The 57,671-nt window shown below is 29.9% G+C and carries 57 protein-coding genes (2 of these 57 only partly in view); 28 read left to right on the forward strand and 29 right to left on the reverse strand.

Going from position 1 to position 57,671, the window contains the following annotated elements:
• The 3 genes in view from MKD41_RS10565 to MKD41_RS10575 are tightly spaced (at most 55 nt apart) and all read left to right on the forward strand, a layout consistent with a single transcriptional unit that may run on beyond the window.
• Positions 1 to 590: the final stretch of a TonB-dependent receptor gene (locus MKD41_RS10565; protein ID WP_240242262.1), read on the forward strand. 1,783 nt of this gene lie to the left of the window's left edge; the window shows 590 of its 2,373 coding nt (coding positions 1,784–2,373); the start codon falls outside the window, past its left edge; its stop codon occupies positions 588 to 590.
• Between the two features lie 32 nt (positions 591 to 622).
• The gene (locus tag MKD41_RS10570) at positions 623 to 1,405 is read left to right on the forward strand and encodes a DUF4625 domain-containing protein (protein ID WP_240242263.1); all 783 of its coding nucleotides are present in this window, start codon (positions 623 to 625) and stop codon (positions 1,403 to 1,405) included.
• A gap of 55 nt (positions 1,406 to 1,460) precedes the next feature.
• Entirely contained in the window at positions 1,461 to 1,940 is a 480-nt protein-coding gene (locus tag MKD41_RS10575) for a DUF4625 domain-containing protein (protein ID WP_240242264.1), read from the forward strand.
• 118 nt (positions 1,941 to 2,058) lie between these two features.
• Here the strand turns inward: MKD41_RS10575 and MKD41_RS10580 are convergent, their stop codons facing one another.
• From MKD41_RS10580 to MKD41_RS10610, 7 genes are all read right to left on the reverse strand, one after another.
• Positions 2,059 to 2,838 (reverse strand): amidohydrolase, encoded by a 780-nt coding sequence (locus tag MKD41_RS10580; RefSeq protein ID WP_240242265.1) that lies wholly within the window; start codon positions 2,836 to 2,838, stop codon positions 2,059 to 2,061.
• On the reverse strand, positions 2,826 to 3,983 hold the full coding sequence (locus tag MKD41_RS10585) for a methionine aminotransferase (RefSeq protein WP_240242266.1): 1,158 nt from the start codon (positions 3,981 to 3,983) through the stop codon (positions 2,826 to 2,828). The genes MKD41_RS10580 and MKD41_RS10585 overlap by 13 nt, the downstream gene beginning before the upstream one ends.
• 393 nt (positions 3,984 to 4,376) lie before the next feature.
• Positions 4,377 to 4,583 carry a helix-turn-helix domain-containing protein gene (locus MKD41_RS10590; protein WP_240242267.1) on the reverse strand — a complete coding sequence of 69 codons (207 nt, stop codon included), beginning with the start codon at positions 4,581 to 4,583 and terminating at the stop codon, positions 4,377 to 4,379.
• A 2-nt stretch (positions 4,584 to 4,585) separates the two neighbouring features.
• Positions 4,586 to 5,092, reverse strand: a complete 507-nt coding sequence (locus MKD41_RS10595; RefSeq protein WP_240242268.1) for a DUF2975 domain-containing protein — start codon at positions 5,090 to 5,092, stop codon at positions 4,586 to 4,588.
• A 137-nt stretch (positions 5,093 to 5,229) separates the two neighbouring features.
• Positions 5,230 to 5,970 carry a succinate dehydrogenase/fumarate reductase iron-sulfur subunit gene (locus MKD41_RS10600; protein ID WP_240242269.1) on the reverse strand — a complete coding sequence of 247 codons (741 nt, stop codon included), beginning with the start codon at positions 5,968 to 5,970 and terminating at the stop codon, positions 5,230 to 5,232.
• Between the two features lie 10 nt (positions 5,971 to 5,980).
• On the reverse strand, positions 5,981 to 7,984 hold the full coding sequence (locus tag MKD41_RS10605) for a fumarate reductase/succinate dehydrogenase flavoprotein subunit (protein WP_240242270.1): 2,004 nt from the start codon (positions 7,982 to 7,984) through the stop codon (positions 5,981 to 5,983).
• A 12-nt stretch (positions 7,985 to 7,996) separates the two neighbouring features.
• On the reverse strand, positions 7,997 to 8,674 hold the full coding sequence (locus MKD41_RS10610; RefSeq protein ID WP_240242271.1) for a succinate dehydrogenase cytochrome b subunit: 678 nt from the start codon (positions 8,672 to 8,674) through the stop codon (positions 7,997 to 7,999).
• A 192-nt stretch (positions 8,675 to 8,866) separates the two neighbouring features.
• Here MKD41_RS10610 and MKD41_RS10615 point away from each other — a divergent pair, with 192 nt between their 5' ends.
• Genes MKD41_RS10615 through MKD41_RS10625 form a run of 3 tightly spaced genes read left to right on the forward strand, consistent with a single transcriptional unit; the run spans position 8,867 to position 12,227 of the window.
• Entirely contained in the window at positions 8,867 to 9,553 is a 687-nt protein-coding gene (locus MKD41_RS10615; RefSeq protein WP_240242272.1) for a succinate dehydrogenase, read from the forward strand.
• 6 nt (positions 9,554 to 9,559) lie between these two features.
• Positions 9,560 to 11,473, forward strand: coding sequence for a fumarate reductase/succinate dehydrogenase flavoprotein subunit (locus tag MKD41_RS10620; RefSeq protein WP_240242273.1), 1,914 nt, complete (start codon positions 9,560 to 9,562; stop codon positions 11,471 to 11,473).
• Between the two features lie 7 nt (positions 11,474 to 11,480).
• Entirely contained in the window at positions 11,481 to 12,227 is a 747-nt protein-coding gene (locus MKD41_RS10625; protein ID WP_240242274.1) for a succinate dehydrogenase/fumarate reductase iron-sulfur subunit, read from the forward strand.
• Between the two features lie 117 nt (positions 12,228 to 12,344).
• Here MKD41_RS10625 and MKD41_RS10630 read toward each other — a convergent pair whose 3' ends face one another.
• The 3 genes from MKD41_RS10630 to gpmI form a co-directional block, all read right to left on the reverse strand.
• Positions 12,345 to 14,141, reverse strand: coding sequence for an alpha-L-fucosidase (locus MKD41_RS10630; RefSeq protein WP_240242275.1), 1,797 nt, complete (start codon positions 14,139 to 14,141; stop codon positions 12,345 to 12,347).
• 90 nt (positions 14,142 to 14,231) lie between these two features.
• Positions 14,232 to 14,801 carry a thioredoxin family protein gene (locus MKD41_RS10635; protein WP_240242276.1) on the reverse strand — a complete coding sequence of 190 codons (570 nt, stop codon included), beginning with the start codon at positions 14,799 to 14,801 and terminating at the stop codon, positions 14,232 to 14,234.
• Positions 14,802 to 14,899: 98 nt separating this feature from the next.
• Positions 14,900 to 16,417 carry a 2,3-bisphosphoglycerate-independent phosphoglycerate mutase gene (gene gpmI, locus MKD41_RS10640; RefSeq protein WP_240242277.1) on the reverse strand — a complete coding sequence of 506 codons (1,518 nt, stop codon included), beginning with the start codon at positions 16,415 to 16,417 and terminating at the stop codon, positions 14,900 to 14,902.
• Positions 16,418 to 16,631: 214 nt separating this feature from the next.
• Here gpmI and MKD41_RS10645 point away from each other — a divergent pair, with 214 nt between their 5' ends.
• A complete protein-coding gene (locus MKD41_RS10645; RefSeq protein WP_240242278.1) occupies positions 16,632 to 17,045 on the forward strand; it encodes an ankyrin repeat domain-containing protein in 414 nt (137 codons plus the stop codon).
• 103 nt (positions 17,046 to 17,148) lie between these two features.
• Here the strand turns inward: MKD41_RS10645 and MKD41_RS10650 are convergent, their stop codons facing one another.
• Positions 17,149 to 17,922 (reverse strand): M48 family metalloprotease, encoded by a 774-nt coding sequence (locus MKD41_RS10650; RefSeq protein ID WP_240242279.1) that lies wholly within the window; start codon positions 17,920 to 17,922, stop codon positions 17,149 to 17,151.
• A 275-nt stretch (positions 17,923 to 18,197) separates the two neighbouring features.
• On the opposite strand from MKD41_RS10650, the gene MKD41_RS10655 reads away from it, so the two are divergent.
• Positions 18,198 to 18,509 carry a rhodanese-like domain-containing protein gene (locus MKD41_RS10655; RefSeq protein WP_240242280.1) on the forward strand — a complete coding sequence of 104 codons (312 nt, stop codon included), beginning with the start codon at positions 18,198 to 18,200 and terminating at the stop codon, positions 18,507 to 18,509.
• Between the two features lie 87 nt (positions 18,510 to 18,596).
• Here MKD41_RS10655 and MKD41_RS10660 read toward each other — a convergent pair whose 3' ends face one another.
• From MKD41_RS10660 to MKD41_RS10675, 4 genes are all read right to left on the reverse strand, one after another.
• Positions 18,597 to 18,713: a FeoB-associated Cys-rich membrane protein gene (locus MKD41_RS10660; RefSeq protein WP_240242281.1), complete on the reverse strand. Its 117-nt coding sequence runs from the start codon at positions 18,711 to 18,713 to the stop codon at positions 18,597 to 18,599.
• The gene (gene feoB / locus MKD41_RS10665) at positions 18,713 to 20,821 is read right to left on the reverse strand and encodes a ferrous iron transport protein B (RefSeq protein ID WP_240242282.1); all 2,109 of its coding nucleotides are present in this window, start codon (positions 20,819 to 20,821) and stop codon (positions 18,713 to 18,715) included. The genes MKD41_RS10660 and feoB overlap by 1 nt, the downstream gene beginning before the upstream one ends.
• A gap of 6 nt (positions 20,822 to 20,827) precedes the next feature.
• Positions 20,828 to 21,055, reverse strand: a complete 228-nt coding sequence (locus MKD41_RS10670; RefSeq protein ID WP_240242283.1) for a FeoA family protein — start codon at positions 21,053 to 21,055, stop codon at positions 20,828 to 20,830.
• Positions 21,056 to 21,129: 74 nt separating this feature from the next.
• Entirely contained in the window at positions 21,130 to 21,762 is a 633-nt protein-coding gene (locus tag MKD41_RS10675; RefSeq protein WP_371824261.1) for an SCO family protein, read from the reverse strand.
• Positions 21,763 to 21,969: 207 nt separating this feature from the next.
• Between MKD41_RS10675 and rseP the strand changes: the two genes are divergently transcribed.
• Together rseP and MKD41_RS10685 are read left to right on the forward strand one after the other, a co-directional pair.
• On the forward strand, positions 21,970 to 23,289 hold the full coding sequence (gene rseP, locus MKD41_RS10680; RefSeq protein WP_240242285.1) for an RIP metalloprotease RseP: 1,320 nt from the start codon (positions 21,970 to 21,972) through the stop codon (positions 23,287 to 23,289).
• Between the two features lie 134 nt (positions 23,290 to 23,423).
• Positions 23,424 to 24,680, forward strand: a complete 1,257-nt coding sequence (locus MKD41_RS10685) for a glycoside hydrolase family 27 protein (RefSeq protein ID WP_240242286.1) — start codon at positions 23,424 to 23,426, stop codon at positions 24,678 to 24,680.
• On the opposite strand, the gene MKD41_RS10690 is transcribed toward MKD41_RS10685, so the two are convergent.
• Both MKD41_RS10690 and MKD41_RS10695 read right to left on the reverse strand, forming a co-directional pair.
• Positions 24,677 to 25,330: an HD domain-containing protein gene (locus tag MKD41_RS10690; RefSeq protein ID WP_240242287.1), complete on the reverse strand. Its 654-nt coding sequence runs from the start codon at positions 25,328 to 25,330 to the stop codon at positions 24,677 to 24,679. The genes MKD41_RS10685 and MKD41_RS10690 overlap by 4 nt on opposite strands.
• Before the next feature lie 64 nt (positions 25,331 to 25,394).
• On the reverse strand, positions 25,395 to 25,805 hold the full coding sequence (locus MKD41_RS10695) for a BrxA/BrxB family bacilliredoxin (protein WP_240242288.1): 411 nt from the start codon (positions 25,803 to 25,805) through the stop codon (positions 25,395 to 25,397).
• Positions 25,806 to 25,952: 147 nt separating this feature from the next.
• Here MKD41_RS10695 and MKD41_RS10700 point away from each other — a divergent pair, with 147 nt between their 5' ends.
• Positions 25,953 to 26,693, forward strand: coding sequence for a TerB family tellurite resistance protein (locus tag MKD41_RS10700; RefSeq protein WP_240242289.1), 741 nt, complete (start codon positions 25,953 to 25,955; stop codon positions 26,691 to 26,693).
• Positions 26,694 to 26,812: 119 nt separating this feature from the next.
• Here the strand turns inward: MKD41_RS10700 and MKD41_RS10705 are convergent, their stop codons facing one another.
• Entirely contained in the window at positions 26,813 to 27,703 is an 891-nt protein-coding gene (locus tag MKD41_RS10705; protein ID WP_240242290.1) for a metallophosphoesterase, read from the reverse strand.
• 145 nt (positions 27,704 to 27,848) lie between these two features.
• Between MKD41_RS10705 and ileS the strand changes: the two genes are divergently transcribed.
• The 3 genes from ileS (at position 27,849) to MKD41_RS10720 (ending at position 32,394) form a co-directional block, all read left to right on the forward strand.
• Positions 27,849 to 31,256 carry an isoleucine--tRNA ligase gene (gene ileS / locus MKD41_RS10710; RefSeq protein WP_240242291.1) on the forward strand — a complete coding sequence of 1,136 codons (3,408 nt, stop codon included), beginning with the start codon at positions 27,849 to 27,851 and terminating at the stop codon, positions 31,254 to 31,256.
• Positions 31,257 to 31,259: 3 nt separating this feature from the next.
• Positions 31,260 to 31,637 carry a TraR/DksA family transcriptional regulator gene (locus MKD41_RS10715; RefSeq protein WP_240242292.1) on the forward strand — a complete coding sequence of 126 codons (378 nt, stop codon included), beginning with the start codon at positions 31,260 to 31,262 and terminating at the stop codon, positions 31,635 to 31,637.
• A 148-nt stretch (positions 31,638 to 31,785) separates the two neighbouring features.
• On the forward strand, positions 31,786 to 32,394 hold the full coding sequence (locus tag MKD41_RS10720; protein ID WP_240245028.1) for a lipoprotein signal peptidase: 609 nt from the start codon (positions 31,786 to 31,788) through the stop codon (positions 32,392 to 32,394).
• Here MKD41_RS10720 and MKD41_RS10725 read toward each other — a convergent pair.
• From MKD41_RS10725 to MKD41_RS10740, 4 genes are read right to left on the reverse strand one after another with little or no spacing between them, the layout of a single operon-like run.
• Positions 32,384 to 33,700, reverse strand: a complete 1,317-nt coding sequence (locus MKD41_RS10725) for a sulfatase-like hydrolase/transferase (protein WP_240242293.1) — start codon at positions 33,698 to 33,700, stop codon at positions 32,384 to 32,386. The two genes, MKD41_RS10720 and MKD41_RS10725, sit on opposite strands and share 11 nt — an antisense overlap.
• 5 nt (positions 33,701 to 33,705) lie before the next feature.
• Positions 33,706 to 34,947, reverse strand: a complete 1,242-nt coding sequence (locus MKD41_RS10730) for an Lcl C-terminal domain-containing protein (RefSeq protein ID WP_240242294.1) — start codon at positions 34,945 to 34,947, stop codon at positions 33,706 to 33,708.
• 22 nt (positions 34,948 to 34,969) lie between these two features.
• Positions 34,970 to 35,302, reverse strand: a complete 333-nt coding sequence (locus MKD41_RS10735) for a hypothetical protein (protein WP_240242295.1) — start codon at positions 35,300 to 35,302, stop codon at positions 34,970 to 34,972.
• A gap of 15 nt (positions 35,303 to 35,317) precedes the next feature.
• Positions 35,318 to 35,680, reverse strand: a complete 363-nt coding sequence (locus MKD41_RS10740; protein ID WP_240242296.1) for an Lcl C-terminal domain-containing protein — start codon at positions 35,678 to 35,680, stop codon at positions 35,318 to 35,320.
• A 102-nt stretch (positions 35,681 to 35,782) separates the two neighbouring features.
• Here MKD41_RS10740 and MKD41_RS10745 point away from each other — a divergent pair, with 102 nt between their 5' ends.
• The 3 genes from MKD41_RS10745 to MKD41_RS10755 are packed head-to-tail and all read left to right on the forward strand — an operon-like array spanning position 35,783 to position 37,069.
• Complete coding sequence (locus tag MKD41_RS10745; RefSeq protein ID WP_240242297.1) at positions 35,783 to 36,091, forward strand: ArsR/SmtB family transcription factor; 309 nt, start codon at positions 35,783 to 35,785, stop codon at positions 36,089 to 36,091.
• A 23-nt stretch (positions 36,092 to 36,114) separates the two neighbouring features.
• The gene (locus MKD41_RS10750; protein WP_240242298.1) at positions 36,115 to 36,435 is read left to right on the forward strand and encodes a thioredoxin family protein; all 321 of its coding nucleotides are present in this window, start codon (positions 36,115 to 36,117) and stop codon (positions 36,433 to 36,435) included.
• A gap of 19 nt (positions 36,436 to 36,454) precedes the next feature.
• Positions 36,455 to 37,069, forward strand: coding sequence for a class I SAM-dependent methyltransferase (locus MKD41_RS10755; protein ID WP_240242299.1), 615 nt, complete (start codon positions 36,455 to 36,457; stop codon positions 37,067 to 37,069).
• Between the two features lie 223 nt (positions 37,070 to 37,292).
• Here the strand turns inward: MKD41_RS10755 and MKD41_RS10760 are convergent, their stop codons facing one another.
• A complete protein-coding gene (locus tag MKD41_RS10760) occupies positions 37,293 to 38,534 on the reverse strand; it encodes a pyridoxal-dependent decarboxylase (protein WP_240242300.1) in 1,242 nt (413 codons plus the stop codon).
• Between the two features lie 173 nt (positions 38,535 to 38,707).
• Between MKD41_RS10760 and uvrC the strand changes: the two genes are divergently transcribed.
• Positions 38,708 to 40,492, forward strand: a complete 1,785-nt coding sequence (uvrC, locus tag MKD41_RS10765) for an excinuclease ABC subunit UvrC (RefSeq protein ID WP_240242301.1) — start codon at positions 38,708 to 38,710, stop codon at positions 40,490 to 40,492.
• Between the two features lie 5 nt (positions 40,493 to 40,497).
• Positions 40,498 to 42,768 (forward strand): patatin-like phospholipase family protein, encoded by a 2,271-nt coding sequence (locus MKD41_RS10770; protein ID WP_240242302.1) that lies wholly within the window; start codon positions 40,498 to 40,500, stop codon positions 42,766 to 42,768.
• A gap of 46 nt (positions 42,769 to 42,814) precedes the next feature.
• Here MKD41_RS10770 and MKD41_RS10775 read toward each other — a convergent pair whose 3' ends face one another.
• Complete coding sequence (locus MKD41_RS10775; RefSeq protein WP_240242303.1) at positions 42,815 to 44,365, reverse strand: Rne/Rng family ribonuclease; 1,551 nt, start codon at positions 44,363 to 44,365, stop codon at positions 42,815 to 42,817.
• Between the two features lie 271 nt (positions 44,366 to 44,636).
• Positions 44,637 to 44,936, reverse strand: coding sequence for an HU family DNA-binding protein (locus tag MKD41_RS10780; protein ID WP_240242304.1), 300 nt, complete (start codon positions 44,934 to 44,936; stop codon positions 44,637 to 44,639).
• 132 nt (positions 44,937 to 45,068) lie between these two features.
• Between MKD41_RS10780 and mutY the strand changes: the two genes are divergently transcribed.
• From mutY to MKD41_RS10805, 5 genes are read left to right on the forward strand one after another with little or no spacing between them, the layout of a single operon-like run.
• The gene (gene mutY, locus MKD41_RS10785; protein WP_240242305.1) at positions 45,069 to 46,109 is read left to right on the forward strand and encodes an A/G-specific adenine glycosylase; all 1,041 of its coding nucleotides are present in this window, start codon (positions 45,069 to 45,071) and stop codon (positions 46,107 to 46,109) included.
• 40 nt (positions 46,110 to 46,149) lie between these two features.
• Positions 46,150 to 46,596, forward strand: a complete 447-nt coding sequence (locus MKD41_RS10790) for a single-stranded DNA-binding protein (protein WP_240242306.1) — start codon at positions 46,150 to 46,152, stop codon at positions 46,594 to 46,596.
• A gap of 21 nt (positions 46,597 to 46,617) precedes the next feature.
• A complete protein-coding gene (locus tag MKD41_RS10795) occupies positions 46,618 to 47,934 on the forward strand; it encodes a gliding motility-associated protein GldE (protein ID WP_240242307.1) in 1,317 nt (438 codons plus the stop codon).
• A gap of 7 nt (positions 47,935 to 47,941) precedes the next feature.
• Positions 47,942 to 48,496, forward strand: a complete 555-nt coding sequence (gldD, locus tag MKD41_RS10800) for a gliding motility lipoprotein GldD (RefSeq protein ID WP_240242308.1) — start codon at positions 47,942 to 47,944, stop codon at positions 48,494 to 48,496.
• Positions 48,487 to 49,551: a COX15/CtaA family protein gene (locus tag MKD41_RS10805; RefSeq protein ID WP_240242309.1), complete on the forward strand. Its 1,065-nt coding sequence runs from the start codon at positions 48,487 to 48,489 to the stop codon at positions 49,549 to 49,551. The genes gldD and MKD41_RS10805 overlap by 10 nt, the downstream gene beginning before the upstream one ends.
• Before the next feature lie 85 nt (positions 49,552 to 49,636).
• Here MKD41_RS10805 and MKD41_RS10810 read toward each other — a convergent pair whose 3' ends face one another.
• From MKD41_RS10810 to MKD41_RS10820, 3 genes are all read right to left on the reverse strand, one after another.
• Complete coding sequence (locus MKD41_RS10810) at positions 49,637 to 50,098, reverse strand: WD40 repeat domain-containing protein (RefSeq protein ID WP_240242310.1); 462 nt, start codon at positions 50,096 to 50,098, stop codon at positions 49,637 to 49,639.
• Positions 50,099 to 50,337: 239 nt separating this feature from the next.
• The gene (locus MKD41_RS10815; protein ID WP_240242311.1) at positions 50,338 to 50,682 is read right to left on the reverse strand and encodes a hypothetical protein; all 345 of its coding nucleotides are present in this window, start codon (positions 50,680 to 50,682) and stop codon (positions 50,338 to 50,340) included.
• A 254-nt stretch (positions 50,683 to 50,936) separates the two neighbouring features.
• Positions 50,937 to 51,335, reverse strand: coding sequence for a heavy-metal-associated domain-containing protein (locus MKD41_RS10820; RefSeq protein ID WP_240242312.1), 399 nt, complete (start codon positions 51,333 to 51,335; stop codon positions 50,937 to 50,939).
• 88 nt (positions 51,336 to 51,423) lie between these two features.
• Between MKD41_RS10820 and MKD41_RS10825 the strand changes: the two genes are divergently transcribed.
• Complete coding sequence (locus MKD41_RS10825) at positions 51,424 to 52,296, forward strand: DMT family transporter (RefSeq protein WP_240242313.1); 873 nt, start codon at positions 51,424 to 51,426, stop codon at positions 52,294 to 52,296.
• A gap of 59 nt (positions 52,297 to 52,355) precedes the next feature.
• On the opposite strand, the gene MKD41_RS10830 is transcribed toward MKD41_RS10825, so the two are convergent.
• Positions 52,356 to 55,838: a M16 family metallopeptidase gene (locus MKD41_RS10830; protein ID WP_240242314.1), complete on the reverse strand. Its 3,483-nt coding sequence runs from the start codon at positions 55,836 to 55,838 to the stop codon at positions 52,356 to 52,358.
• Positions 55,839 to 56,267: 429 nt separating this feature from the next.
• On the opposite strand from MKD41_RS10830, the gene rplU reads away from it, so the two are divergent.
• The 3 genes from rplU to MKD41_RS10845 form a co-directional block, all read left to right on the forward strand.
• Positions 56,268 to 56,894, forward strand: a complete 627-nt coding sequence (gene rplU, locus MKD41_RS10835) for a 50S ribosomal protein L21 (protein ID WP_240225749.1) — start codon at positions 56,268 to 56,270, stop codon at positions 56,892 to 56,894.
• Positions 56,895 to 56,928: 34 nt separating this feature from the next.
• The gene (gene rpmA / locus MKD41_RS10840; protein ID WP_240242315.1) at positions 56,929 to 57,189 is read left to right on the forward strand and encodes a 50S ribosomal protein L27; all 261 of its coding nucleotides are present in this window, start codon (positions 56,929 to 56,931) and stop codon (positions 57,187 to 57,189) included.
• A gap of 346 nt (positions 57,190 to 57,535) precedes the next feature.
• Positions 57,536 to 57,671: the start of a GLPGLI family protein gene (locus MKD41_RS10845; RefSeq protein ID WP_240225751.1), read on the forward strand. It continues 605 nt past the right edge of the window; only the first 136 of its 741 coding nucleotides appear in the window; it begins with the start codon at positions 57,536 to 57,538; its stop codon lies beyond the right edge, outside the window.

A 57,671-nucleotide genomic window follows, 5' to 3' on the forward strand; every position in this document is an offset into this window, starting at 1 on the left:
ACCATACAACTGAGTTATTTAGTGTTGGAATTAGTCCTTTTATCAATTTTTTTGAAAACTATATTTATTTAAATCCAACTTCAAATTATTATGAAACCCTTCAAATTTATGAATACACACAAAGTAAAGTATTTAGAATTGGAGGAGAATTTAGAGCAAGTTCAACAATTACTGAAAATTTACAATTAGATGTTTCGGCAGAATACGTGTACTCTAATCAAACCAGTGGAGCAAAAAAAGATTTTACACTTCCTTTTTCACCTCCATTATCAGGACTATTTACACTAAATTATCAACTTAAAGACTTTCTTTTTTTAAACAAACCTCAATTAAGTGCTAGTTATAAAATAGCAGCATCTCAAAGTGAAATTGTACCACCTGAAGAACAAACAGATGGCTATCAAGTAGTAAATATGTCTTTAGTTACAGAAATGAACCTTATAAAAAACAATGCGCCTATAGAAATGCGTATAAAATTAAACAATGTATTTGATACTAAATATTTTGACCATACCAGCTTCTACCGCTTAATAGACATTCCAGAAGCAGGTAGAAATTTATCAATATCATTAACAATACCTTTTAAATAATATTAAAAACAAACAATTAAAATTAAAAACAAATGAAAACAAATTTTATGAAATCAAATTACAAATTAATAGCTCTTTTTGCTTTTCTTGGACTCTTTTTACAATCTTGTGATGATGATGATCCAGTTTTAAACGCTCCTTTAATCTCAAATTTTGAATACGGAGAAGGAAGCGTACATTCAACAGATCAGGTTGCTTACAAGGGTTCTGACATTCATTTAGAAGCCGAAATTAGTGCAGAAGCAGTAGTTAGCAGCATTACACTTGCTATACATACACACGAAGTAACACCAGGTGAAGATGAAATAGATTGGGATTTTGAACAAGTATTTACAGACACAAAATACTTAGTAATAAACCCAAATTTTCACGAACATATTGATGTTCCTACAAACATTCCTTCTGGTGAATACCATGTAGTATTAACCGTTGTTGATGAATTAGGAAATAGCACAGAAGTTGAAGGACATATTCAAATACTAAATTATATCACACTAAGTGAATTTTCTATAGATGAAACTGTTGCTAGAGGAGATGATTTTCACGCAGAATTTATGATAGATGCTGTTAATGGTATACATAGTATAACTGTTGATGTACACGCACACGGAATTACTGTTGGTGATGGTGAAGTTGAATGGGATTATGAAGAAGAATTTTTAGGTGACTACCACGAACAAACTTCTGTTGAATTTCATGAGCATATTGATGTTCCTGCTACTGCACCTGCAGGAGAATACCATATTATTTTTACAGTTGAAGATGAAGATGGTAATACAAAAGAGTATGAAACTCATATAGATGTTACTGCATAATTTAAAAAAATACCGCATAGTAAACAATTATACTATGCGGTTTTAAACCTTGAAAATGAAATTTACATTAAAATATTTTTATTTTTTATCATTTATAATACTAATCTCTGCTTGTTCAGATGACGATAGTGTTGATAAAGATGAAGAAAAACCGACTATAACAATCAATTATTCTAATGGTTTTCCACAAGCTTGTGAGCAACTTGTAAAAGGAGAAACCTATACGTTTAAAGCTAAAGTAACAGACAATAAAGCTTTAGCTGCTTATAGTTTAGATATCCATAATAATTTTGATCATCACACACATGATGATCAAGGTGTACAATGTGATTTAGACCCTACAAAAAATGCTGTTAATCCTTTAATATATATGGAAAATTACGCTATTGAAGGCGGATTAACTTCCTACGAAATATCGATTAGCTTAACAATTCCAAATGATGTAGATACTGGAGATTACCATTGTTCTTACTCTGTAACAGATGAAACAGGATGGCAAAGCAGAACATCAGTAGATATAAAAATTATTGAATAAGTAAAGCTTATAAGTATACATCATTATGCTATGTTTGAGTTAATTTTATAATGATCGCTACAGTGCCAGTTAAATTAACTGGCACTGTTTTTTTAAACACACTATTCTTCTAATATCTTTAATCAATAATCTTAAAATTTTCCTTATCGTTTAAAAAGTTTAATTTATTTCTTGTATTTTCAATACTCGTTTTATCAACAGTAATAACTACAGTAGTTTCATTCGTTTCTTGCATTTCTACAATTGGAGCTCCCAAACTATCATAAGCTATTGTATGCCCATTATATTCAATAGATTCACCATCTTTACCTGTTCTATTAACACCCACTACATAACACATATTTTCAATAGCACGCGCTTTTAACAAGGTATCCCAAGCTACAATTCTACGTGTTGGCCAATTGGCAACATAGATTAAAATATCGTAATTTTCAGTATTTCTTGCCCAAACCGGAAAACGCAAATCGTAACAAACCTGTGGACAAATTCTCCAACCTTTGTATTCAATAATTATTTTTTCTGTTCCGGAAAAATACGTTTTTTCTTCACCTGCCAAAGTAAACAAATGTCGTTTATCATAGTATTCAATTTCTCCTAAAGGATGTACAAATACAAACCGATTGTAATAGTTATTTTCTTCGGAAATAATTAAACTTCCACAAATAGCTGTATTTTTTTCTGAAGCAATTTGTTGCATCCATGTTACAGTAGCACCTTGCATAGTTTCTGCAAGATTTTCTGGCTGCATACTAAATCCAGTTGAAAACATTTCAGGCAACACAATTAAATCTACCTGCTGCCCTATTTCATTTATTTTTTCTGAATAATTGATTCTATTTTGTACTGCATTCTGCCAAACAATATCTACTTGTAATAATGCTATTTTTAAATGTTGCATAGTATTTCTGCTGCTTTTTTTATAGTGTCGTTGCTTTTTGCAAAACAAAAACGTAAAACTTTAGTATCTAAATTATTTTTGTTAAAAACCGAAATCGGTATACTCGCAATTTTATGCTCTTTTGTTAGTCGCACTGCAAAATCACAATCTCTTTCATTTGTAATTTCTTTAAAATTTAACAACTGAAAATAAGTACCTTTTGAAGGTGTAAATTTAAAACGAGAATCTTTAATTAAACTTAAAAATAAATCTCTTTTCTGCTGATAAAAATTATTTAATTCTAAATAATTTGAAGCCGTTTTTAAATATTCAGCCAAAGCAATTTGCGTTGGATGGTTTACGCTAAACACATTAAACTGATGTACTTTTCTAAATTCAGCCATTAATTCTTTTGGCGCAAGACAATAACCAACTTTCCAACCTGTATTATGAAATGTTTTACCAAAAGAAGCTGTTATAAAAGCTCGTTCTGCCAAAGCTGGAAACAATGCTGCTGTTTGATGTTGTTCACCATCAAAAATTATATGTTCATACACCTCATCACTTAACAATACAATATTAGTGTTTTTTAAAATAGCTTCTAACTGAAGCATATCTTCTTTAGTTAAAATTCTTCCAGAAGGATTGTGCGGCGTATTTATAATAATCATTTTGGTTTTTTCGGTAATTAAACTTTTTACCAATTTCCAATCAATTTTAAAATCTTCCGGATTTAATTGAACAGGAATTACCTTACCTCCAAAAAGTTGAATTGTTGGCTCGTAACAATCATAAGCTGGTTTAAAAATCAATACTTCATCGTCTTTCTTAACTGTGGCTGCAATGGCAGTAAAAATAGCTTGTGTTGCTCCTGCCGTAATGGTGATTTCGGTTTCAGGATTATAGGAAACATTATATAAATATTCCATTTTAGCTGCAATAGCTTCGCGCAAACTAAAAACACCAGGCATTGGAGCATATTGATTTTTACCATTCACCATTGCTTTATTTACTAATTCTATAAGGTTTTTATCACTTTCAAAATCTGGGAAACCTTGCGATAAATTCAGTGCATGTTCTTTTTGAGCCAATGCGCTCATAACCGAGAAAATTGAAGTTGGTATTTCTGGTAGTTTAGATTGAAATGAATTTTTATACGTCGGCATTATTATTAGATTTAGCAGCTAAATTTACTAAATCTTATTTTTATAAACAGAAAGAAGCTCTTTAATAAATTAACTCTTTTGTAGTTATATTTATTTTTAAACTAAGTTGAAACATAATTATTGGTAAAAAATACCAACAATGGCTAAAACACCAATACTTGCAATATAATTTCACTATTTTTACGAACTTGCAAAGTTAATCAACAAACAATGAAATCATTAAAATCATTTTGGAAGAAAAATTCCATTTACTTTGTAGATATTTGGCAATATTTAATCATTATTCTAATTTTTATTATTGCAGGAATTATATATCTAATAGTCAATTAAAAGGTAAATATTTTTTTTCAGGTATTAAAGCAGCTAAACAAATTCTGTGTAACATAAACTCTTCTATTCAGAAGAAAATGCTAAAATATCTGCTGGTTGACATTCTAATTCTTTACAAATTGCTTCTAAGGTAGAAAAACGTATTGCTTTTGCTTTACCAGATTTTAAAATAGAAAGATTTGCAGGTGTAATACCTATTTTTTCAGCCAACTCTATGCTTTTCATTTTTCTAGTGGCAAGCATTATGTCTAAATTTACAATAATAGGCATACTTATATAGTTAGTTCGTTTTCTTCTTTTAACTTTTTTGACATTTTAAAGGTTTCACTTAAAATTATAAAGAAAAACCCTAAACAAAGCATTAATAAATTAGAGTTAAAACCAATTTCTAAATGTATTTCTTTTGAATATAAAAAATCATATATAAATGATAACGCTCCTGAGGCTATTGCAGATATAATTAATAAATACCCAATTTTATTAAAATTTTCAATAACAATTTCATCAAATATTTTTAGCCTTTGAAAACTACGAAGTATACTTTTAAACAAGTAAATGCAATAAATTAATAAAATATAAACAAGTAACATTGCACTTAAAATAAATTTACTGATTAAACTTGTTTCAACAATCTCTAATCCATTTATTTTTATATTAAAAATACTGATATCATCGCTTATAAAAATAAAAACCGACATAAAAAGTATTAATGGAACAGAAAACATTGATAAGATCCATAAGATGTCTACAATTGTTTTTAATATGTTTAACTTTTTCATATTTAAATAATTAATTTAAACAAATATAATGAAAATTATTGTTAAACGATAATATTTTATTTTAAAACAATAAAAAACCTGTTTTATTTCTAAAACAGGTTTCAATTGAATTTCTATATTTTAAGTTCTAAATAATACTATATACTAGCTTTTAAATATTCACGATTCATACGTGCAATATTATCTAGTGAAATTCCTTTAGGACATTCCACTTCACAAGCTCCAGTATTGGTACAGTTACCAAATCCTTCAGCATCCATTTGAGCTACCATATTTCTAACACGGTCAGCAGCTTCAACTCTACCTTGTGGTAATAATGCAAACTGAGATACTTTTGCAGAAACAAATAGCATAGCACTTGAGTTTTTACAACTTGCAACACAAGCTCCACAACCAATACAAGCAGCAGCATCCATAGATAAATCTGCATTGTGTTTAGAAATTGGAATTGCATTTGCGTCTTGTGTATTTCCTGAAGTGTTTACTGATATATAACCACCTGCTTGTTGTATACGTTCAAAAGCATTACGATCTACAATTAAATCTTTAATTACAGGGAATGCTTTCGCTCTCCAAGGCTCAATATAGATTGTATCACCATCTTTAAAAGTTCTCATATGTAACTGACAAGTTGTAATACCTCTATCTGGACCGTGAGGTTCTCCATTAATATGCAAAGAACACATTCCACAAATACCTTCTCTACAATCGTGATCAAAAGCAATTGGAACTTCATTTTTTGCAACTAAGCTTTCATTCAAAACGTCCATCATTTCTAAAAACGACATATGTTCTGAAATATCGGTAACTTTATATTCGACCATTTGACCTTTCTCTTGAGGTCCTTTTTGTCTCCAAATTTTTAACGTTAAATCCATAATGTCTTTTTTATTTGTATGAACGAGTTTTTAATTCGATATCTTTAAATTCTAATTGTTCTTTGTGTAAAATTGCTTCACTAGGTTTTCCGGTATACTCCCAAGCTGCTACATACGCATAATTTTCATCATCACGCAATGCTTCACCATCTTCAGTAACATATTCTTCACGGAAATGACCTCCACAAGATTCATTTCTTTCTAAAGCATCTTTTGCAAATAATTCACCTAATTCTAAAAAGTCAGCTACTCTACCAGCTTTTTCAAGCTCAACATTCATTTCGTTTAATTCTCCAGGAACTTTTACATTTTTCCAGAAATCTTCACGAATCTCTTGAATTTCTTTAATAGCTTCTTTTAAGTTTTTCTCATTACGAGCCATTCCTACTTTATTCCACATAACTAAACCAAGTTTTTTGTGGTAGTAATCTACAGAATGAGTTCCTTTATTATTGATAAAGAATTCTAATCTTTCTTGTGCCTGTTTTTCAGCTTCATCAAATTCTTTAGTATCTGTTGGAATTTTTCCTGTTCTAATATCTTTTGATAAATAAGCTCCAATTGTATAAGGTAATACAAAATAACCATCAGCTAAACCTTGCATTAAAGCTGAAGCTCCTAAACGGTTAGCGCCGTGATCAGAGAAGTTAGCTTCACCAATACAATATAAACCGTCAACAGTTGTCATTAAATTATAATCAACCCAAACACCACCCATTGTGTAGTGTGTTGCTGGATAAATCATCATAGGAGTTTTGTATGGATTGTCATCAACAATTTTCTCATACATTTGGAACAAGTTTCCATATTTTTCTTCAATAACAGCTTCTCCTAATTCTGTAATTTTTTCTTTAGAAGGATTTGATATTCCATGTATTTTTGCTTGTTCAGATCCGTAACGGTGAATTGCAGATGCAAAATCTAAATAAACAGCCTCTCCTGTTGCATTTACACCATAACCAGCATCACAACGTTCTTTAGCGGCTCTTGACGCAACATCACGTGGTACTAAGTTTCCGTAGGCAGGATATCTTCTTTCTAAATAGTAATCTCTATCTTCTTCAGCTATTTCTGTAGGTTTTAATTTACCTTGTTGAATTGCTTTTGCATCTTCAATTTTTGCAGGAACCCAAATTCTACCATCATTACGCAATGATTCTGACATTAACGTTAATTTAGATTGGTAATCTCCTGAACGTGGAATACACGTTGGGTGAATTTGTGTCATACAAGGATTTGCGAAAAACGCTCCCTTTTTATGAACTTTCCAAGCTGCCGTAGCATTAGAACCCATTGCATTAGTTGATAAGAAATAAACATTTCCATAACCTCCTGTTGCAATAACTACTGCGTGAGCTGAATGGCGTTCAAGTTCTCCTGTAATTAAATTACGTGCAATAATTCCTCTTGCTTTTCCGTCAATTTTTACAACGTCTAACATTTCGTGACGATTGAACATCTCAATTTTTCCACGAGCAATTTGACGGTTCATTGCAGAATAACAACCTAATAATAATTGTTGTCCTGTTTGTCCTTTAGCGTAAAATGTTCTTGATACTAATACACCTCCAAATGAACGATTATCTAACAGCCCACCATAATCACGTGCAAAAGGAACCCCTTGAGCTACACATTGATCTATAATAGCTCCAGATACTTCAGCTAAACGGTAAACATTAGCTTCACGTGAGCGATAATCTCCTCCTTTTACAGTATCATAAAATAAACGATAGTTAGAATCACCATCATTTTGATAATTTTTTGCTGCGTTAATTCCCCCTTGTGCTGCAATTGAATGCGCTCTACGTGGAGAATCTTGGTAAGCAAAAGCTTTTACGTTATATCCTAATTCTGCTAACGAAGCTGCTGCAGAACCTCCTGCTAAACCAGTTCCAACAACTATAATATCAATATTACGTTTGTTAGCTGGATTTACAAGATCTATATTTTCTTTATAAGTTGTCCACTTATCTTTAATTGGACCTTCTGGTACTCTTGAATTTAAAGTAGTCATATTCTCTTAAGATTAATGGTTAAAATGGTGAAATAAAGCAATTATAATAAATCCTAAAGGAACTACTATTGAATAGATAACACCTAAATTCTTAACACATTTTGTGTATTTATTATTAAAACCCATTGATTGAAAAGCCGATTGAAATCCGTGTGCTAAATGCAAGCCTAAAAAAATGAATGCAACCACATACGCAGCAACCCTCCAAACTGGCACAAACTTGTGTTGTAACTCTTCGAAATAACGATAACCTTCTTCTCCAGGAAGTACACCACTCATATCACCTAAAATATATTTGGTGTTAATTTCTGGAATCCAAAAATCAATAAAATGTAAAACAATAAATGCCAAAATTGTTGCACCGCTGTAAATCATAGTTCTTGACACCCAAGAAGAAGTTGCAGCACCATTAAATTTCGCATATTTAACATTTCTAGCACGTTTATTTCTAATTTCTAAAATGAACCCCATTACAAAGTGAAATACCACTCCAAAAATCAATATAGGTTGCATAGCAAACTGTATTAAAGGATTGGTACCCATAAAGTGCGATAAATCATTAAAAAGATCTGCACTAAATAACGAAGTAACATTTACTGCTAAATGAATAATTAGAAAAATAATTAAGAAAAGCGCCGACAATGCCATAGCCACTTTTCTTGCAATTGATGAAGATATAAATCCGCCCATTTTTATTAAATTTTTATAAGTTGCAAATATACTATTTCCTTTGATTTTATAAAACACAAATCAGTCTTCTTTACTTATTTAGAACAAGTATAAATAACTTATACTCTTTAAAATATGACAAATATCAGGTTTAATTTTACCATGTTATTCTATTTTAAAAACTAAATTTAAACCTATTAAAAAATAAGTCTTATGGCTATTAAAAAAGGATTATTTAATACATCTATTGCACGTAAAAACTTAATGGCTCTCACAGGGCTATTTATGCTATTTTTTCTTACAATTCATTTAATAGGAAATCTAATTTTAATAATACCTGACTCCTATTTCCCTATTGAGTTTTGGGATAATGTTGCTAACCCACATGACATGTACAATGCATACTCTCATTTTCTAGTACATTTTTGGCCAGTAACTGTTATTGCATGGGTATTATACGCTACAATTGTTATTCATGTAATTGATGCGCTACTAATTACCATTAAAAATAAACAATCTAACGGCGAAAAATATCAAGTAATCGACAATTCAACAAGTACTTGGTACTCTAGAAATATGGGTGCTTTAGGAACAATTATTGGAATATTTATTGTTATTCACATGGCTCAATTTTGGCTACAATACAAAGTATTAAAAATTGAAGATGATTTATACAATTTGGTTGTTGTTACATTTAAAGTTTGGTGGTATGTACTTATTTATGAAATTGGAATTATAGCACTGGGTTTTCATTTAGCTCATGGAATTGTAAGCGCCCATAAATCATTAGGGATTTACTCAAATAAAATAATAAATATAATTAAAATAATAGCACTCTATTTTACTCTTACTATGACTATTTTATACGCAATTATTCCAATTATTATTTACTTCAAATAAAAGCATATGGCTCTCAACGCAAAAATACCTGAAGGACCTTTAAAAGATAAATGGCAAAACTACCTTGCTACAACACGAATTATAAATCCCTCTAATCGAAAAAAATTAGATATAATTGTTGTAGGTGGTGGATTAGCTGGAGGCGGCTCAGCAGCTTCACTTGCCGAATTAGGCTACAATGTAAAAGTATTCTTTTTTCAAGATTCTGCAAGAAGATCACATTCGGTAGCCGCCCAAGGAGGTGTAAATGCCGCTAAAAACTATAAAAACGATAGCGATAATGTATACCGAATGTTTTACGACACTATTAAAGGAGGTGATTTTAGATCTCGTGAAGCAAATACATACAGAATGGCTGAAGTTTCAGCAAAATTAATAGATCATATGGTAGCGCAAGGTGTTCCTTTTGGACGCGAATACAGTGGCTACTTAAGCAATAGATCCTTTGGTGGCGTATTGGTTTCAAGAACATTTTATGCACGAGGTCAAACTGGACAACAGTTATTATTAGCAACTTACCAAGCTATGATGAAACAAATTAAAGTTGGTAAATTAACACAGTATAATAGACATGAAGTTTTAGACCTTGTATTAATTAATGGAAAAGCACGTGGCGTTATTGTTAGAAATTTAGTTACTGGCAAAATAGAACGCCATGCTGCACATGCAATTGTATTTGGAACGGGTGGCTTTGGTAAAATTTTTTATTTATCAACCTTAGCTATGAATTCAAATGGCTCAGCTATTTGGCGCGCTCATAAAAAAGGTGCTTATTTTGCAAATCCTTCATGGACTCAAATTCATCCAACCGCATTACCGCAATCGGGCGAACATCAATCTAAACTAACTTTAATGTCAGAATCTTTACGTAATGATGGTAGAATTTGGGTACCAAAAAATAAAGATGAAAAACGACCTCCTGTTCAAATTCCAGAGGAAGACAGAGATTATTATTTAGAAAGACGCTATCCTGCTTTTGGAAATTTAGTCCCTCGAGATGTTGCTTCACGCGCAGCTAAAGAAAGAATAGATGCTGGTTACGGTGTTGGTCCATTAAAAAATGCTGTATATCTTGATTTTAAAACAGCCATTGAAAAATTAGGTAAAACAACTATAAAAGAGCGCTATGGAAATCTTTTTACAATGTACGAAAAAATTACAGCCATAAATGCATACAAAGAACCTATGAAAATTTCGCCTGCTGCACATTTCTCTATGGGAGGTTTATGGGTTGATTATGAATTACAAACTACAATTCCAGGCTTGTTTGCTGTTGGTGAAGCTAATTTTGCAGATCACGGAGCAAACAGATTAGGAGCCAATTCTCTTTTACAAGCTTCAGTAGATGGTAATTTTATTTTACCTAATACTATTTCTAATTTCTTAACAGATGATATTAGAACTGGAAAAATTTCAACCAATACTCCCGAATTTGAAGAAGCTGAAAACGCCGTTAAAACTCAAATTAAAAAACTATTAGCAATTAAAGGAACTACAGCTATTGATAAAATTCATAGACGCTTAGGTAAAATTATGTTTAAAGAAGTTGCAATGTCTAGATCTGAAAAAGGATTGATTTGGGCAATTGAAGAAATTCAAAAATTACGAAAAGAATTTTGGGAAAATGCCGCTATTCCGGGTAATGAAAACGGCCCTAATTCCGAACTAGAAAAAGCCGGTCGTTTAGCCGACTATTTAGAAATGGCTGAACTAATGGCTGTTGATGCCTTAAACAGAAAAGAGAGTTGTGGCGCACACTTTAGAGAAGACTACCAAACTGAAGATGGAGAAGCCTTACGAGACGATGAAAATTATATGTTTTCTTCAGCCTGGGAATGGTTACAAAATAATGATTGGAAATTACATAAAGAACCTTTAGAATTTACTGAAGTTAAACCAACAGTACGATCCTACAAATAACAAAATTATGAAATTGACTCTTAAAATATGGCGACAAGAAAATGCCAATTCAAAAGGAAAATTAGTAACCTATAAATTAACTGATTTAAGTTCTGACAGTTCCTTTTTAGAAATGTTAGATGTACTTAATGAACAACTAGCTGAAAAAGGCGAACCTGTTATTGAATTTGACCATGATTGTCGTGAAGGAATTTGTGGGCAGTGCTCTTTAGTTATAAATGGAAAAGCACACGGCCCTGAAGAACATTACACAACTTGCCAAACACACTTACGCTCTTTTAATGATGGAGATGTTATAACTATCGAGCCTTTTAGAGCTAATTCATTCCCTGTTATCAAAGATTTAAAAGTTGATAGAACTTCTATGGACAAAATCATACAAGCGGGTGGTTATATTTCTTCATTTACAGGAATGGCTCCCGAAGCAAATACGATTCCAATTCACCACAATATAGCTGAAAGTGCCTTTGATAGCGCCGCTTGTATTGGATGTGGTGCTTGTGTAGCAACGTGTAAAAATTCTTCAGCAGCGTTATTTGTTGCAGCTAAAGTAGCACATTTAGCTAAATTACCACAAGGAAAATTAGAACGTGCAGAACGTGTATTATTTATGGTAAACGCTCACGATGAAGAAGGTTTTGGTAGCTGTACACATATTGGAGCCTGCGCAATGGTTTGCCCCCAAAATGTACAATTATTAGATATTGCACGTATGAATTTTGAATACAATAGAGCTAAGTGTTATAGCAAATAAGTGTTTTCTATATCATTATTCTAAAATAAAAAGACTTTCTAAAAACTAGCAAATTAAAACAATAACTAAACAAATACTAAGTTTTACAAACTATAACTTTTAGACAGTTTCTTAACGTTAATTGCTAATTTCAAAAGTCCAAGCGTCAAAAGAAGGTAATTCGCTAAAAGTAATTTTAGAAGTATTTATATGCATTTTTCCATCCTCGTACTTCCAATCCAAATCTTTATCAACTCCTAACAATTTAACTTTTGAATTTTTCCCAGGATTTGGAATTGTTAAAACCAATTCATTATCAGGCCATTCAAAACTAATTGCGTAAATATTATTATTGTTTTGCGTATAACACAAATAAGTCTTCATAGAACTATATACACCTATAAGACCTGGTTTTGTTTGTTCTTTATCTTGAAAAAGATTTGCCGCTGGTACAATTTCTTTTAAACGATTTTTAGCTGACCAATACATTGAAATTTCAGCATTTTGCTTGTTTTCTTTGTATTTTATATGAATAGGACATGCAATACCTTTTTTAAGTGTTATAGAACCATCTTTTGAAGCTCCTGTATTTGCCCCCATAACTTCGGCTTCATTTGCAGTAATTGTATTATTCTGATTTACAACCAATTTATTATCAATAAAAACAGCAGCTTCATCATCTGCCTTTACTTCAAAAGTATATTTTCCATTTTCAGGTACTACAATAAAACCATTCCACTCAACATTAAAATTATCTTCTTTTACACCTTTTATTGGAGCATTTCTCACCCAATTAAAGTTAATATTTTTATCAACTCTTTTTTTATACGTTCGTTTTTCTTCTTCTGTTACTTGAAAAGGTTTAGAACCATAAATAGCAGCTCCGTTAATTTTTAACCAAGCACCTAATTGCATTAATCTTTCTTGTTGAATCATTGGAATTTGACCATCGGATCTTGGCCCTACATTTAAAATCATTCCACCACCATTTGCAACTGTTTGCACAAAGCGTGTAATTAAATCCTTTGAAGTTCCATAAGCCGCTAAATCTTCGTTTCTATTTAAACCAAAAGAGCGTCCAATTCCTCTAACCTCAGCCCAAGGTCTATCTGTTACCTTTATTCCGGCACTATATTCTGGAGTTAAAAACCCAACATCAATACCATGCCCCCATCTATTATTTACAATTGCATCTTTACCTACCAAATTATAATACCAATTAATCAATTCTGCCGAATGCCATTGTTTAGCTGTGTTATACCATTCTCCATCTGTAAAAATTAACGATGGTTTATATGTACTTACCAATTCTTTAAATTGTGGAATCATATATTTTTCAACATATTGACCAATACTATCATGTGGATCTTTATACCAACGGTGTAATGGGTGGTTCCACTCTGGAAGCGAATAATACAATCCCATTTTTAAATTGGTTTTACGAACTGCATTTGTAAGTTCTCCTACAATATCTCTTTTAGGGCCTGTATCTACACTATTCCAATTTCTACTATATTTACTTGGCCATAAAGCATATCCATCGTGATGTTTTGTTACCAGAACTACATATTTTGCTCCTGCATTTTCAAATAGTTCTGCCCATTCTGAAGGATTAAATAATTCTGCTTTAAAATAATTTGTTAAATCGTTGTATTTAAAATCTTCTCCATATACTTTTTTTACAAAATTTGTTCTTAAAGAATCTTTTAATTGTAAACCTCTTAAAAACCACTCGGCATAAGATTCTTTACCTCCATAAGCTGGAACAGAATATAAGCCCCAGTGTACAAAAATACCCAATTTTGCATTGTTAAACCACGCTGGAGTTTCACGATTATTTATTGCGTCAATAAGTTCTTTTTCTGTTTTTTCTTGTGCATTTACAGTAAGATTCAACAAAAAAACTGTGCAAAAAAGGTAAATTATTTTCCTCATTATTTTCTTTTAAATTTAAATAAGACTACTTCAAATCTATTATATAAAACACATTTAAAAAACTACTTTTAAATATGCAATTACAATTATTTAATCTTGGTAAGAATGTTTATAACCAGCACCACTAACAATTTTAAACATATCTTCTTCAACAGTTTCTCTTGGATATTCTACAAAACGACCTATTTCTTCGCCATTTCTATAAAAAATAAAAGTAGGAACTCTAACAATGTTAAAACCTTCTTGTAAATTATCTGGTGTTTTTTTACTACGATCTAAAGCTACTAATTTTAAGTTTTTATAATTAAAATTTGTTGCATCTAAAATTTTATAAAAAACAGGTGTTTGTTCTTGACTATCTCCACACCAAGTTCCCATAAAAGCTTTAATCGTTACGTCTTTCAATAATGGTTTTAACGCCTCAATAGTTTCAGTGTTTAATTCATAGTTTTCAGAATTAAATTGAAACCAATCATTAAAAGGAGCTTTTAAAAAATCACTTTTAGCTGCAAGCCCAATTAAATCTCCATTTGCATTTAACGTGGCTATTGAAGGTGTTTCAGTTGTTGGAGTTGGCATTTTGGTAGAAGTAATATTTTTTTTATTTCCACAGCTAAAGTTTAATACAAGTATGCAAATAATTAAAATTAGTTTTTTCATTTGTTATTATTTATTTTGAAATTTAAACAAAAAATGAGAACATTATTACTAATAAGTTCTCATTTTCTGAAATTAATTTAAACACAAGTTTTTAATTGCTAAACAAGCGAATATCTTGTCATAGCTTTTGGTTGCTCAATACCCATTAATTTAAGAATTGTTGGAGCAATATCACCTAAAACTCCATCTTTAATAGTTTTTATATCCTTATCAACAATAATAAAAGGAACCGGATTTGTTGTATGTGCAGTATGAGGTGATCCATCAGGGTTTTTCATAGTTTCACAGTTACCGTGATCTGCAATTACAATAGTTGTATAATCATTTTCTGTAGCTGAAGTAATAACTTCTTTAACACATTGGTCAACAGCCTCACAAGCTTTTATAGCAGCATCCATATCTCCTGTATGCCCTACCATATCACCATTTGCAAAGTTTAAACATACAAAATCTACATCTCCTTCTTTAATTTCAGGAATAATTGCATCTTTAATTTCAAAAGCACTCATTTCTGGTTTTAAGTCGTATGTTGCAACTTTTGGTGAAGGACACAATAAACGTTTTTCACCTTTAAACTCTTGCTCTCTTCCTCCTGAGAAGAAAAAAGTAACGTGCGGATATTTTTCTGTTTCAGCAATTCTAATTTGTTTTTTACCCGCTTTTTCTAAAACTTCACCTAATGTATCAACTAAATTTTCAGTATTATAAATTACGTTAATTCCTTTGTAGGTTTCGTCGTAATTAGTAATTGTTACATAGTGAAGTGGTAATGTTTTCATACCAAACTCTGGATAATCTTTTTGTGTAAGAACCTCAGTTAATTCACGACCTCTATCTGTTCTATAGTTAAAGAAAATTACAACATCATCTTCTTTTATTTGTGTTTTAGGAGTTCCATCTTCATTTGTCATAATTATTGGCTTAATAAACTCATCTGTTACACCTTCTGCATAGCTATTTTCAATACTTTCAATAGCATTTGTAGATTTTGTACCTACTCCATTTACCATTGCATCGTAAGAAATTTTTACGCGTTCCCAACGTTTATCTCTGTCCATTGCAAAATATCTACCAGTAATTGTTGCTACTTCACCAGTAGTTTTTGCCATATGTTCTTGAATATCATTTATAAAGAATTTTCCTGATTTTGGATCGCAGTCTCTACCATCAGAAAAAGCATGTAAAAATACATTCTCTGCATTGTTTTCAGCAGCTACATCTAACAAACCTTTTAAATGATCTATATGTGAGTGAATACCACCATTAGAAACCAAACCTAATAAGTGAATATTTTTATTGTTTTCTTTTGCATATTTAAGCGCATCTAATAAAACTTTTTCTTTACCTAAAGTTTTTTCTTTAACCGCCATATTAATTCTCACTAGGTTTTGGTATACAATTCTACCAGCACCTAAATTCATATGCCCTACTTCACTATTTCCCATTTGACCTTCAGGTAAACCTACATGTTCACCATCTGTACGTAAACTTGCGTTTGGATATAAGTTGTATAAATTATCTATATAGGAAGTTTTTGCATTAAAAATTGCTGAAACTTTTGGGTCTTGTGTAATACCCCAACCGTCTAAAATCATTAAAATTACCTTCTTATTCATTTTAAATTGTATTTAATTTTAAGAGTCAAATATACGAAGTATTAGCGGTAAGCACCTTATAATTAGGTCTTAAATTACTATTAAAATTACTAAAACGATTGCGACATAATTTATTTCAACATCAGGTTAAAATATTGTTAATATAAGTAATTCTTGTAACAAAAATTAAAACATAAAGTCTTTTAAATATAAATAACTATTAAACCTAATCATTATGAAAAAATCAATTTTATCTATCGTTTTATTATTATCTGTTTTTTTAGTTTCTGCAAAAACTGATATAACAGAAAGAATTCCTACAAGACATTTTAATCTTTCTACAAACGTAAATGCGTTTTGCAAATTAATACAAATGGGAGATTATGATGCCGTTAGCGCTTTAATTAAAGAAGGCGAAAATATAAACATTAAATCTTCTGGGTTAACACCTTTAATGTTTGCAGCAAGACACAATAAAACCGAAATAGCAAAATTACTTATTGAAAATGGCGCAAAATTAAAATTAAAAAGTGACACTAATGGGTTTACAGCCCTTAAATGGGCAGAAGTTTCTAATGCCAAAGAAACATATGCTATTATTAAAAATGCGCTTCAGAAAAACAAAAAGAAAAGAAAAAGAAATAATTAGTTCTTAATTAATACCTAAAAGAGCTTGTTTAAATGCTAAACTATTTAAACAAGCTCTTTTTAAATTTTACTGAATCTAAAATTAATTTATAAACTCTTAAAATCTATTTTTTATACTTTTCAATAGCTTCTTTAATTTTTTCAATTCTATTTTCTGGATCTGGATGCGTACTTAACCTTTCATTAGTAGTATTAGGCCCAGCAGCAGCTTTTAAAATCTCCATAACTCCAATTAAAGCTGTTGGATTGTAACCAGCATCTATCATAAATTTTACACCTAACTCATCGCTTTCTAGCTCATCTTGCCTACCATAGCTCATATTAATAATATTAGCTAATGCTGCAGCTCCTTGTGCAGTACTAGGGTCTATACCAACAGCTACCCCATTTAAAATACCTTCTGTTAAATTTTGCTTAGACATGCGCTCTGCTGAATGACGACCAACTACATGGCCAATTTCGTGACCTAAAACACCTGCCAATTGATCTTCGTTTTCTAATCTTGAAAACAGTGCATAGGTAATAAATATTTGTCCGCCTGGTAAAGCAAAAGCATTTATAGTTTGTTCATCTTTTAATAAATGAAAATCGTATTTATAATTGGTTTGTTTTGCAATACTATTGTTTACTAATTTTTCACCAACTTGATCTACAAATTCTTGATATTTCTGATCTGGATACAAACCACCATGCTGTTGAGCCATAGTTGGCGCACTTTGTAAACCAATAGCAATTTCATCATCTACAGTAATAGAAATATGTTGTTTTTTTCCTGTAAACTCATTTACTTCACTATTAGAAAAGTATTGAAATAGAGAAAAAATAACAATACCTGCACCAATTAATAATTTAACTTTAGAATTTCCTTTTCTTTTCATTTTCTTAGTATTTATATAGCTTGAAATATACAAGCCTAAAATTTTGTAAAATATACACGTTTTATTTTAAAGTCTTCAATTTTCTTAAAATAACACAATAGGTTATTCTTAAAAAAATAAACACTACATTAATTAAACCCAAGTCATAGATAATGAGAACCATACATATTTAATCTAAATAGATTTATCTTAATTTTAAAGAATTTTTAGTAACTCCTGTTACCAATTTTTGCATAATATAACCTATATTTGCGCGAAATTAAAAATATAAAAAAATGAGTTTTTTCGGTTTATTTGGTGGCGGTACTAGCGAATCATCAATTGAGGAATATTTAAAAGAAGGAGCAGTAGTGATAGATGTTAGAACAGTTGAAGAGTATGAAAGTGGTCATGTTAACGGTTCAAAAAACATTGTTTTAAATACAATTCCAACAAAAGTTAAAGAAATTAAAGCTTTAAATAAAAAAGTGATAGCGGTTTGTAGAAGTGGAGCAAGAAGCGGACAAGCAACTTCATTTTTAAAAGAACAAGGTATTGATGTTATTAACGGAGGTCCTTGGCAAAATGTAGCTAAATTTGTAAATTAAACTACAATCACGTTTTTAAAAATTAAAAACTCCAAAATTTATTAAAATAGGTTTTGGAGTTTTTTTTATAATTTATTCCACTTAATTTTAACAACTTCCACAATTGGTGCCACAACCACCTTTCTTTTTAGATTTAAAAAAGTATTTCTTCACCAAAAAGGCAATGGCTAATCCAAGTGCTATGTAAACTAAAATATCTTGCATTAACTTAAAATATTAAATGCTAAAGCAGCTGATACGTATGCTAAAATTCCCATACCAACTAATTGTAATATTGGCCATTTCCAACTATTAGTTTCTCTTTTTACAATTGCCAAAGTACCAATACATTGCATTGCAAAAGCATAAAACAACAATAATGAAACCCCTGTTGGAAGGTTAAATCTCTTTTCTCCTGTATCTGGATTCACTTCAGCAGCCATACGTTGTTTTATAGTGCTTACATCATCATCACTATCTACATTATAAATAGTTGCCAAAGCACCTACAAAAACTTCACGAGCAGCAAAAGAACTAATTAATGCAATTCCTATTTTCCAATCGTATCCCATAGGTTTAATAACTGGCTCAATGGTTTTACCCATATACCCTATATAGGAATTTTCTAATTTATAAGCTGCAATTTTTTTATCTAGCTCTTCATTTGAAATTGTCTTATTCTCTACTTTAGCAGTAACAGTTTCTTCAGCATTTTTAAAAGTACTCGGTCCATTTGAAGCTAAAAACCACAACACTATTGAAAGTGCTAATATTATTTTCCCTGCTCCAAAAACAAAGGCTTTAGTTTTTTCAATTACTTCGTATAAAATATTTTTTAACAAAGGGACTTTATAATTTGGCATTTCTATAACAAACAAACTCTTTGTATTTATTTTTAATACTTTATGCAACAAGATAGAAGATAAAATTGCTGCGGTAAAACCTAATAAATACAATGCCATCATAGTTAGACCTTGTAGATTAAGAATACCTAAAACTGGTTTATTTGGAATTATTAAGGCTATTAAAATAGCATAAACTGGCAATCTAGCAGAACAGGTTGTAAATGGAACTACCAAAATAGTAATTAGTCGTTCTTTCCAACTATTTATGTTTCTAGCAGCCATAATTGCAGGAATTGCACAAGCAGTACCCGAGATTAATGGTATTACACTTTTACCACTCATTCCAAATTTTCGCATTATTTTATCCATTAAAAATACCACACGGCTCATATAGCCTGTTTCTTCTAAAATGGTAACAAACGTAAATAAAATAGCTATTTGCGGAATAAAAATAACAACCCCTCCAATACCTGGAATTATTCCTTCTGAAATTAAATCTGTAAAAGTCCCAGGTGGCATAACAGTTTTTACCCAAGAACTTAAATTTGCAAAAGCTGTATCTATTAAATCCATTGGGTAACTTGCCCAGTTAAAAATACCTTGAAATATAAATAATAAGATTAATGCAAAAATTACATATCCAAAAATCTTATGTGTTAAAATTCTATCTAAAACTCCACGTAAATCAGTTGCTTTAGAAGCATCAACAATAAATGATTCTTTTAAAATATCATTAATAATTTTATACCTTAAAATAGTTTCTTTATGCTGGTAACGTTTTATACACGATAAATCCTCTCTAAATTTTAGTACCAGTGCTTTTTGTTCCTCTGTTAAAAATTTAAATTCTTGTACTTGAGTAATTAATAACCACGATTTATATAATGGAAACTCTTTAAAAGCATTTTTTAAGTTTGTAAAATAATCTTTATCAATCCTATCTGTAATATTACATATTGGATCTGTACTTAATTTTTTGTAATCTAAAATAGCAGCTTTAATTTGATCGATACCAATTTTTTTACGCGCACTAGCCAACACAATTTTGGTTTTTAATTGTGTTTCTAATAAGGGTACATCTAGCTCAATTCCCCTACGTTTCATTTGATCTATCATATTGACAACCAAAATCGTAGGTATTCTTAAATCTTTTATTTGAGAAAACAAAAGTAAATTACGCTTAATATTCTCAATATCAACAACAACTACTACTACATCGGGAAAAGTGTCATTTTTATCGTTTAACAATGCGTCTAAAACCAACGTTTCATCCATTGATGTTGGATTAATACTGTAAGTTCCAGGCAAATCGGTAATTACAGCCTTGGTAGTATTGTCTAACTTACAAAAACCTTGTTTTTTGTCTACAGTAACTCCAGGGTAGTTTCCAACCTTTTGTTTTAATCCTGTTAGTTGGTTAAATAAAGAGGTCTTTCCAGTATTTGGATTTCCAATTAAAGCAACTTTTACCACATTGTTAAAGCTCATTATATTCTAGTCGTTAACAAGTGTTATTTTTTCTGCTGTTTCTTTTCTAATTGCTAAATGACTTCCATTTACTTTAATGTATAAAGGATCTTGCAAAGGCGCCTTCTGAATTAATTGCACTTCAATTCCTGGCAAACAACCCATTTCAAGCAGTTTTAATGGAATGTTTTCTAAACAAAGCTTTTCTATAAAAGCTTTCTCTCCAATTTTTAAATTTGCAATAGTTTTAAACATTATTAAGACTAATTATAAATAATAGAACACAAAGATACTAAATTAGAATGATTCTAAACAATGACAATTATCATTTAATTTTTAGACTGACTTTGAAGTAATTTAATATCTTCAATTAGGCGTTGAATATCAGCATTATCAGTACCATCATAAAAACCTCTAATCTGACGTTTTTTATCAACTAAAATAAAATTTTCGGTATGAATAAAATCTTGCAAACCACCATCTCCTTCATCTAAAACAGCAAAATAGCTTTTACGAGCAAGATCGTAAATATGTTTTTTAGTCCCTGTTGTAATATTCCATTTACCATCAATTACTCCTTTTTTAATAGCATATTCTTTTAAAACAGGAACACTATCCATAACAGGAGTTACAGAATGTGATAAAAATTTAATGTCATCATCATTTATAAATACATCTTGTAATTTTGCAATATTATTGGTCATAACTGGGCAAATAGTCATACACCGGGTGAAGAAAAAATCAGCTACATAAATTTTATCTTTATAATCTTCTTGAGTAATAGTATCGCCATTTTGGTTTATAAGCTTAAAGTCTAAAACTTTGTGATTCCTTCTAATATGTACTAAACTTTCATCAACCAATCTTGGATTTACATCTGCTGGATTGTAAACTGGCAATTGTTTTTCAGGAGTTAATAATGAATAAATAGCATAAATCATTATCACAGAAAAAAATGCCATAATAATTAATGTAGGAATCGATTTTTTGAAGAATTTTAAATCCATTTTGTTTGTAAAATTAAAACACAAATTTAAAACAATTAGCCCTATTAGTTACTCAACTACTCTAAAACTTTGTTAAAACACCTAATAACTTATTTAAACGCTTTTTAAAACAGTTTTTAAAACCGTACATTTGTGCGATTTTAGATTTTTGAAAATACATTTATGGAAATATTGATTAAAGCTTCACAATTTATTTTAAGTTTATCGTTTTTGATAGTACTGCACGAATTAGGACATTTTATTCCAGCAAAAATATTTAAAACACGTATAGAAAAATTTTACTTATTTTTTGATTATAAATTCTCTTTATTTAAAAAGAAAATTGGTGATACTGTTTATGGTATTGGTTGGATTCCTTTAGGTGGATATGTAAAAATATCTGGTATGATTGACGAAAGTATGGATACTGAACAGATGAAACAACCAGCACAACCTTGGGAATTTAGATCTAAACCTGCTTGGCAACGTTTAATTATAATGTTAGGTGGTGTAACTGTTAATTTTATTTTAGGTATTGTAATTTATATTATGATCACCTTTGTTTGGGGAATGGATTTTGTAAAACCTGAAGGAGTAAAAAATGGTTTTGCTGTACACGAAACCTTTAAACAATACGGTTTTAAAGATGGCGATTTAATTACAAAATTTAATGGTGAAGAACCAGAAAATGTTACAGATGTAAATATGTTTTTATTTCTAAGAGATATTTCTTCTTTAGAAGTATTACATGAAGATGGAGAAACAGCAACAATCGCAATTCCAGAAGATATTGGAAGTATTATGTGGGAAAACGGAGTTATGGAGCCGTTTAATGTTAGAACAAACGCAGTAATTGATACTGTAGTTGTAGGTTCTCCTGCCGAAAAAGCTGGAATTATAAAAAACGATAAAATAATTGCTATAAATAATACTCCCGTTACCTATTGGCAAGATTTTGCTGAAATTGCTGCAAATTCAACAGAAGATACATTAATGCTAGAAGTTGAAAGAAATGGAACATCTGAATCATTTTCAATTGTTCCAGATGAAAATAAAACTATTGGTGTTTCAAACTACAGGCATAAAGATGTAGATTTTCAACATAAAGATTATACATTTTTAGAGAGTATTGCGGTTGGAAACTCAAGAGCAATTTGGAAATTAAAAGATTATATAACACAGTTTAAATACGTATTTACAAAAAAAGGAGCAACAAGTATTGGTGGTTTTATAGCAATTGGAAACATTTTTCCTGCTACTTGGAGCTGGCAATCTTTTTGGAGCATCACAGCATTTTTATCAATTATGCTAGGTTTTATGAATTTATTACCAATACCTGCCTTAGATGGTGGTCACGTTGTATTTACTTTGTATGAAATGATTACTGGTAGAAAACCAAACGATAAGTTTTTAGAATATGCACAAATAACAGGATTTTTAATTCTTATTGCACTACTTCTATTAGCCAACGGAAATGATGTTGTAAAGTTGTTTTCTAAGTAAAGTAAAAAAAACACTTAATAGAAATCCCGTATTAATAGTTAATTTTAATACGGGATTTTTGTTTTAATTTATCAGGTACAATTCTAAAATTATTATATTTAAACCATCAACCCAACAATAAAACCAACCAAATAATGAAAAAATTAATAATTCTTGTTTTAGTAGTTCTCTTATCTGCTTGCAAGCAAACAAACACTATAAAAGAACCCAACAACGCTAACAACACTGTACTAAACACTTCTAAAAAACCACTAATGGGCTGGGCAAGTTGGAACAATTATAGAGTAAATATTAATGAAGACATTATTAAATCTCAAGCAGATGCAATGGTTTCTAAAGGATTAAAAGATGTTGGCTACTCTTTTATAAATACAGACGATGGTTTTTTTGGTGGAAGAGATAAAAATGGTAATTTATTGGTACATAAAGAACGTTTTCCTAGTGGAATGAAAGCACTTGCAGACTATATTCATTCTAAAGGTTTAAAAGCAGGAATTTATTCTGATGCAGGAATAAACACCTGCGCTTCTTATTGGGATAAAGATACCATTGGTGTAGGCATGGGGTTGTATGGACACGACAGAAAAGACTTAACATTATTTTTAAAAGAATGGGATTACGATTTTATTAAAGTAGATTGGTGCGGTGGTGAATGGTTAGGTTTAGATGAAGAAACCAGATACACAGAAATTGGAAACATTATTAAAGAAATTAAACCTTCTACTATCTACAATATTTGTAGGTGGCAATTCCCAGGAACCTGGGCAACACGTGTTGCAGATTCTTGGAGAATTTCAGGAGATATTAGTAATAACTTCAATTCAATTTTAGCAATTATAGATTTAAATGCCGATTTATGGATGCATAGTTCCTACGGAAAATATAACGATATGGATATGTTACAAGTTGGCAGAGGAATGACTTACGAAGAAGATAAAGCACATTTTTCTATGTGGTGTTTAATGCAATCTCCACTTTTATTAGGAAACGATTTAACTACAATGAGTGATGAAACTACTGAAATAATTACAAATAAAGAAATTATTGCACTTAACCAATCCGAATTTGTATATCAAGCTAGACGAATGGTTGATTATGGCGATTTAGAAGTTTGGGCCAAGCCATTAATTTCAACTATTAGTGGAGAAATTGCTGTTGGATTATTAAACAGAACTAATAAAACAACTAATATTACTTTTAATTTAGAATCTGTTGGTTTAGATACTTCAGCTTCTTATACCATGCGAGATTTATGGTCTAAAAAAGAGTACCCTTCCTCAACAAATAAAGAAATTTCTTTTGAAGTGCCTGCACATGGAATTGTAGTTTTAAAAATAAAAGGAACAGCCTTACCTTATAATGTTTATCAATTTAAAGATAAAAACATTTAAGAATTACCATTCCACTCACTATAAAACTTTTGAAGAAAATTCTCCATATATATATGACGCTCTTCAGCAATTTTTTTTCCGGAAACTGTATTCATTTTATCTTTTAATAGCAATAACTTCTCGTAAAAATGATTAATTGTAGGGCTATCCGATTTTTTATACTCTTCTTTAGACATATTTAATTTTGGAGCAATCTCTGGATTGTAGAGTTGTCTATTTTTAAAACCTCCGTAATTAAAACAACGTGCAATGCCAATGGCTCCAATTGCATCAAGTCTATCTGCATCTTGAATAACATTTAATTCTAGCGAAATAAAAGTCTGTTTAAAATTTCCTCCTTTGTATGAAATATTTGTTATTATCTGTTCAATATGACGTATAATTTCTTCGGAAACATGTTCAGCTTCTAAAAATGCACGTGCTACTTTTGGACCTACGGTTTCATCTCCATTATAAAATTTAGAATCTGCAATATCGTGTAATAAAGCACCCAATTCAACTATAAATAAATCTACATTTTCAGTTTTAGCAATTAATTTAGCATTGTTCCAAACGCGTAAAATATGAAACCAATCGTGGCCTCCTTCAGCATTTTTTAATGTCTTTTTTACAAAGGTTACAGTATTAGCAATTACCTGTTCTTTATTCATTTTTTAAAAATAAAAAATCCGTTTAAATAATTAAACGGATTTAAAGGTTATTTGTCCTTAATTTTTAACAAAACTCTTCGTAAGCACCTGCTAAATTTGAAGCAATTACTTCTGCTGGTCTTCCTTCAATATGATGACGCTCTAGCATATGTACTAAAGTTCCATCTTTAAATAATGCAATAGCCGGTGAAGATGGAGGAAAAGGAATCATATATTCTCTTGCTCTTTGAGTTGACTCTGTATCAACTCCTGCAAAAACAGTTACCAAATTATTTGGCACTATATCAGATTTTAATGAAGCAATAGCTCCAGGTCTACAAGTACCAGCTGCACAACCACAAACTGAGTTAACTACCACTAAAGTTGTGCCTTCACTTTTTAATACTTGTTCAACTTCTTGAGCTGTGTGTAACGATATAAAACCTGCATCTTCTAATTCTTGCTGCATAGGTCTTACTAATTCTGGTGGATACATATATTTTTATTTTTTTGTTAGATGTAATTTGTCGCAAATATAAGAGTTTAATTACTAAAAGTTTATTAAATTTTTAACAAGTCTATGCAATGTTAACTTTAACTATCCTAATATTTCAATGTATATTTGTGTTTTCAAAAAAATATTATGGGGAATTTTATTAAATGGCTTGGTGCTGGACTAGGTTTTGCTGTTGGAGGCCCAATTGGAAGTGTTTTAGGATATGTTGTTGGAAATTTTATCGAAGGTTTTACTGCTGGAGATGTTGAACGTGCAAAAGCCTATTCTACTTCGAGCAGAAACTCACAATCGGGAGATTTTGAAATAAGTTTATTATTGCTTTCGGCAGTTGTAATTAAAGCCGACGGAAAAATAGACGAACGAGAACTATCTTATGTCCGCATGCATTTTAGAAAAATGTACGGAGAAGAAAGGGCTAATAATGCATTTAAACTGTTTAAAGGTTTTATAAAAAACAACAACGTTTCTACACGACAGATATGCATGCAAATTCGTCAACACACTACACATGCAACACGCTTACAATTACTTCACTTTTTATTTGGTTTAGCTAAAGCAGACGGCGCAGTTATAGAAGAAGAAGTAAATGCAATAAAAACAATTGCAAGTTACCTATATATAAATCAGCATGACTTTGAATCTATAAAAGCTATGTTTTATGACAGTTCTGAAAGCGCCTATAAAATACTAGAAATTGAAAAATCTGCCAGTAACGACGAGCTAAAAAAAGCCTATAGAAAAATGGTGAAAAAATACCATCCAGATAAATTACAACACTTAGGTGAAGAACATGTAAAAGGTGCCGAAGATAAGTTTAAACAGGTACAAAAAGCTTACGAACAAATTCAAAAAGAAAGAGGTTTGTAATTATTTTGTGACTTATTAAATAATTATGTGTCTTAAAGATAGTTAGTAGAAATTTAGGTAGGTTAACACAAATTAATCCCGAGATTTTGATTAGCGTCCCGTACCTAGGGGCGCTTTTTTTATTTCAAATATAATTCAATAGCAGTTGGGCCTTCTAAAACAGTTTTTACAATCTGTAAAGTGCCGTCTTCACGAGAAATAATATGCCATTTTATTAATGAAATTTGCATGTCTACAATCTCAATTCCAGTAATAGAACGCGGATGAATACAACTACCATCATTAAAATAAGGTAATTCATTAGGTTCTGGAAAACGAGGTCTGTGTGTATGCCCAGAAATTACCATTTGGTTGTTATTTGCCAATATCCATTTTTTAATTTTCCGTTCTACTTTAATTAATTCTTTAAAATTTCTGGCAGGGCTTGTTGGATCTTTTATACCTATTATTTGTAATGGTTTCCATAAAACTCGCACTAAAAAACGGTTCCATTTCCACAAAACATAGTTGTAAAAATCTGCTTGGTGCCCATGTATAAGCAGTATATCTTTTTCAAATCCTTCAGGTTCTAAAATAATACCTTCTTCAAAAACTAAACCTTTTAGTAAATCTTTATCGGTTCCCGTAATTTTATCAAAATAAGTATCTAATATTTTTGATGATTTTTTAGCACTTTTTAAGATCATATCATGATTTCCCCAAATCATGTGTAACTTGTTTTTTAAATAAAACTCGCGCAATAACATAAAAGAGTTTTTATGGGCTTCAAAAATACCATTAAAATACATGTTCTCCCATAATTCTATACCATCTCCTAATTCAACATAGGTAAAATCATTTTCTAGATAATTTCTTAACGCGTGGTAGTAAATATTACTATTGTTTGCAAAATCATCGGCATAACTATTATCACCTCTATGACAGTCACTAAAAAATATAAATTTAGAGTCCTTTTTTAAAGGAATTCTTTTAGCATTTTTATAAGAATTAGATATAATATTTTGAATCATATATGGGTATAAAAAAAATTCAAATGTAAACTTAATTTAAATCTATTAAATTCAACCAATTAAGTATTTAATTTTTTACAATTTATAAAATGATATTTTCAATAAAATCCGTAATTTCGCAAACTAATTGAATTAAAGCATAAAAATGAGTAAAAAGTTTAGAGAATATAAGGGTTTGAACCTCACTAAGGTAGCAGATGAAACTTTAGCATTTTGGGAAAAGGAAGATATTTTCGAAAAAAGTATAGCGACAAGAAATGAAAATAAACCTTTTGTGTTTTTTGAAGGACCACCTTCTGCAAATGGTTTACCAGGTATTCATCACGTAATGGCACGTACCATAAAAGATATTTTTTGTAGGTATAAAACCTTACAAGGTTTTCAAGTAAAAAGAAAAGCTGGTTGGGATACTCACGGATTACCAATTGAATTAGGTGTTGAAAAAGAATTAGGAATTACCAAAGAAGATATTGGTAAAAAAATAACTATAGAAGAATACAACCAAGCGTGTAGAACTGCCGTAATGCGTTATACCGATGTTTGGAACGACCTAACTAAACGTGTTGGATATTGGGTAGATATGGAAGATCCATACATAACCTACAAACCAAAATATATGGAAACTGTTTGGTGGTTATTAGCCGAAATGTATAAAAAAGGGTTAATATATAAAGGGTATACCATTCAGCCATATTCTCCAAAAGCAGGAACTGGATTGAGTTCTCACGAATTAAATCAGCCAGGTACCTACCAAGATGTTACAGATACAACTGCAGTAGCTCAGTTTAAAGCAATAAAAAACACCTTACCAGAAATGTTGCAAGATATTGATGGAGATATTCACTTTTTAGCTTGGACAACAACACCTTGGACTTTACCTTCAAATACAGCATTAACCGTAGGTAAAAAAATAGAATATGTATTGGTAAAAACTTACAACCAATACACATTTAAGCCACTAAATGTAATTTTAGCAAAGAGTTTAGTTGGAAAACAATTCACTAAAAAATTCTTTACAGTTGAAAATGAAGCTCAGCTTTCAGAGTATAAAGAAAATGATAAAAAAATTCCTTATATAATTGTTAAAGAATTTAAAGGAGTAGATATTTTAGAAGCTAAATACGAACAATTAATGCCGTATGCGCTTCCTTACCAAAATCCAGAAAATGCCTTTAGAGTAATTGCTGGTGATTTTGTTACTACAGAAGATGGTACAGGAATTGTACATACCGCACCAACTTTTGGTGCAGATGATGCTTTAGTAGCAAAACAAGCTAGTCCAGAAGTACCACCATTATTGGTATTAGATGATAACGGGAATCCGGTACCATTGGTAGATTTACAAGGGAAATTCACCAAACATATGGGCGAATACGCTGGAAAATATGTAAAAAATGAATATTATAACGATGGTGAAGCTCCAGAGCGCTCACTAGATGTTGAAATTGCCATTCAATTAAAAAAAGAGAACAAAGCCTTTCACGTAGAAAAATACCGTCACAGTTACCCACACTGTTGGAGAACTGATAAACCTGTATTATACTATCCATTAGATTCTTGGTTTATAAAAGTAACCGACAAACGTGATAGGATGTTTGAATTAAATGAAACTATTAACTGGAAACCAAAATCTACTGGAGAAGGACGTTTTGGAAACTGGTTAAAAAATGCAAACGACTGGAATTTATCGCGCTCTCGTTATTGGGGTATTCCATTACCAATTTGGAGAACCGAAGACGGTACCGAAGAACTAATTATTGGTTCTGTTGAAGAACTAAAAGCTGAAATGCAAAAATCTGTTGATGCAGGGCTTATGAAAGGTGATATTTTTGCAGATTTTGAGGTTGGAAATATGTCTGAAGAAAATTATGATAAAATAGACCTTCATAAAAATGTAGTTGATGGTATTACCCTAGTTTCACCAAAAGGACAACCAATGAAACGCGAAAGCGACTTAATTGATGTTTGGTTCGATTCTGGATCAATGCCGTATGCACAATGGCATTACCCATTTGAAAATAAAGAACTTATAGACGATAAAAAATTCTACCCAGCAGATTTTATTGCCGAAGGAGTAGATCAAACACGTGGTTGGTTCTATACTTTACACGCAATTGGAACCATGGTTTTCGATTCTGTAGCCTACAAAAATGTTGTTTCTAACGGATTGGTATTGGATAAAGAAGGTAAAAAAATGTCTAAACGTTTAGGAAACGCTGTTGACCCATTTGAAACAATGGACAAATATGGTGCAGATGCTACACGTTGGTATATGATTTCAAATGCAAATCCGTGGGATAATTTAAAATTCGATATTGAAGGAATTGATGAAGTTAGAAGAAAATTCTTTGGAACCTTATACAACACCTATTCATTCTTCTCTTTATACGCAAATTTAGATAGTTTTACCTATGCTGAAGATGAAATTTCTATTGAAAAAAGACCAGAAATAGACCGTTGGATTCTTTCTGAATTAAACACATTAATTAAAAATGTAGAAAAATTCTACGAAGAATACGAACCAACAAGAGCAGCACGTGCAATACAAGATTTTGTTGGAGAAAACCTAAGTAACTGGTTTGTACGTTTAAGTAGAAGACGTTTTTGGAAAGGTGATTATGAACTAGATAAAATATCTGCTTATCAAACACTTTATACCTGTTTGTTAAATGTAGCTAAATTAGCCTCGCCAATTGCACCATTTTATATGGACAATCTTTACAAAGATTTAATATCAGTTTCAGGTAAAGAAAACTTTGAATCCATACATTTAGCCGAATTTCCAAAATACGATGCTACATTGGTTGATGAAAAGTTAGAACATAAAATGCAACAAGCACAAAAAATATCTTCAATGGTATTGTCGTTACGTAAAAAGGAAATGATTAAAGTACGTCAACCATTACAAAGAATTATGATCCCTATTTTAGATGAAGCTGGTAGAGAAGAAATTTTAGCTGTTGAAAACCTAATCAAATCCGAAGTAAATGTAAAAGAAATTGAACTAATTGACGATGCTTCTGGAATATTGGTAAAAACAATAAAACCTAATTTTAAAGTATTAGGTCCAAAGTTTGGAAAAGATATGAGATTTGTTTCTCAAGCAATTCAAAATTTAACAAAAGAAGCTATTGCAACTATTGAAAAACAAGGAGAAATACCTTTAAAAATCAATGAAAAAACCGTAAATTTAACACTAGAGGAAGTAGAAATAACTTCGCAAGATATTGAAGGTTGGTTAGTAGCAAACCAAGGTGGCTTAACCGTTGCTTTAGATGTTACAATTACAGATGAATTGCGTAAAGAAGGAAATGCAAGAGAATTAATTAACAGAGTTCAGAACCTTAGAAAAGAGTCTGGTTTTGATGTTACTGATAAAATTAAGTTGATTATTCAAAAAAATGATATCTTAGAAAGCTCAATTGAAGCAAACAAAGATTATATTAAAACTGAAACATTAACCAGCGAGTTAGTGTTTGAGGAACTAGTAGAAAAAGGCACAGAAATTGCTTTTGATGATGTAAACACTAAAATATTAATTCAAAAAATGTAAGTTATGAGCGAAAACACAAATAGATATTCCGACACAGATTTAGCTGAATTTAAAGAAATTATTCTAAATAAAATTGCTTTGGCAGAAGAAGACTTAAAACTGCTAAAAAGTTCATTTAAAAACGATAGTAATAACGGAACTGATGATACTTCTCCTACATTTAAAGCTTTTGAAGAAGGCTCTGAAACAATGTCTAAAGAAGCAAATGTACAGTTAGCTATTCGTCAAGAAAAATTTATTAGAGATTTAAAAAACGCTTTAGTTCGTATTGAAAATAAAACTTACGGAATTTGTCGTGTAACAGGAAAACTAATTAAAAAAGAACGTTTAAAATTAGTTCCACACGCTACATTAAGCATTGAAGCTAAAAACATGCAATAAATTATTATTGCTATTAAAAACTTACTAAAAGTATTAATACCTATATTTCGATTTTGCTCAAAAATTTCATTTAAGCAAAATCGAAATATAGGTTGTTTAAATTTTTACATTTTAAATAATCTCATTTTATATCATCTCGTTAAAATAAATTACATTGAAAAAAGCAATTGCCCTTATAGTTATCGTATTATTGATAGATCAAATTAGTAAAATTTATATAAAAACTAATTTTATATATGGAGAAGATGTTGTAGTATTTGATTGGTTTCGCATTCATTTTATAGAAAATAATGGAATGGCTTGGGGCGCAGAATTTGGTGGTAAATCAGGTAAATTATTTTTAACAATATTTAGACTTTTTGCTATTGCAGGTATTGGGTATTGGCTACATTCTTCAGTTAAAAAAAATGCACCTAAAGTTTTAATTATAGCAATTTCACTAATTTTTGCTGGAGCAATGGGAAATATTATAGATTCTGTTTTTTATGGAATTATTTTTGATACTCCTGCTAATGATGTAGCTACTTTATTTGCCGAAAAACCTTACGGAAAATTATTTTATGGAAAAGTAGTAGATATGCTTTATTTCCCTATTTGGAGTGGTAATCTGCCTGAGTGGCTTCCTATTTGGGGAGGAAAACCTTTTACTTTTTTCAATGCTATTTTTAATGTAGCAGATACTGCAATTTCTACAGCTGTTGCCATCTTAATTATTTTTAATAAAAAAGCATTTCCAAAAGAAGAAATTAATGCGTAATTCCTGCTAGTTTTTCAATTAATAACGTTTTAATTTCTGCATCATAATCACTTAAAGGCAACCTATTTTTATTGAGTAAGTTTATAGTTTCAAAATTATCATTTTCTAAATTATAAAGAGCTTCAGAGCCATCGCTAAACAACATATATTTATGTGTATTATTTCTAATAGTTACATTAAATTCATCTTCAGCATACGCATATTCTCTTGTTTGAGTAGTTGAATTGGATAACAATTTATAAAAACTATTACTATCATTAATTTTATCAACATTTACACCGGCAACATTAGCTATGGTTGCAAATAAATCGGTTGTATTTATCAATGCATTTTCAGTCTCATTAATTCTCATTACATTTCTACCTGAAACTATCATAGGAACATTAATTCCACCTTGATATAAAGAGCCTTTAACCCTTTTACTATTGTAAGCTTCTGTTACTTGATTTGGAGTGCCATTATCTCCTATAAAAATAATTACTGTATTTTCTTTTTCTTCTGAAGTCATACTGTTTAATAACCTTCCAATTTCTTTATCCATTGCTTCTATCATTGCAAAATAATACGGAATTGGATTTGTTTCAATACTTGCTGCATCTGTGGGTAAATCTCCTAGTGAATGTAAGCCTGTTGGAGGTAAATGAAAAGGCTCATGTGGAGTGGTATAAGCTAACCATAAAAACCAAGGTTTGGTTTGATCTTGAATCCAATTTATAGCCAAATCGGTATATTTTGTTGTGTTATATTCTGTTGAAATGGAGGTTTCTCCATTTATAGTTAAACTCCATTTATTATAATCTCTTAAACTTCCAGCTAACGAACCAGCATAATAATCAATTCCCATTTGACTTGGGTGATTACTATCTTTTGACAAATGCCATTTTCCAATTACAGCATTACTATATTCATCATCTAAATTCTGATTTATATATTTTTGAATTGATGTTTCAGAAGTAGAAAGTTCATCATCTACTTCTAAAACATTAGTTCTAAATCCGTATTTACCTGTTAAAAGCGTTGCTCTTGTTGGTGTACACGTTGGGTTAGACCATACATTGGTAAACTTTACACCACTGCTTATCATACTTTCTATTGTTGGCATTATAGGTGTTTGATGCCCAATATTGTAACCAGATGTTACATCAAGTCCCATATCATCAGCAATTATTAAAAGAATATTGGGTTTACTATTTTCTTCTGCTGAATCTGGATTTGAATCTATAACCTCTTCAATTTCATTACTACTTGAACAAGATGTAAATAAAATAAGCTGTATTACTATAAAGTATCTAAGCAATTCTTTCATAAAATCTAATCAATTGTTCTTACACAACGCACATAATTATATACGTAGCGAACATCTCCTTGTGGTCCAAAAAACTGTGGATAATCATCTTTATTTCCACTTTTAGGATCACTTCTTTGACAACCAGCTCCGTGTACATCCATTAAAACCCCATTCATTTCTCCTTGTCCTTCACCAAAAGCAACATAAACTCCACTAGAATATGGGGTTGCACCATCTAAATGACTTGTACCTGTCCAATAAAATGGATAATTACCTGGATTACCATCTGGATCTACTATTTCAGTACATTCAAAAAGCGGGTCGATGGCTGGTGAATTTGTTGTTTTGGGAGATCTTGTATAATCTACAATACTCTGTAATTCTTTTGCATTTGGCAAACGCCAGTCCGATTTATCTGCAAGAGTTAAGTTTTCGGAATAAGCTAAAGATTCTTCCCAATCTCTTGAAATTCCGTCGTCACTCTTTTGCCACATTAAACCAGTTGATAAATCACTTATGGTTCCATCTCCATTATCAATAAAGTTATTTTTCCCGTAATCAACATTTCCTCTCACCATTCTAAAATACATAGTATTGGCATTTCCTGTACCTGGTTTGTATTTTGGATAACCTTTTATTCTTCCATCAATAAAATTTACTCCAAAAACAGTTTCAACACCATACATTGTAGTAGAAACATATTCAGTTGAAGACCAAGTTTGCGCATCAATTTCACGTTCTCCAATTGAAGTATCTCCTAGTTCTTGATTAAAATAATTTGTATCTATAAAAAGATCTATAGCTACTTCACCTTTTACTTTTCCTGAAAATAGTATTAACGAATATAATTCTTTTAAAGTTGGCACTCTCCAATCTGAATAACCGCCTAAAATTGAGTTACTTGCTTTTGAAAATGCTTCATCAAATGTTATTTTAGAACCCATATCTTGTTCCCACATTAATCCTGTTACATTATCTGTAATAGTTCCATCATTATTATCGGTGTACGAAGGTTTGTTTCCACTATAATTTGCATCTTGCCCAAAAAAAGCATCACCCGTTGAAGGTTCTGAAATTAATGCATTATTGCTATAATAATCTGTTACACCTGTATCAACAATAGAATAAGGTTTTTCTGGAACTGGTAATTCAATAACTTCTCCTTCATTAGATTCATTATCTATATTAGTGTCATCGTCGTTACTTCCACAAGAAATTAGAAATACAGATAATAACCCTAATAGAGTTAATTTATTTAGTTTCATATAGTTTTATTTTTAATAGTTTTTAATTTATTGTTCTTACACATCTTACATAATTATAAACATACCTAACATCTCCTTGCTGACCAAAAAACGGCGGGTAATCGTTTCTATTTCCACTTTTAGGGTCGCTTCGTTGGCAACCGGCACCGTTAACATCCATTAGTTTATTTCGCATTTTACCTTGCACTTCTCCAAAGGCTATATAGACCGCACTTCCATATGGATTTACACCATCTTTATGGGTAGTTGAGGTCCAAAAAAATAGATAATTTATATTTCCATCAGGATCTTTTATTTGTGAAGTTTCAAAAATAGGGTTTATTGCAGGTGAGTTTGTTGTTTGTAGTGAACGCATATAATCTACAATACTTTACAATTCTTTTGCATTAGGTAATCTCCAATCAGATTTACTACCTAGCGTTAAATTTTCTGCATAAGTTAATGATGTTGACCAATCTCTTAAAGTACTATCATCGGTTTTTTGCCACATTAAACCAGTTGACAAATCGCTAATAGTTCCATCACCATTATTTGTGCACGAAGGTTGATTTCCCATATAATGAGCATCTTGCCCGTAAAACTCATCATTTGGCTTAGGTTCTTTAATAATAGCACTAACGCTATAAAATTCACTAAGTCCTGTATCTACAATTGGGTATGTTTGTTTCTGCTCTTGTGACTGTAAAGAACATTGAAAAACAATTAATGCAATCAGTAAAATTCTATTTAACATCTTTTTTATTTTGTTTTGCCTGAGAGTAAGACTAAAAAAACTTAAAAAGGTTTAATAATAGTTTTGAAATTAAAATACTTATCGCAACCTTGCGATAAACTTATGAAAAGAACAAAAGAAGATATAGTTTACGAAGTTAAAACCGAAGAATTAGCACGATTTGCTAAAGCTTTAGGTCATCCAACACGTATTAAAATTTTAAATCATTTAGAAAGTCAAAGTTGTTGTTTTACCGGAGATTTAGTAGAAGTAATTCCGTTAGCACAATCAACTATTTCACAACATTTAAAAGAATTGAAAGATGTTGGACTGATTCAAGGAGAACTAAACCCACCAAAAATTAAATATTGTATACATCAAGAAAATTGGAAAAAAGCTAAAGAATTGTTTCGTCAATTTTTTAGTAAATAAAACGTAACTATTAAAATTACCACATGAAAATAATAAAAATATTAGGTACGGGATGCCCAAATTGTATAACTACAGAAAAAATAATTACTGAAGTAGTAAAAGAATTAAATATTGATGCAGAAATTATAAAAGTAACAGATATTGTAGAAATTATGATGTATGACGTTATGCGAACACCTTCTATTGTGGTTGATGAAAAAGTAGTATTTAAAGGAAAAGTACCTTCAAAAACAACTGTAAAAGCTCTTTTAATAGACAATTTTGCTAATAATGCGTGTTGTTCTGATGAAAATATGGAGTCATCATCTTGTAGTACTAATAATGAAGATACTCCTTGCTGTTAAAAATAAAAATTAGATTGAAATGAAAGAATTTTGGGAAAAAAGATACGCTAACGAAACATTTGCCTATGGCATTGAACCAAATGTATTTTTTGAAAAAATATTAGAAGAAAATCAGCTTAAAGGCTCTATTTTATTACCTGGCGAAGGCGAAGGTAGAAATGCAGTTTTTGCGGCAACAAAAGGCTTAAATGTTACTTGTTTTGATATGAGTTCTCAAGGAAAGCAAAAAGCTCTAAAATTGGCAAAACAAAATAATGTAACTATCAATTATTTAGTTGGTGAATTTTCTGAATTACATTTTGAAGAAAACTCTTTTGATGCAATAGCTTTAATTTACGCACATTTTCCTGCAGACTTAAAAACAGCCTATCATAAAAAACTAACAAGCTATTTAAAAAAGGGCGGACTTTTAATTTTAGAAGGTTTTAGTAAAAATCAACTTAAAATCAATAAAGAAAACCAACAATCGTTCGGACCTAAAAATATAGATATGCTTTATTCTGTTGAAAGTATTAAAAACGATTTTAAAGACTTAGAAATTCAAGTTTTAAACCAAGAGTTAATTGATTTAGACGAAGGAATTCATCATATTGGTAAAGGAGATGTTATTCATTTTATAGGAAAGAAACACTAAACTTGCACAACATATATTTGACTTTAACTCTAGAAATAATTTAATATAATATTCTATATATTTACAAAAAAATAATTAAAATGAGTGAAAAGAAAAAGATACTACTTGCCATTGTTGTTTTTATAGTTACATTTTTAGTATTCCGTACTATTTTTTCAAACTTAGATGCTATAAAGTCATTTTTTATTGGAAACTAAAAATAAAAAATGACTCTAGCTACAAGTTAATTAGCTTTTAAATGAAGCTTTAAAGCATCCACAAATTTTATTAGGTCATGAATTTCTACGTGATCCATCATTATAACTTTATACCATTTATTTGCACCATTATGTGTATCTGGCACTAACCCATATTTAGAAGCTATCTTCTCTGGAACAAATTCTGATTTTAGAGTTACTATATTCATATAAGGATCTCTAAAATATTCTACACCTAAAGCATCCATTTGCTCAGTAAACCATTCGGTTCTTAATAACAATGTGCTAATTTTTTCAAACCATCCGTAATATCCGTAACTAAATAAAATCATCCAAACAGCAATAGCATTTGCTCCCGACCTACTTCCTACAATAGTTAAATCCATTCCATCTACATACTGTGCTTCTTTTGTTAACACATTTTCAATCAATCCTTTTCTACATAAAAAAACACCAGTTCCATATGGGGCTTGCAACATTTTATGCGCATCAATTGTAATAGATGAAACATGTGAATTTTCAAAATTTATAGTAGATTCTTTATTTGTAATTGGATAAATAAAGCCTCCAAAAGCACCATCAACATGTATTTTATACGCAACCTTATATTTTTCTAAAATTTCGGCATATACATCCGGATTATCAACAGATCCAAACATAGTTGTTGCCATATTAGAAATAACCATAAAGTATTTTTTCCCTTTCGAAATTAAATCCTTTACAATGGCTTCTAATTCATCTTTTAAAATTTCTCTCGAATTAAAATCAACAGGAATACTTACGTTTTCAACACTTAACAAGTTAGACCCTTTATGAACAGAATAATGAGTATCCTCTGAAGACAAAATAACCATTTCATCTAAAGTTGCATTAAATTGCTTTTTATATAAATTTCTAAACACCCACAATGCTTGTATATTTGCTTCTGTACCACCAGTTGCAATATAGCCGTCGTATTCACCTTCTTTTGCTTTAAAAATATCTATCGCTAAAACTTGAATTATTTCACGCTCTAACTTTTGAGAACCTTTAAATGCGGGTTCCGATTTCCCTAAAGTATGACAACCAATATTATTTGGGTTTGCAACAAAAGATTTTAATAAAGGAGAATCATCTAAAAAAGAACCACTGGTATTAAACACATTTTCATCTAATCTAGAAACAGGGTAACCTAAACCCTTATTTGTTTGAAAATTTACATTAGCATTTAACGCTTTATCAATTCTTTTTATTAATTTTTCTTTCGAATATTTCTTCCAATATTTCATACTAAGTCTAATTATGAATTATATAAAAAATAGACAAAATAAATCCATTTTTTTAATTTTTCTCAAAAATATCAAATTAATTTAAATTTAAATTAAATTAATAAAGAATTTTAAGCGGAAACTAAAATCAGTGTAAAAAGTAGTACTTTTATTTTTTTAAAATTTGTAGATTTTTGGAACTAGAAATTCAAATAAAAACATTACCAAATCAACCTGGCGTTTATCAGTATTACGATAAAAACGGCACTATTTTATATATAGGAAAAGCAAAAAACTTAAAAAAAAGAGTTGCTTCATATTTCAATAAAAATCACGATTATGGCAAAACAAGAGTTTTAGTAAAAAAAATAGCTACAATAAAACACATTGTAGTAAATACGGAAACCGATGCATTATTATTAGAAAATAATCTAATAAAAAAATACCAACCAAAGTACAATGTAATGCTAAAGGATGACAAAACATATCCTTGGATTTGCATTAAAAAAGAACGGTTTCCTCGTATATTTTTAACAAGAAATGTAGTAAAAGATGGATCGGAATATTTTGGACCTTATACTTCTGTTAGAACTGCAAAAGCACTATTAGATTTAATAAAAGAACTCTATCAATTACGCTCTTGCAATTATGATTTAAGCAGAAAAAATGTTTCGGAACTAAAATATAAAGTCTGTTTAGATTTTCATATTGGAAACTGTAAAGGACCTTGCGAAGGACTACAAACCGAAGAAAGTTATACAAAAGATATTACTGCAATTAGAAATATAATTAAAGGAAACTTTAAAGAATCTATTAAATCTTTTCATCAATTAATGATGCGATTTGCAGATACAATGGAGTTTGAAGAAGCCCAAAAAATTAAAGAAAAAATAGATTTATTGGCCAATTATCAAGCAAAATCTACAGTAGTAAATCCTTCTATAACCAATGTTGATGTTTTCTCAATTGTATCAGACGAAAGTTATAGTTATGTAAATTTCTTTAAAATTTCTAACGGCTCTATTATCCAATCGCATACAACTGAAATTAAGAAAAAATTAAACGAAACAGACAAACATTTATTAGAACTTTTTATTATTGAAATTCGCCAGCGATTTAATTCACAATCTAAAGAAATTTACGTACCATTTAAAGTAGATTTAGGTGAAGGTATTAAAGTTACAGTTCCAGTTTTAGGAGACAAAAAACGCATTGTAGATTTAAGTATTAGAAATGCAAAATATTATAGACAAGAACAGTTTAAACAAATAAAAATTGTTGATCCAGATAGGCATATAAAAAGGCTAATGTCTCAAATGAAAAAAGATTTGCGTTTAGGTGCTGAGCCAAGACATATTGAGTGTTTTGACAACTCAAACATACAAGGTACCAATCCTGTTGCAGCTTGTGTAGTTTTTAAAAATGGAAAGCCTAGTAAAAAAGATTATCGAAATTTTAATATTAAAACAGTTGAAGGTCCAGATGATTTTGCTTCTATGGAAGAAGTCGTTTTTAGAAGGTATAAACGCTTACTAGATGAAGACCAACCATTACCTCAATTAATTGTAATTGATGGAGGAAAAGGGCAGTTATCTTCTGCTTTAAAAAGCTTAGATCTATTAGGTTTAAGAAATAAAATTGCTATAATAGGAATAGCAAAAAGACTGGAAGAAATTTACTATCCAGACGACCCTATACCGTTGTATTTAGATAAAAAATCTGAAACATTAAAAATAATTCAGCAACTAAGAAATGAAGCACATAGATTTGGAATTACACATCATAGAAATAAAAGAAGTAAACAAGCGTTAGAAACTGAATTAGAGCAAATCTCTGGTATTGGAAAACAAACTGTTGTAACTTTATTAAAGCATTTTAAATCCACAAAAAGAGTACGATTAGCATCATTACAAGAATTAGAAAAAGTAATTGGCTCAGCAAGAGCAACTAAAATAATTAACCATTATAATAATAAATAAACAGAATGAAAAAATTTCTAAGTTTAATTTTTATGATTGCATTTGTAGTAGGTTATTCTCAAGAAAAACCTACTAAACAAGATCTTAAGGTCGGTTTAGTTTTAAGTGGTGGTGGTGCAAAAGGTATTGCACACATTGCTGTATTAAAAGTTTTAGAAGAAACCGGTGTTCGTGTAGATTATATTGGAGGCACAAGTATGGGAGCAATTGTTGGTGCACTATATGCTTCAGGATATACTGCAAATCAATTAGATTCTATAGTGCGAGTTATAGATTTTGAAAAAATTTTAACTGACCAAACACCAAGAAAATCTAAACCGTTTTACGAAAAAGAAATTGGAGAAAAATACTCACTATCATTACCGGTTAAAAATAAAAAAGTAGGCATTCCAAGAGCTATGTCCGAGGGGCAAAATGTACTTAACTTACTTACCAAACTAACACAACACGTTAATAATATTACCGATTTTAATAAATTACCAATCCCTTTTGTATGTATTGCAACAAATTTAGAAACAGGGAAACAAGAAGTATTAAATTCAGGTTTTTTACCTGAAGCAGTAAAAGCAAGTGGTTCTTTTCCAACCCTTTTGGCGCCTGTTGAAATTGATGGGAAAATATTAACCGATGGAGGTATTGTAAACAATTTCCCTGTCGATGAAGTTAAAAATATGGGTGCAGATGTTATAATTGGAGTAGATATTCAAAGTGGTTTAGACAAGAAAGAAAATTTAGGCTCTGCCGTTGCAATACTAAATCAAATTGTTGGTTTTCAAATGTATACAACATTAGAATCTAAATACAAAAAAGTAGATATTCTAATAAAACCAGATGTAAACAATTACAATGTTGTTTCTTTTGACAAAGGAAAAGAAATTATGGAAGCTGGAGATGTAGCTTCTAGAGAACACATAAGCGAACTAAAAGCTATTGCAAATCAACAAACACATAAAAAAAATCCTAAAATTGAAACAAAACAATTAATATATGATATAAATAGTATCAGTATTGAAGGGAATGTTAATTATACAAGAGCTTATATTTTAGGAAAACTAAATTTTAAAAAACAAGACAAAACAGACTACAATAAATTAATTGAAGGCATTAACAACCTGTATGCTACTGGTAACTTTGAAAACATACAATATAAAATTATTGATAATGAAGAAGCTGAGGGTGGTAGCACACTAAATTTAAAGGTAAAAGAAAATAAGGTCTCTAATTATATACAATTTGGAGCACATTTTGACGACCTTTATAAAACAGGTATTGTTATAAATTCTACTGCAAAACACCTTTTAAATAAAAACGATATATTTTCGGCAGACCTAGTTTTAGGTGATAATATTAGATACAATCTAGATTATTTTATAGACAATGGTTTTTACACCAGTTTTGGAATAAAATCGAGATATAATAGCTTTAATTCAAATATGAATTTTAATCAAACAAATGGTATTATTGACGAATCTAATATTAATGAAATAAATTTAGTATATGAAGATTTTACAAATCAAATTTATTTTCAAACAGTATTTAATAGGCGGTTTGCAATAGGTGTTGGTGGTGAATATAAACATATAAAAGCATTTACTGAAACACTTTCATCTCTTACCACTAGCAATAGTGCTTCAGCAAATAGAAAAAAACGAGGTTACTTTGATAATTCTGATTATCTTAATCTAATAGCTTATTTAAAAATTGATACATACGATAAGAAGTATTTTCAGAAAAATGGAGTCTTTTTAGATGTAGATTTTAAATGGTATTTAGCTTCATCAGAATATAAAAGTGATTTTTTACCAGAGTACATAAATTTTGATTCTTTTTCACAATTAAAAGGTAAGTTTGGTATTGCTCATACTTTTTTCAACAAATTAACAGCTCATTTTAGATCAGAAGCCGGAATTACAATTGGAGATAATAACAATAGAGCTATAGATTATAATATTGGTGGTTATGGAGAAAATCTTATAAATACTTTTATACCATTTTATGGCTATGATTTAGCCGAGCTAAATTCAAATTCTTTCTTAAAATCTGGATTAACACTTCGATATCAGTTTTTACCAAAAAATTATTTATCTGCCACAGCTAATTATGCAAGAGTAGAACGCGATTTATTTAATGAAGGAAATATTTTTGAGAACACCAAATCTGGCTATATGGTAGGTTATGGAATAGATACTTTTTTAGGGCCTGTAGAAATAAACTACTCTTGGTCTCCAGACCATTCTGAGAGTTTTTGGCATTTTAATGTTGGGTATTGGTTTTAAAAAAAGCCCTACAATTAAGTAGGACTTTTATAAGATATTGTATGCATTATTTAATTAATTCACCTTTGTTATTGGTAAATTCAAAATTTAAATATTGATAAGCATCTCTAGGTAAAATTTTAATCCACTTTTTGTATTTTGCAAACCATCTGTGTTGTATAGATGGGAATCCTTTTTTTAAATATGCAGCAATAAAAGGATGTACATTAAGTATTAACTTTTTTTGATCTTTTAAGGTAATTAATCTTTCTAATTCAGCTTCAATTTTGTCAATAATAACAATTGGAGCTTCAACCTCTCCTACTCCACTCGGATTAGGTTCTTGAGTTTTAATTACTAATTCAGGTCGTACTCTTTGTCGTGTAATTTGAATTAAACCAAATTTACTTGGAGGCAATATTTTATGTTTAGTTCTATCAAATGCCATTTCATTTCTTAAATGATCATAGAGTTTTTGTCTATGTTCAGCAGTATGCAAATCAATAAAATCTACAACAATAATTCCTCCCATATCACGTAATTGTAATTGTCTAGCAATTTCAGATGCGGCAATTAAATTCACTTCTAGAGCAGTATCTTCTTGAGACATTGCTTTATTAGATCTATTACCACTATTTACATCAATTACATGAAGTGCTTCGGTATGTTCAATTACTAAATAAGCTCCTTTACTCATCGAAACTGTTTTACCAAATGACGTTTTAATTTGGCGTTCTATTCCAAATTTTTCAAAAATTGGAAGTTTTGATTTGTATAAGGATACAATAGACTCTTTTTCTGGCGCAATTTCTTGTAAATATTCTTTCGTTTCTAAATACATTGTTTCATCATTTGTTACAATACTTGTAAAAGAATCGTTAAAAATATCTCTTAAAATTGAAGAAGCTCTATTTAACTCACTTAATACTTTTATAGGTGTTTGTGGTGCCCTAGAAGTTCTTATTTTCTTGCACATTACAACCCACCTTTCTAAAGAATTTTGTAAATCTTTATCTAAATCTGCTACTTTTTTATTTTCCGCAACAGTTCTAATAATAACTCCAAAACCTTTAGGTTTAATGCTTTTAATTAGTCTTTTTAATCGCTCTTTTTCTTCGGGATCCATTATTTTTTGAGAAACGGAAACGCGATCAGAAAAAGGAACTAAAACCAAATATCTACCTGCAATTGAAATTTCAGAGCTCATTCTTGGCCCTTTTGTAGATATAGGTTCTTTAACTATTTGAACTAATAAGTTTTGACCTGTTTTTAATACATCAGCTATAGATCCATTTTTATCAATGTCTTTTTCTAGCTGAAAGTTTTTTAAAGTGTAATCTTTAATTTTACCTGAGCTTATACCCTTTATAAATTTATTTAATGATTTTAACTGCGCACCTAAATCATGATAATGCAAAAAACCGTCTTTTGAATAACCTACGTTTACAAACGAGGCATTTAAACCGGTTAATACTTTACCTATTTTAGCTAAAAAAACGTCTCCAACAGAAAATTTATTTTCGTTAGATTCATTATTTAATGCAGTTAATCTACCATCTTTTAATAAGGCAAAATCAATATCAGAGGAATTTGATCGTATAATTAATTCTGTTTTCACTCTGAATTGTTTTTGTGTTCAACCACCTAAATAATTGAACGATTTATAATTAAGTTTTACAGGATTTTTACCCAACAATAGTTACTACTTAGCAACTATTTATTTCAATGAACTTTGTTTAAAGTCAAAGAAAAAGTAAGCTTAGCTTACTTTTTCTTCTTATGTCTATTAGCTCTTGCTCTTTTTTTACGTTTATGAGTAGAGATTTTAGCTCTTTTTCTTTTTTTACCACTTGGCATAATAGAATGTTGTTTAGTGTTAATAAATCTTTTTAAACTGTAGTAGCAACTTCAACATTACTTTTTACACCCTCTACAAATACTTTTGCAGGTTTAAAAGCTGGAATGTTGTGTGCTGGTATTTTAATTGTAGTATTTTTTGAAATGTTTCTTCCAGTTTTCTCAGCTCTAGTTTTAATAATAAAACTTCCAAAACCTCTCAAGTAAACATTGTCTCCCTTTTCTAAAGAATTTTTTACCTCTTCCATAAACGCTTCAACAGTTGCTAAAACATCTGCTTTTTCTATTCCAGATTTTTCTGAAATATTTGATACGATTTCTGCTTTCGTCATTTTTAAATATAGTTATATATGTTATTATAAATTTAAGACGGCAAATATAGGATATAATAATCAAAATCAAAAAGTTAATTCATTAAAATTAATCAATTAAAACATGTAATATTGCATTTCTTAAATAAAGCAATGAAATTTTCTAACCATTTAGTAGACTGGTATTTACATAATAAAAGAAGTTTGCCTTGGCGCACAACTAAAAATCCTTATCATATTTGGTTGTCTGAAATTATTCTTCAACAAACTAGAATTGACCAAGGAATGGCGTATTATTTTAAATTTACAACGCAATTTCCTTCAATTTTTGACTTAGCTACTGCTTCAGAAGAAACAGTGCTAAAATTATGGCAAGGCTTAGGCTATTATTCGAGAGCTAGAAACCTTCATTTTTCAGCAAAATATATTGTTAACGACTTAAATGGTGTTTTCCCTTCCAATTATAAAGATCTCCTTAAACTTAAAGGTGTTGGAGATTATACCGCTTCAGCAATAGCTTCAATTTGTTTTAACGAACCAACAGCTGTGGTTGATGGAAATGTTTATAGAGTTTTAGCTCGTTATTTTGGAATTGACACTCCTATTAATACAACTAAAGGAATTAAAGAGTTTAAACTACTAGCTCAAGAACTTATAAATACGGAAATTCCAGGAACGTACAACCAAGCTATTATGGAGTTTGGTGCAATACAATGCAAACCTCAAAATCCAGATTGCAATAAATGTCCGCTTAATACTAGCTGCATAGCATTGTCTAAAAACACCATAAAATTACTACCCGTAAAAGAAAAAAAATTAAAAATACGAAAGCGCTACTTTAATTATTTGGTAATACAAACTGAAAATAACCATACACAACTGGTGAAACGAGAAAAAGGAATTTGGATGAATATGTACCAATTTCCTTTAATTGAAACTAACACCCCAATTAATCAACAAGAATTAATAGAACACAAAATCTTTAACAACTTATTTAAACACACAAATGTATCTATTAAACTACATACTAAAATAGTTAAGCCTCATAAATTATCGCATCAACATATTTTTACAAAATTTTGGATCATAAAAACACCTAATTCGTTAAATTTTAGACATTCATGGAGCGATATTAAAAAATACCCCGTACCAGTTTTAATAGATAATTTTTTAAATGAATTTAATTACAACTAAAATTTTTAGTACTTTTGATTAAATAATAATACATAAAAAAATGGCTGGAACAATAAACAAAGTAATTCTTATTGGACATTTAGGAGACAATATAAAAATGCACTATTTTGAAGGTGGAAATTCAATAGGTCGTTTTCCTTTAGCCACTAATGAAACTTACACAAATAAACAAACAGGGGATAAAGTAAGCACTACAGAATGGCATAATATTATTGTTAGAAATAAATTAGCCGAAATCTGCGAAAAATACTTAAGCACAGGAGATAAAGTATATTGCGAAGGCAGAATAAAAACACGCCAATGGGAAGCTGAAGACGGTTCTAAAAGATATAGTACTGAAATACACGTTTCGGATATGACTTTTTTAACTACCAAAAAAGAATTAAATGCTCCACAACCAAAAGTAGAAAACAAACAAGTTGAACCTCCTAAAAAAGAAACTTCTTCTTCTGATACTTCTGAAGCTGAAGACGATTTACCATTCTAAGTTTAATTAAATAAAAAACAATTGGATCCTGAACCCACACTTTTAGTCACAACCTTAATTGAAAGCCTTAATATTTGGCTACTTCTTAGTTTTATAATGTTATTTTTATTGCTGACACTTTCGGCTCTAATTTCTGGTGCTGAAGTTGCCTTTTTCTCACTTTCAAGAACTACGTTAGCAAATGCTCTAGAATCTGAATCTAACAAACAAAAAACAGTAGTTAAATTATTAGAAAATCCTCAAAAATTATTGGCTACAATACTAATATCTAATAACTTTATTAATATATTGGTTGTATTAATTTTCGCCTATATTGGTGAAACTATTTTTAGTAACATCACATCTTATTTGTTAAAATTTTTAATAGAAGTTGTATTAGTTACCTTTTTAATTTTACTTTTTGGAGAAGTATTACCAAAAGTTTATGCTTCTAGAAACTCTTTAAAATTCGCCACTTTTATGGCAGTACCACTAAAAGTTTTAAATTCTGCTTTAACAGTAGTTAGCTTACCTTTAATGAATTTAACCAATAGTATTGAAAACAAATTAGGGAAAAAACAATCTAACCTTTCTGTAGAAAAATTATCTCAAGCCTTAGAATTAACTTCAAATGAAGCTACATCACAAGACGAACAAAAAATTTTACAAGGTATTGTTAGCTTTGGAAATACAGAAACTGGTCAAGTAATGACACCTAGAATAGATGTTTTTGCAATTTCTAGCAGCGAATCTTACAGCACCATTATAAATAAAATTGCAACTAAAGGATTTTCTAGAAACCCTGTTTATAATGAAAATACCGATAATATTATTGGTGTTTTATACGCCAAAGATTTATTACCACATTTAAATAAAAAAGATTATAAATGGCAAGATTTAATTAGAGACCCTTACTTTGTTCCTGAAAATAAAAAACTAGACGATCTTTTAAAAGAATTTCAAGAAAAGAAAAATCATTTAGCAATTGTAGTTGATGAATACGGTGGAACTAGCGGTGTAATTTCTCTTGAAGATGTAATTGAAGAAATAGTTGGAGACATTAATGATGAATTTGATGATGAAGATATTTTATACTCTAAACTAGACGCTAACAACTATATATTCGACGGTAAAACAAACTTAAAAGATTTTCATAAAATATTAGAAATTCAAGACACAGAAATATTTGATAAAAACAAAGGAGAATCTGAAACTATTGCAGGATTTATTTTAGAAATTTGCGGAAAATTCCCAAAAAAGAACGAAATAATAAAATTCAGTTCTTATACGTTTAAAATTGAATCTATGGACAAAAAAAGAATCAAACAAATTAAAGTTACAACCCATAAAAATCCATAAAAATTTAATGAAAAATTTTATTTTAATGTTAGCAGTGTTTTTAGTTGTAATTTCTTGTACAAACAACACCTTACCTAAACCAAAACCTTATTTAAAATTACAATACCCCGAAGCTTCTTATACCACCTTTAATTCTAAATGTCCCTATAATTTCGAATACTCTAAAGGTGCTGTAATTTCTATTAAAGAAAACTGTTGGGCCAGCATTAAATATCCAAAATTAAAAGCAACAATACACATAACGTATAGAGAAATAAATAATAATTTAGATGAAATTTTAAAAGAAGTAGAAAAACTCACTTACGAACACACCATAAAAGCAGACGCTATTCCCAATGCATTGCCTTATGAAAACTTCAACAAACATGTATACGCTAAACTATACAATGTTGAAGGAAACGTTGCATCAAATATTCAATTTATGGCAACAGATAGTGTAAAAAATGTACTTGCAGGGTCTTTATATTTTTACACAAAACCAAATTACGATTCAATTTTACCAGCAGTAAAATACATAGAAAAAGATTTAATTCATCTAATTGAAACTTTAGAATGGAAATAACAACAAATAAAAAATACAAGTACACAAAAACAATAAGAAATTGGCTTTTATTAGGTTTAATTATGTTAGTTGGACAAGTAATAATTGGCGGTATTACAAGGTTAACAGGCTCTGGACTTTCAATAACACGTTGGGATATTATTACAGGCGTAATCCCTCCTTTAAATGCTGAAGATTGGTTACACGAATTTAATTTATACAAAGAAACACCCCAATTTCATAAAATAAATTCCACATTTACAATACAAGATTTTAAGTTCATATATTTCTGGGAATATTTTCACAGACTTTGGGTACGCGCTTTAGGATTTATATTTTTAATTCCATTTATAATTTTTGTTATTAGAAAAAAAATTAATGGCTATTTAATAAAACGATTAGCACTTGTAGTTTTGTTAACTATTTTAACTGCTTCTGCTGGCTGGATTATGGTAAAAAGTGGCTTAGTTAATAGACCTTGGGTAAATGCATACAAACTTACAATACATTTTATCTTAGCTTTATTAGTAATAACAGCTATGGTTAAAACTATTGCAGATGTTTATAATTATGGATCACGCAGCGTGGTAGGTTCTAAAAAAATAGTTTCAGTTGTTATGGTAGTTACCTACATTCAAATGGTTTTTGCCGGATTAATGTCTGGTATGAAGGCTGGCTTATACTATCCAAGTTGGCCAGATATGAATGGTGAATTTTTACCTGCAGTTTTATTGAATTCAGAAAATTGGATTTGGCATAATATGATTAATTATGATAGTTATCTATTTGCCCCAGCATTAATACAATTTACACATAGAATGTTGGCTTATTTATTACTTACAATTACTATTTACTTGTTTTTTAAACTAAAAAATAACGTAACTGCATTTAGTAAAAAATGGTTAAACACCACCTTATTTTTAGTATTACTACAAGTTATTTTAGGAATATTAACCGTATTAAATGTGGCTGGTAAAATACCGCTGTTTTTAGGTACAAGCCACCAATTGGTAGGTGTTTTATTTTTAATTAGCCTGCTATTTTTTAATTATTCAATTAGAAAACAGAAAGCATAATTCTATAGTTTTTAAATTAAAAAGCTTTAAAACTACTATATTATTTCCTGTAAAAACAGGAATGACAGAGCAACCATAATTAATTTTATTCATTTAACTTCCAAGTGGTAACTTCACCATATTGTCCGGCTACAATAAAAAGACTGTCTGGAGAAAATTTAACAAATTTTGGTGTATCATTCTTGTATTTCCCTGGGTAATCTATAAATTTTCCAGATTTTAAATTCCAAACTCTTACTGCACCATATACTCCTGCAGCAATACTTTTACCATCGGGTGAAAAACTAAAATAGGTAGGAGTTGTATTTTCATACTTAACTTTATAGTCTGTAAAATCATTTGAATTAAGTTTCCAAACTCTTATTGCCCCATAAATTCCAGTTGCAATATAGTTGTCATCAGGAGAAAAACACACAAAATTTGGAGTTACATTTACTCTATCTAAACTATAATCTCTATATTTATTGGTTCCGGTTTTCCAAACTCTTACCTCACCATAAATCCCTGCAACTATGTATTTTCCGTTATTTGAGAACTCTACATACATTGGTGTACTATTTTTATACACAATCTCGTAGCTCTTAGTAAACGTTTGACAAAATAAATAAGAATAACTAAATCCTAAGAAAACGATTACTAAACTGATTTTCTTATACATATCTTACACTTTTTATTAATTAGTATTGATTAATAAAAGTGAACAAAAGATATGCCAATTATAATAAAAAAAGCTGCCTGAAAATTATAATTTTCAGGCAGCTTTAAGCTAATTAAATGTTTAAAAAACTACTGTTTTACAGCTTCTTTTAAAGCATTAGCGCCTTCTTTAACTTTTTCTGCTCCTTCTTTTACAGCATCAGCACCATCTTTTACTGCATCTTTAACAGTACTTGCTGCATCTTTAGCATCAGAACTTAAAGAGTCGATTACTTTTTCAGCTCCTTCTTTCACTTCTTCAACACCTTCTCCTAAAGCTTCTTTAGCATCTTTAGCAGCCTCTTTAAGATCTTCTTTTGCTGCTTCAACTTCAGTTGAAACACCATCTTTTAAATCTTTTTTCTCAGTTTCTTTGCAAGAAATAGTAATTACACTAATTATTGCAACAGCAATTAATAATTTTAACGTTTTCATTTTTAGCATTGTTTATTTAAGTTTGACGCAAATTAACAAAATTTTAACAAATAAAAACAAAAAAGACACTATTTATACTATAAATCATTTATTCTCAGAAGTTTCAAGTGATTTTTATGATTTTAATATATTACTAATACAAAAATTTAATTAGCAATAATCTTTCTAGAAGTTAATCTTATTCAAGCAACTCCTTCAACTAAAAACATCTAATACAATTTCTGAATTATTTTTAGCGATAATTCAAATTGTTATTATTTAGCTTCGTTATTTTCTATAGAATCATCTTCAATTAAATCTATAGCTGTAGTTTTAGAAACTGAGTATAAATCGCCTCCTGCAATTCCTCCTATTTTCTCAGATATATCTTCTGCACTTAATTTATTGCTATCATAAGTAAAAAGACCTTTTTTAGATTCGAAACTCACTTTTGTATAAGCTACACCATCTACTTTAGACATTTTAGATTGTATTAATCTAGCACATCCAATTTCACAGGTCATACCTTCAATATCTACTTCAATACTTTTGTAGTTTGCTGCTACTTCTTGAGTAGTTTCATTTTCTTTAGCTGCATCTTTACTTTTAGACTGATTGCATGAAAAAGTAATTGCAGTTAAAACAATAAGTAAAAGGCTTGTAATGGTTCTCATTTTTTTAATATTAATAGTTCATACAAATCTATAAACTATTAATATTAAATCCGAATATTTATCCGAATTTTGCATTTTTAAAAATAAAATGGAAACTAAAAACTTACGCTGGATTTACTTAGGAGTTCTTTCTTTAATTTGGGGAAGCTCCTTTATTTTAATGAAGAAAGCATTAATTGGGTTATCGCCAATGCAAGTTGGAGCTCTAAGAACCTTATTTACAGCTATATTTTTAATATTAATTGGTGGTAAAAAAATAATTAAAATTAAAAAGAAACAATGGTATTACTTAACTTTAAACGGATTAGCTGGCACTTTTTTTCCGGCCTTTTTATTTGCATATGCTGTTGACAAAATTGACAGTTCTATCGCTTCAATTTTAAACTCTTTAACACCTTTAAACACCTTAATTGTAGGTGCTGTAATTTTTGGTATTGGTTTTAGAAAAAAACAATTAATAGGTGTTTTAATTGGTTTAGTTGGTACTTTAATGCTTATTTTAAAAGGTGCTGAACTAAATCCTAATCAGGATTATTTTTATGCGAGCTTTATTTTAATAGCTTCTATAGGGTATGCTTTAAATGTAAATATTTTAAAGAAGTACTTATCTGATTTAGATGCATTAAGCATTACTGTTGCTAATTTTGTATTGCTTATAATTCCAACTTTAATAGTGCTATGGTTTACCGGTTTCTTTGATACTTTTGAATTGAATGCAACTACTAAATCAAGCCTGTTTTATTTAGCAATTTTAGCCATAATTTGCACTGGAATTGCTAAAATTATATTTAATAGATTAATTCAAATATCTTCACCCATATTTTCATCTTCTGTAACCTATTTAATTCCAATTGTTGCAATTACTTGGGGTATTTTAGATGGAGAAAAAATAACATTGTATCAGGTGCTATCTGGATTTATAATATTACTTGGTGTTTATTTAGTTAACAAATCGAAATAAAAAAAGGCTGTTTAGAAAATTAAATTTTCCAAACAGCCTTTAAACTATTTTAACTTCTATTAAAAGTCCTCTTCAGAAACTCCTTCGTTTACTTTAGCATCTGTTAATTTAAATTCAACTTTTTGTGGTCCTAAACTTCCTATTTTAGTTCCAGCAAATTTAACACCGTTAAATTCTTTATAATCGCTGTAAGTAGCTTCAGATTTTTGAGTTTGCCCACCCATACTAACTGTTTGTACTTCTTTTACTTTTAAACCAGTTTCAACATCAAAATAAATATCTGTAGAAACAATTTCTCCTTTTGTAGAAATTACATAAGCATCTTTTCCATCTAAGGATTCTATACCTGCTAATTTTGAACTTTCGTTATTTAGTAATCCCATTTCTAAGAAAGTACCTAAAACATTTGTCATTTCAGAAGCCATATTTTCAGGTAATGGTTGTTTGTTCATAGTAACTCCATCTTTACTCATTACTATTTTTTGCATTACATTACCCCCCATACTTGTTTCATTAGCATATTTAGTAGCCGTTCTTTTCTCTGTACTTGAAATAACGTTACCCATCGCTTCTGCTTCATAAGTTACAAGTGTACTTTTAATAGCTTTAATTTTATCTACACCACCAATAGCATTAAAATATGCTTCAATTACAGATTTCTTAGAAACCCCATCAGCTATTGAAGCCGATTTTTCTGAAGCTGCTTTAGCTGCTGCTGCTGCTTTTAAAATTGATTCTTCAGTTGGCTTAAATACTACTTCGTAAGTTTTAGCATTTTTCAACAATTTTTTAGTGTAATTTTGAATATCTTTAACTGTAATATCATTTACAATTTCATCAAAATTTTCTGGAGCATCTATATTATAATTTTCACGATAAAAGTTCATTAACAAACTCATGTCATAATTATTATAATCTTTTTGCTCTTCTCTTTCTTTTTTGTAATTAGTTAATGTTTTATCAAGATCTAATTGTTGAATTTCTCCGTTGGCAATTTTTTCAATTTCATTATGCACAATATCAACTAATTTATCAACTTTATCTGGATTACAATCAAAATTAACTGATAGTGTAGCTTGATTTACAGGTCTTTTAGATAAGCTACTTCTTGCAGAAGCTCCGTAAGTTCCACCTTCTTCTTCTCTAAGTGTTTCTGTATATCTTAATTGTAAAATATCTCCTAAAGCTTTTGCTATCATGTTGTTTTTTAACGTGTATTTCATATCGTTTTTATATGAAATTCTTACAGAACTTTTAGGATCTTCCATTTTAAGAAGAATGTCTTTATCTATAGTATCTGAAACCCAGTTTGTAGAATTGTCTTTCCACATTTCCATCTCCTTAGTTGTTTCAATACTTGCAATATATTTTTCTAATAAAGGTTCTAAATTTTCTTTTTCAACATCTCCAACAATAAAGAATTCGAAATCTGCCGCATTATTAAATCTATCTAAATAAATAGCTTTTGCTTTTTCAAAAGACATTTCATCAACCAATTTTTGATCAAAAATACGTTGTGTTGGATGATCTTTACCGTAAAGCGTAGTAATTAAACTATCGTTCATCTTTTCAGTAATATTTTCACTTTTTCTAATTAAGTAGTTTTTAACGTTTTCCATTAAAACTGTATAAGCATCTTCATCAAAACGAGGTTTTTCAAATCTTAAATACACCATTTGAAGCATCGTTTCAACATCCTTTGTTGAAGATGATCCAGAAACACTTTCAGATAAAGAGTTTATACTAACTGATGTACTTGCTGTTTTACCTGCTAATACTTTTGGTAGATCTGTTCTAGAAAAATCTCCTAAACCAGAAAATTGTGCTACTCCAGTTGTAAGTGATGCAGAAGCTAACTCAGCATCTTCTAATAAAGACATACCTCCATAACTTGTAGCATTTAATCTTACGTCATTTTCATTTTTATCAGCAAATTTATAGTGTACTTTAATACCATTACTTAAAGTAAAAGTTGTTGCTTCAATTTCTTTATTATAATCTTCTGAAACAATAGTACCTTCTTTTATAGTTACGTCAGAAATTAATGTTTTTCCGCTAAAAGAATCTTCATAAGCAGTTATTGAATTGTCGTTCTCAACTTCATTAATAATTGCAACAGCTTGTTCTTCTGTTAAATTATTATTTCCTTTTACTCCTGTAACAATAATAGCTCTATTTTCTTTAGTATATAATTTTTTTAATGTATTATTTACTTCTTCAATATTAAGCTTATCAAAAATATTTTTGGCAATTTCATATTCTTCAACAATATCTGTCATTGTTTCATTTTCAAGATAGTTTTGTTGAATTGTTCTAATAATTCTTTTATGAGAAAAATCGTTTATTTTAGCAATTTGAGTTTCGTAGCTATTTTTAATTTCAGCAATTTTTCTACTCATTTCAGCTTCAGTAAAACCAAATTTAACTGCTCTATTTAACTCTGTTAAAGCTTCTTTAAAAGCATCTTGTTGTTGGTTTGGCTTAGGATAAACTGTAAGACTTAATTGTTTTTTACTTCTTACAAAGTTTCCAAAATTAAAACGTGCAGCCATAAAAGAAGCATCTGGATTTTGGGTTTTTTCGCTAATTCTAGCTGAAAGCATAGAAACCATTAAACTGTTGATTAAAGACTCTTTTAAATCTTTAACCGTTTGATCTGCTAATGATCTTGGGTGATTAATACTGAATGCTATATTTGATGTAGTTACCTCTTCATCCATAGCCATTGTATATAACATTTCTTTGTGGTCAGGAATTTGAACTAGGAAACGTTCTTTTGGATTTTCTACAGCAGGAATGCTTGAAAATTGTTTTATTATTTTTTGCTCAATCTCATCAACATCAATATCTCCAACTACAGCAATAGCTTGTAAATCTGTTCTATACCAGTCGTGATAAAAATCTCTTAATGCTTTGTATTCAAAGTTTTCTACTATATCCATTAAACCAATTGGCAAACGATTAGAGTATTTAGAATTACCAAACATAACTGGAAGCGTTTGCTGCAACACTCTCATTTGTCCGTTCTGTCTAGTTCTCCACTCTTCTTTAATAACACCTCTTTCCGCATCAATTTCTTCTTCAGTTAATAGTAAATAGTTAGACCAATCGTTTAAAATTAACAATGCTGTATCTACTAAACCATCCTTAGTAGGTATGTTATCTAAATTATAAACAGTTTCATCAAAAGATGTATATGCATTAATATCTTTTCCGAATACAGCTCCGTGTTTTTGCAACGTATTTAAAATACCTTTTCCTTCAAAGTTTTTGGTACCATTAAATGCCATATGCTCTAAAAAGTGAGCCAACCCTTGTTGGTGATCATTTTCTAAAACAGAACCAACATTTTGAATTATATAATAACTAGCAACATTTTTTGTTACATCTGTACTATATATGTAATAGGTCATTCCATTTTCCAGTACACCTTTTTTAATTTTTTTGTTTACAGGCAATGGAGCTTCTAAATTAACTTCTTGCGCAAAAGTGGTAAAACTTAAAAAAAATGCGAAAAAGCTTAAATAATAAAATTTTCTCATTAGTATTGAATTATATTGATTATTAAGGTTAAATTATACATACTTGTCGTACGTAATTTCTTATTGTTACAGTTTTAGTGAAAATGAATTCAAATTTAAAATTATTTTATTTGTTTCACCTTTATTTCTAATAAATTAACTAAACATTAATACAAATTCTAACCAGTTTTTACTGTTTAATGTTATACTATATTCGCTCAACACCTTCTTACTTACTGATTAAAAAGCATAAAGGTGAAAAATTCTCTTATACAGACAAGTTTTAACCAAAAAACATTTAAAAACTAAAATATAAATTTATAAAACACTAACAATAAGCACTTTATTATAATAATTTTGTTTTGTTGAATAAGAAAAAAGCCATATATTTGCACCCGCCTTAATTGAAAAGGCAATTATTTATTAATAAAGCGAATAAAAACAATACGTATGTATGCAATTGTAGAAATAGCAGGGCAGCAGTTTAAAGTTGCGAAAGACCAAAAGGTTTACGTACATCGTTTACAAGAAGAAGAAGGAAACAAAGTTTCTTTTGATAAAGTTCTTCTTTTAGACAACGATGGTGCAGTAACAGTTGGCGCCCCAGCTATCCAAGGAGCCGAAGTAACGGCCAAAATTTTAAGTCACTTACAAGGTGATAAAGTAATCGTTTTCAAAAAGAAACGTAGAAAAGGTTTTAGAAAAAAGAATGGTCACCGCCAAGCTTTAACTGAAATTCAAATTGAAAGTATTGCTGCAAGCGGTGCTAAAAAAGCAGCTCCAAAAGCTGAAAAAGCAAAAGCTCCAGCAAAAAAAGCATCAACTAAAAAAGGTGATGATTTAAAGAAAATTGAAGGTATTGGACCTAAAATTGCTGACACTTTAGCAGCAGCAGGTATTACTACTTTTGCTGAATTAGCTAAATCTGAACCAGCAAAAATTGCTGAAATTATTGCTGATGTACGTGGTAACCACGTAACAGATACTTGGCCAACTCAAGCTCAATTAGCTACTGATGGTAAGTGGGATGAATTGAAAGAATTACAAGATAGATTAGACGGAGGCGTTGAAAAATAAATCTGTAACGTTTAACTTATAAAAACTTAGTAAAATGGCACATAAAAAAGGAGTAGGTAGTTCGAAGAATGGTAGAGAATCAGAATCGAAACGACTAGGAGTAAAAATATTTGGTGGACAAGCTGCTATTGCAGGTAACATTATTATCCGTCAAAGAGGAACTCAACACCACCCTGGTGATAACGTATATATGGGAAAAGACCATACTTTACACGCAAAAGTGGACGGTATTGTACAATTCCAAAAGAAAAAAGACAACAGATCTTATGTTTCTATTGAGCCTTTTGAAGCTTAAGAAACAATTTTCTTTAAATTTTCAAAAACTCCTAAACTAGTAAATAGTTTGGGAGTTTTTTTATGTGCTTATTTTGTTGATTCGTTTTTTTTTTTTTTACATTTATGCTTGAAAAGGATTAATAATCTATTTTTTTAATAAGACACTTTATGTTTAACCTTAAAAAAATTGCTAATGAACTAAATCTACCTTTAAAATAAGAGGAGTCATAAGTGTTTATAATTCATATACAGTTGTTACAAGGATAACAAGCCTCGTAATCTCACAAAACAAAATCTTTATCATATATAATAATATAATCTATAAGGTATTATATATGATTATTAATCCAAAAAAATAATTAAAAATGAAAAAAATATCACTTCTTACGTTTTTAATATTATTGTATAATATTTCTTTTTCTCAAGGTATTAAAGGAAAGGCTATTTATAGCCTTTCCTTTAGTGAATCTTATATGCAAAATATGAAAGAATCAAAAAGCA

Origin of the sequence: Lutibacter sp. A64 (assembly GCF_022429565.1) — a bacterium.
Taxonomy (GTDB): Bacteria; Bacteroidota; Bacteroidia; order Flavobacteriales; family Flavobacteriaceae; genus Lutibacter.

What these genes read in the sequence shown, in the direction of transcription:
- MKD41_RS10570 (WP_240242263.1), top strand. Translation starts at nt 623, where the DNA reads ATGAAAACAAATTTTATGAAATCAAATTACAAATTAATAGCTCTTTTT.
- MKD41_RS10575 (WP_240242264.1), top strand. Translation starts at nt 1,461, where the DNA reads ATGAAATTTACATTAAAATATTTTTATTTTTTATCATTTATAATACTA.
- MKD41_RS10580 (WP_240242265.1), bottom strand. Translation starts at nt 2,838, where the DNA reads ATGCAACATTTAAAAATAGCATTATTACAAGTAGATATTGTTTGGCAG.
- MKD41_RS10585 (WP_240242266.1), bottom strand. Translation starts at nt 3,983, where the DNA reads ATGCCGACGTATAAAAATTCATTTCAATCTAAACTACCAGAAATACCA.
- MKD41_RS10590 (WP_240242267.1), bottom strand. Translation starts at nt 4,583, where the DNA reads ATGCCTATTATTGTAAATTTAGACATAATGCTTGCCACTAGAAAAATG.
- MKD41_RS10595 (WP_240242268.1), bottom strand. Translation starts at nt 5,092, where the DNA reads ATGAAAAAGTTAAACATATTAAAAACAATTGTAGACATCTTATGGATC.
- MKD41_RS10600 (WP_240242269.1), bottom strand. Translation starts at nt 5,970, where the DNA reads ATGGATTTAACGTTAAAAATTTGGAGACAAAAAGGACCTCAAGAGAAA.
- MKD41_RS10605 (WP_240242270.1), bottom strand. Translation starts at nt 7,984, where the DNA reads ATGACTACTTTAAATTCAAGAGTACCAGAAGGTCCAATTAAAGATAAG.
- MKD41_RS10610 (WP_240242271.1), bottom strand. Translation starts at nt 8,674, where the DNA reads ATGGGCGGATTTATATCTTCATCAATTGCAAGAAAAGTGGCTATGGCA.
- MKD41_RS10615 (WP_240242272.1), top strand. Translation starts at nt 8,867, where the DNA reads ATGGCTATTAAAAAAGGATTATTTAATACATCTATTGCACGTAAAAAC.
- MKD41_RS10620 (WP_240242273.1), top strand. Translation starts at nt 9,560, where the DNA reads ATGGCTCTCAACGCAAAAATACCTGAAGGACCTTTAAAAGATAAATGG.
- MKD41_RS10625 (WP_240242274.1), top strand. Translation starts at nt 11,481, where the DNA reads ATGAAATTGACTCTTAAAATATGGCGACAAGAAAATGCCAATTCAAAA.
- MKD41_RS10630 (WP_240242275.1), bottom strand. Translation starts at nt 14,141, where the DNA reads ATGAGGAAAATAATTTACCTTTTTTGCACAGTTTTTTTGTTGAATCTT.
- MKD41_RS10635 (WP_240242276.1), bottom strand. Translation starts at nt 14,801, where the DNA reads ATGAAAAAACTAATTTTAATTATTTGCATACTTGTATTAAACTTTAGC.
- gpmI (WP_240242277.1), bottom strand. Translation starts at nt 16,417, where the DNA reads ATGAATAAGAAGGTAATTTTAATGATTTTAGACGGTTGGGGTATTACA.
- MKD41_RS10645 (WP_240242278.1), top strand. Translation starts at nt 16,632, where the DNA reads ATGAAAAAATCAATTTTATCTATCGTTTTATTATTATCTGTTTTTTTA.
- MKD41_RS10650 (WP_240242279.1), bottom strand. Translation starts at nt 17,922, where the DNA reads ATGAAAAGAAAAGGAAATTCTAAAGTTAAATTATTAATTGGTGCAGGT.
- MKD41_RS10655 (WP_240242280.1), top strand. Translation starts at nt 18,198, where the DNA reads ATGAGTTTTTTCGGTTTATTTGGTGGCGGTACTAGCGAATCATCAATT.
- MKD41_RS10660 (WP_240242281.1), bottom strand. Translation starts at nt 18,713, where the DNA reads ATGCAAGATATTTTAGTTTACATAGCACTTGGATTAGCCATTGCCTTT.
- feoB (WP_240242282.1), bottom strand. Translation starts at nt 20,821, where the DNA reads ATGAGCTTTAACAATGTGGTAAAAGTTGCTTTAATTGGAAATCCAAAT.
- MKD41_RS10670 (WP_240242283.1), bottom strand. Translation starts at nt 21,055, where the DNA reads ATGTTTAAAACTATTGCAAATTTAAAAATTGGAGAGAAAGCTTTTATA.
- MKD41_RS10675 (WP_371824261.1), bottom strand. Translation starts at nt 21,762, where the DNA reads ATGGCATTTTTTTCTGTGATAATGATTTATGCTATTTATTCATTATTA.
- rseP (WP_240242285.1), top strand. Translation starts at nt 21,970, where the DNA reads ATGGAAATATTGATTAAAGCTTCACAATTTATTTTAAGTTTATCGTTT.
- MKD41_RS10685 (WP_240242286.1), top strand. Translation starts at nt 23,424, where the DNA reads ATGAAAAAATTAATAATTCTTGTTTTAGTAGTTCTCTTATCTGCTTGC.
- MKD41_RS10690 (WP_240242287.1), bottom strand. Translation starts at nt 25,330, where the DNA reads ATGAATAAAGAACAGGTAATTGCTAATACTGTAACCTTTGTAAAAAAG.
- MKD41_RS10695 (WP_240242288.1), bottom strand. Translation starts at nt 25,805, where the DNA reads ATGTATCCACCAGAATTAGTAAGACCTATGCAGCAAGAATTAGAAGAT.
- MKD41_RS10700 (WP_240242289.1), top strand. Translation starts at nt 25,953, where the DNA reads ATGGGGAATTTTATTAAATGGCTTGGTGCTGGACTAGGTTTTGCTGTT.
- MKD41_RS10705 (WP_240242290.1), bottom strand. Translation starts at nt 27,703, where the DNA reads ATGATTCAAAATATTATATCTAATTCTTATAAAAATGCTAAAAGAATT.
- ileS (WP_240242291.1), top strand. Translation starts at nt 27,849, where the DNA reads ATGAGTAAAAAGTTTAGAGAATATAAGGGTTTGAACCTCACTAAGGTA.
- MKD41_RS10715 (WP_240242292.1), top strand. Translation starts at nt 31,260, where the DNA reads ATGAGCGAAAACACAAATAGATATTCCGACACAGATTTAGCTGAATTT.
- MKD41_RS10725 (WP_240242293.1), bottom strand. Translation starts at nt 33,700, where the DNA reads ATGAAAGAATTGCTTAGATACTTTATAGTAATACAGCTTATTTTATTT.
- MKD41_RS10730 (WP_240242294.1), bottom strand. Translation starts at nt 34,947, where the DNA reads ATGAAACTAAATAAATTAACTCTATTAGGGTTATTATCTGTATTTCTA.
- MKD41_RS10735 (WP_240242295.1), bottom strand. Translation starts at nt 35,302, where the DNA reads ATGCGTTCACTACAAACAACAAACTCACCTGCAATAAACCCTATTTTT.
- MKD41_RS10740 (WP_240242296.1), bottom strand. Translation starts at nt 35,680, where the DNA reads ATGTTAAATAGAATTTTACTGATTGCATTAATTGTTTTTCAATGTTCT.
- MKD41_RS10745 (WP_240242297.1), top strand. Translation starts at nt 35,783, where the DNA reads ATGAAAAGAACAAAAGAAGATATAGTTTACGAAGTTAAAACCGAAGAA.
- MKD41_RS10750 (WP_240242298.1), top strand. Translation starts at nt 36,115, where the DNA reads ATGAAAATAATAAAAATATTAGGTACGGGATGCCCAAATTGTATAACT.
- MKD41_RS10755 (WP_240242299.1), top strand. Translation starts at nt 36,455, where the DNA reads ATGAAAGAATTTTGGGAAAAAAGATACGCTAACGAAACATTTGCCTAT.
- MKD41_RS10760 (WP_240242300.1), bottom strand. Translation starts at nt 38,534, where the DNA reads ATGAAATATTGGAAGAAATATTCGAAAGAAAAATTAATAAAAAGAATT.
- MKD41_RS10770 (WP_240242302.1), top strand. Translation starts at nt 40,498, where the DNA reads ATGAAAAAATTTCTAAGTTTAATTTTTATGATTGCATTTGTAGTAGGT.
- MKD41_RS10780 (WP_240242304.1), bottom strand. Translation starts at nt 44,936, where the DNA reads ATGACGAAAGCAGAAATCGTATCAAATATTTCAGAAAAATCTGGAATA.
- mutY (WP_240242305.1), top strand. Translation starts at nt 45,069, where the DNA reads ATGAAATTTTCTAACCATTTAGTAGACTGGTATTTACATAATAAAAGA.
- MKD41_RS10790 (WP_240242306.1), top strand. Translation starts at nt 46,150, where the DNA reads ATGGCTGGAACAATAAACAAAGTAATTCTTATTGGACATTTAGGAGAC.
- gldD (WP_240242308.1), top strand. Translation starts at nt 47,942, where the DNA reads ATGAAAAATTTTATTTTAATGTTAGCAGTGTTTTTAGTTGTAATTTCT.
- MKD41_RS10805 (WP_240242309.1), top strand. Translation starts at nt 48,487, where the DNA reads ATGGAAATAACAACAAATAAAAAATACAAGTACACAAAAACAATAAGA.
- MKD41_RS10810 (WP_240242310.1), bottom strand. Translation starts at nt 50,098, where the DNA reads ATGTATGTAGAGTTCTCAAATAACGGAAAATACATAGTTGCAGGGATT.
- MKD41_RS10815 (WP_240242311.1), bottom strand. Translation starts at nt 50,682, where the DNA reads ATGAAAACGTTAAAATTATTAATTGCTGTTGCAATAATTAGTGTAATT.
- MKD41_RS10820 (WP_240242312.1), bottom strand. Translation starts at nt 51,335, where the DNA reads ATGAGAACCATTACAAGCCTTTTACTTATTGTTTTAACTGCAATTACT.
- MKD41_RS10825 (WP_240242313.1), top strand. Translation starts at nt 51,424, where the DNA reads ATGGAAACTAAAAACTTACGCTGGATTTACTTAGGAGTTCTTTCTTTA.
- MKD41_RS10830 (WP_240242314.1), bottom strand. Translation starts at nt 55,838, where the DNA reads ATGAGAAAATTTTATTATTTAAGCTTTTTCGCATTTTTTTTAAGTTTT.
- rplU (WP_240225749.1), top strand. Translation starts at nt 56,268, where the DNA reads ATGTATGCAATTGTAGAAATAGCAGGGCAGCAGTTTAAAGTTGCGAAA.
- rpmA (WP_240242315.1), top strand. Translation starts at nt 56,929, where the DNA reads ATGGCACATAAAAAAGGAGTAGGTAGTTCGAAGAATGGTAGAGAATCA.